The organism is Kitasatospora sp. NPDC001683 (assembly GCF_053596495.1).
In genome coordinates, this window is the sequence record NZ_JBSFGK010000009.1 from 1 (window position 1) to 55,860 (window position 55,860).

A 55,860-nucleotide genomic window follows, 5' to 3' on the forward strand; every position below is an offset into this window, starting at 1 on the left:
GCGGGGCGGCTTCGGCGCCCGGCGGGCCGTCGGTGGCTGCGGGGGACATCACAGCTGGCCGGTCCGCTCGCGCCAGGCCCGCTCCTTGACGATCCACTCGTTGTCCTGCGGGAACTCCTCGATGCCCGGCACCCGGCGCACCTCGCACTTGGACCCGGGGAACGCCGGCAGGCGCTTGGCCCACTCGACGGCCTCCTCCTTCGAGGCGACGTCGATCAGGTAGAAGCCGCCGAACAGCTCCTTCGTCTCCCCGTACGGGCCGTCCGTGACCACCGGGGCCTCTCCGTCGAAGGACACGACCACGCCCTGCGACGGGTCGTCGAGCCCCTCGGCGGCCACCAGCACGCCGGCCCGGATCAGCTCCTCGTTGAAGCGCCCCACGGTCTCGAGCATCTCCTCGAACGGCGTCTCCATCATCTTCGCCACGGACTCGTCCGTGCCCCGCATGATCAGCATGTACTTCGCCATCTCAGCCTCCTCGAACTCCTCGAACAAGGTCGCCTGCCGACCCTCTCCACCCCAAGGTCGAACGGCGCGGCCGCGGATCGACACGGTGGACGAAGTCGGACGATATTCCTTCCCGCCGCTCCCCGCCCTCCCGGGCCACCCCGCCCTGCCGCCCTGCCCCCGAGCACCACACCGCCCGGGCGGCCCGCCAAGGCGGTTGGTTCGGTGGCCTCGGCACCTCCTGCGCAGGAAGTCGGCCCGGCCGACTTCCTGCGCGAATTCACATGACAGCTGTCGTCGGCTCCGCGATCATCGGCCGATGACCATGGAACCGGACCTTCTCGGCCTGAGCATCACCTGCCCAACGCCCGACGAGGGTGGCGTGGAGGTCCGCCCGATCGTCAATGGCCGGGATCTGCTGGCCGACGTGTTCCCCGGTGGCGTGGGAGGCTCCCGGTATCTGGGAGTAGGCCCCCGGTATCTGTTGGGCCGGGACGGGCCGTTGCATGCCACTGCGACACCCCACGAGACTCGTATCGCTTGGTCCGGGTGTGGCGTGGAGGAGTGCTGTGGCTCCCTGTACCTGACGGTCAGGCGTGCCGGGGAGCACGTTGTCTGGGAGGGCTGGCGTGACCCGGCCAATCAGGACCTCACCCTGCCAAAGCTTCGGTTCACCGCGGGTCAGTACGAGGCCGAGGTCCTGCGAGCGGGGGAGGACCGCGGTTGGGAGTGGCCGGCCGCAACGGTCGCGCGGCTGCTCGAGGCGGGGCTGAGGGGACACGGGCACTGGCTGGTCAGGTGGGACTGCGAGCTGGAAGGCGTCTGGGCCTCCCGCAGGGAACCCGATCGAATCCACGTCGTCCTGATGCATCCCCGTGACGGGGCCGATGAAGACCGGCCCTGGATCCAGTTCGGGATGACCCTCCCGATCTCCGCAGACGATGACCCGTCGGACCAGGCCGAGCACCTTGAAGCGCGGCTGACCGCAGGCGATCCCCGTGCCACCGCCGAGGTCTGGGGAGGTTCGCACGATGCCGAACAACTGGGCTACCCATGGCCACCGGTCGACCCGCTGCTCATGTGAACGGCAGGGAGAGCGAGGTTGGGCCCCTTTCTGCCCATGACCGCCGACAAGGAAGTGCTATGCGTCACCAGTGGGCTGACCTGCCAACTGCGGTCCGTGACCTGATCGCCGAACGATCCGGGACCGTCGCGCAGGCGCACCGGTGGGCGATGACGGCCCCGCACTACGCCGCCGCCGACCCCGCGAAGGTGGCCGCCTTGGCAGCCGTGATCGCGGCCCGGTGGCGGCTGCGCGCGATCCGGGACGGTGGCGCTTGGGGTGCACTGTCGGCGGCTGCCGAGAGGTGGATCGCCGATCCGCTCCCGAGCGCTACCCGGGGAATTCTCCCGCGCGAACAGCGGCGATGAACGCCATCCAGGCGTCGGCGGTGAAGAGGAGGGAAGGCCCGTGCGGGTCCTTGGAGTCGCGGACGGGAAGCAACCCCGGGACTCCGTCCGCGACTTCGACGCATGCCCCGGTCTCCCCACTGAGCGAGCTCTTCCGCCAGTTCGCACCGCTGAGATCGGGAGTGGACACCTTCAGTACCTCCGGTCGATACCGCTACAGCTCTCGTATGACCCGGGTGAGCAGGTCGAGGCTCTCGGAGACACTCAACGCACTCGAACACAACGAGTCGAACGTGAGCGTATAGGCAGACGTCTCCTCAGGCTTCTCCATGTAGAGCATGCCTGCCTGGTGCTCCACGCACGCCACGTCGGACAAGGCCGCCGTGGAGAAGCTGAAAAGCACGAACGAGCCCATGATTCCGGCATGGGCTCCCGCGCTGAAGGGCAGCACCTGCAGGTCGACGTTCGGGCGGTCGCCCAACTCCCGTAGATGGTCCAACTGTTTCCGCAGGACGTCCACGCCGCCGACGTGCCCTCGCAGTGCGGCCTCTCCCAGGATCACGCTGAGCCGGGGCGGCTCAGCGTGATCCAGCACCTTCTGCCGCTGCAGGCGAACTGCCACGAGCTCGTCGATTCGCTCCGCAGGGATGTCGAACGGCGATGCCCGGTAGACGGCTCGCGCGTAGTCCGCCGTCTGCAACAGCCCTGCCACCATCATCGGCTGGAACGAGCGGATGCGGCTGGCACTCTCCTCGTAGTCGATGTAGTCGACGTACGACGGCGGTGTGATGTCGAACCGCTGCGCCCAACCGCGTTCGGAGCCCTGTCGGTTGAGCGCGACCACTTCCTCCACGTAAGTCGGATCGTCCACGCCGTAGAACGTGAGCAGGTCTCGCAACTCGCTGCTGGAGATCGGCAGCCAGGCGTTCTCCATCCGGCTGATCTTGGAGCGGTGGCAGTCGATGCGCGTCGCGGCCTCGTCTGGCGTCCTGCCCGCCGCCTCGCGGTGGCGGGTGAGCAGGCTCGCTACGCGACGCCGGCGGACCGAGGGGCGCGGTTGGCCCATGTGATCAACTCCCGGTGACGGAAACGGAACTGATGCCAGATTACTCGCAAATCGAGATCGGAAAATGTTCCGCAGAGAAATCTTGCGAATGATCTTCCGTCGGGCGCATGCTACTCATGGTCGACGAGGGGACACTCTCTGCAATCGACTGCCGGGTATCCCTTTGCCCGCTCCCAACCCCACCGGAGGTGGCTCCGTCATGCCCGAAACCGACGCGCCCGTCAGCCAGTCCGCCATCCGCGGCTGCTGGTTCCCGCGATCTCGCCGCTCACCGGTGCTCGCGCGGCGGATGCTGCGCGAACTGCTCGCCACCGTGCCGGACGGCGACCGCTACGCCGAGGTCGGCGAGTTGCTCACCTCGGAGCTGGTCGGCAACGCCGTCCTGCACTCGGGCATGCCGGGACGGCTGCTCTGGGTCTCCTTCGACGTGAACGCCACCCGGCTGCGCATCGAGGTGCACGACGCGAGCGACCGTCCGCCCGTGCCCCAGCAGCCCGGCCCCACCGCCGGGTGCGGGCGCGGGCTGCTCATCGTGGAGGCTCTCGCCACGGGATGGGGGCACTTCCCGCGCCCCGGTGGGGCCGGGAAGGTGGTGTGGTGCGAGTGCGCGCCCGCTCCGCACGTCGTGACGGAATGAGTCCGACACACCGGAGGGCGGGGCCGTGGTGGTGTCCACGGCCCCGCCCGATCCAGCGGACGTCCTGCGCAGAACGAAGGGTGACGAAGCGGCGACGTGGTGAAGGCGGGCGGCCGACGCTGTTTGCGGGCGGCCCGCACGGCTCGGGCCGGGCCGCCCGCGTTGTTGCGCTCGCGGAACAGCGGGGCGGGCCGGCGAAGAACTGCCATGAGCCCACAGCCTTCTTGGCGTCCGCACAGGAAGTCGGCCTGGCCGACTTCCTGTGCAGAGGCGACGGTCGGGGCCGCCGTTGCAGGGGTGTGGTGACGGGCTACTCCCGGCCCGCCTGCCGCTCCAGCGCGGCACCGAGGGCGGTGGCGTCGGCGGCGATGCGCTGGAGTTCGGCCAGGTGGGCGGCCAGGGCGCGGCGGCCCTGCGGGCTCAGGCGCAGCCAGGTGCGGGGGCGTTTGCCGATGTAGCCGCGGCGGACCTTGACGTAGGAGGCGGCCTCCAGGGTGCTGACCAGCTTGCTCAGTGCCGACTCCGAGACCCCGCAGCTCTCCCGCACGGCGCGGAACTCCGCCTCGGCGCAGCCGGAGAGGAAGGCCACCACGGTGAGCCGGGTGGGTTGGTGGATCAGCTCGTCGAAGGCCGGGGTGGGCGGCTCGGCGTTCACTCGGCGTCCGCCCGCGCCCGCTTGCGGCGCAGGAGCAGCAGGTGGCCGAAGCCGCCGGTGAGGCCGAGGGTGAGCAGGAATCCGGCCGCGCCGAACGCCAGGGCCAGCGCCCCGGCCGCGACCAGCGGCAGCAGCTGGAGCGCGATCGCGCGCCGGCGGGCGGCCCCGCGCGGCAGGGCCGGGACGATGCCGGGCCGGTGCTCGATGCGGTGGCTGACCACGACGTGGCCGATCAGGGCCGCCGCCGCGATCAGCCGCAGGCCCGCGTCCGCGAGCCACAGCCGCTGCGGCAGCAGGACCAGCACGCCAAGCAGGACGAACCCCAGCGCGAACAGACCCGCTGCCGTGGCCGGGTACCAGCCCGGCAGCGGACGGGGCCGGGCCGCCGCCCGGGCCTCGCGCGCGGTGCGCAGGGAGGCGAGAGCCTCTGCGGGGTCGATGTGATGAACAGCCATCAGATCTCCAATTCCGGAGTGCCTGAGCGTGCCTGAGATCCTGGCATTTACTTTCCCACCGGGCAAGCACTAGCGTGGCGGGCATGCACACGGGGAGGCAAGGGAATGACCGCGCCCGTGGCCGACCGCGGTCGCCCGTGCCGAGGGCGAGGCGATCCAGGCGTCCGGACCGTGGATGCGCTACGGCCGCCGGACATCGGCTCGCCAAGGCGCTCTGCTCGTCCCAGCTGCCCGACGGCGCCAAGGCCCCTGAGACATCCGGCAGTTGGCAGCACCTGGACCGCCTGCTGGCCCTGGACTCCGGAAGAGCGAATCCGACAAGAAGAGGACCATCGATCATGTTCAACCCGCTGTCCAACCGCGCCAAGCCGGCCAACCTCGAAGCCCTCAAGGCAGCCCTGCAGGCCGCACTGGAGAGCGCCGACCAGGAGGAACTCCCGGGCCTGCGCCGCGCGATCCGGATCGTGGAGGACTTCGTGCCGAGCGGCGGTGTGGCCGGGGTGGACTGGGCGCGCAACGTCCTGGCACTGGCCGGCATCGACCCCCGTACGGCCGAGGTCAAGGCCGTCCGCGAGCTGCGCACCGCACGGCCCGACCTCGGCCTCAAGGAGGCGGTCGCGCTGGTCAAGGCGCTGACCGCGCACTGAGGCCGAGGCGCTCGCGCCGAGGAGTCACGACTGGGCGAGGTAGGAGGCCACGAAGGCGTCCAGGTCGGTCAGGGCCGCGGCCAGGTCGGCCCGGGTGAGCTGCTTGGCGGCGGCGCCGGTGGCGAGGAAGTGGCCGAGGGCGCCCTGGCAGGTGGGGACGGGGGAGGCGGACGCGGGGAGGGTGCAGCTGATCGCCTGGGCCGGGCCGCCGGGGGACTGGAAGGTGACCAGGGCGACCGTGCGGTTCGGGCCGCCGGTGGCGGGCAGGTTCGGCTCGCGGGTGTTCGCCGGGACGCCGACGGCGGTCAGCAGCAGGCCCGGGGCGCTGGTGGGCACGGAGTGCACCCGGTCGGCGGGCAGCCGGGCCGGGGCGTTGCAGGTGTTGGGCGCGGCGCCGGCCCGGGGCACGAAGCCGCAGACCAGGTCGATGTTCGTCTGCGCGCCACCGCTGACGAACACGGCCTGCACCACCGCGTCGAAGCGGGCGCCGGTCGGATCGGCGACCGCGGCACCGGGGTGGACGAACGCCTCCTCGCCGCCGTCCGCGGCGAAGAACGCCACGTCGCAGGTCCAGCCGCCGGGCGCCACCAGGAAGTGCACCTCGCCCGGGTAGCGGGCCCCGTACACCGCCGCCGTCGCCGGCACGTCCACCCCGTCCGGCACCGCCGCCGTGGCCGGTACCGCGCCCAGCGCCGGCAGCCCCGGCCCGGTCGTCTCCGCCGGACAGGCCCGCACGGGCGCACTCCCGGCAGCGGACGCCACCCCCGCCCCGGGCGCGAACAGCCCACCCGCGGCGAGCAGAACCGCCGCCGCCAGGACCCCCGGCCGGCGCTGACTCAGCCGGCGCGGACCGAATACGCTGCGCATGCTCCACCTCCAGGCACGTGCAGTGGAGACCCCCGGGACACGGCGGGTCCGCCGCACTCCTTCCCACCAGCCTAGAACCGCCCCCGCGCCCCCCGCGCGCCCACTCCCCGCCGCTCGGACCGGGCCCCGGCGCTGTCGGTGCGTGCCCCTACCGTGGGCGGCATGATCGATTCTCAACTGCTCCGCGGCCTGCGCCGGCGCTTCCCCGACCGCAGCGCCGAGGGCCGCACGGCGCCGCAGCTGGCGGGCCGTCAGGTGGTGTCCGGCCTGTGGGTGAGCGATGCGGCGGCGCCGGAGGGGGCGTGGCAGCGGCTGCACCGGGAGCACGCGCATTCCGGGCTGTGGCCGCTGCTGCTGGATCCGAGGGGCGAGGGGCCGGACCTCGACGGCGCGGACCTGGGTCTGGCACCGGGGCATGCGAGGGAGCCCGCGCCGGACGGGTACGACCCGGAAGCCCTGCTGCGCGGGTGGTGGGAGCGCGCGGTGCTGTGGTGCCCGACGGACGATCCGCAGGAGCGGGCAGAGCTGCTGGAGACGCTGGAACCCTTCGGCGCCGCCTGGCCGGGCCCGGCCCCGGCCGCGTCCCCGCTACGGGATCCGCAGGACTGCGCGGACGCGCTGGCCCGCCAACTGCTGCGTGGCCGACCCGGGTTGCGGATCGGCCTGGTCCGCGCGGACGGCGGAGCCCAGGCGCTGGCCGCCTGCGGCTGGAACGGCACGAACGGCCACGGCGACAGCGGCGCGATCGCCGCCGTGCTGCGCAGCTGGCAGGAGCGCTTCGGCGCCCGGGTCGTCCAGGCGGGCGCCGACGCGCTGTACCTGAGCGTCGCGGCGCCGCCGACCGGCCCGCAGGAGGCGCTGCTGGTGGCGGCCGAGCATGCGGCGTTCTGCCCGGACAACCTCTTCCAGTGCGACGACGGGGGCCTGGCCGGCTACGCCGAGGAACTGGTCGACGAGGGCTGCTGGTCCTTCTGGTGGGACTGACGGGCGGGCCCTGACCTGACGACCGTGGGAACGGACATCTACGGCGGCATCGAGTACCGCCACCCGGGCGTCGGCAGCGACTACTACGAAGGCGAGCCCTGGATCACCGCGCTGGACCTGTGGCCGCTGTACGACCGGGTCGACTACCCGGCCTTCGGCTGCCTCTTCGGGGTGCGCAACGATGCCGGCTTCCGCCCGCTGGCGGCCGGCCGCGGGCTGCCCGCCGACGTGTCGGGCCGGCTGCGCGAACAGCTGGGGCCGTGGGTGACGGGGAGTGAGACGGCCGGTGCGAGCTGGGTGAGCTGGGCGGAACTGGCCGCGCTGGACCCGTCCTCCGGCCCCGAGCACTACAGGGGCCGGCTGACCTGGTGGGTGACGCCCGGCAGCCGGATGCTGCACCAGCGCTTCGTGCCAGCGGACTGGCCCGGGGACGTCCTCACCCGACTCGGCACGCCACCACAGGGGTTGGGCGATGCCGCCGGGCCGGTGGAGTGGACGGCGGGGGAGTACCGCTGCCGGTACGAGCCGCTGACCGCCGGGACCGTCCTGGGGGAGGGGACGGGCTGGCCGCAGGTTTTCGCGGTGATGAAGGCCCTGGCGGACCGTTTCGGCGACGACGCGGTACGGCTCGTCGTCGCCTTCGGCTGATCCCGGGCCCGGCCGGGAGTCCGCCGCCCCGCACGACCGCATCGAGGTGCCGCAGCCCGGGCGGGTCACTCCCAGCGGGAGACGATGCGGCCGGGCACGACCGCGTACAGGTACCACAGTGCGCCCGCGCCGGCGGCTGCCAGCAGGAGGAGGAGCAGCAGGGCCGGCCATGGGCGGCGGCTCACCGCAGTGCCTCCTGCGGGTGCGAGGCGCGGGCCCGTTCGGCGCGCGAGGTGCGGGCGAGGGTGCGGACCTCGGCGACGGCGGGGCAGGTGGCGTAGACGTGGGCCAGGTGGGCGAGGTGTTCGGCCTCGCCGTCCATAGTGTCCATGGTGGTCGTTCCGTGCGCGGCGGGTGCGGCGGTCGTAGTGGCTCCCGTGGCCTGCGGTACGGCGCCGGACGCGGCGAGCTCCAGGGCGGTGGCCAGGGCGGCGGCCTCGGCGGTGGCGGCGGCGTGGGCGGAGGGCGGCGGGAAGCGGCGGGTGGCGCGCTCGAGCCACTGGGCGGTGCGCGGGTCCGAGTGTTGGCGCAGGATCAGCCGGGCGTCGTGGATCTCGATGATCCGCCGGTAGAGCGCGAACCGCGGGTCGCGCGGGGGCAGCGGCAGGCGGCGGGCCGGGTCGAGGGCGATCTCCGGCAGCACGGTGTGCAGGTCGCGCCAGAGCGGGGTGAGCGCCCGGTAGTGGCGGTGGGCGCGCAGCCAGCCGCGTACCGCCCCGGCCGCGACGGGCCACAGCGTGCTGCCCAGGCCCGCCGCGATCAGCGCCGCGCACAGCCCGCCCAGGACCGCGCACAGGGTGTCCTCGGGGCCGTCCTGGCTGCCGGTGACGGCCGCGCGCAGGACGTCGTCCATGCTCCAGGCGTTCCACAGCAGCCCGGCCACCAGCCCGCCGGTCAGCAGCCGCAGCCCGGTGCCCAGGCGCCCGGGGCCGGCCGCGCGGGTGCGCCGCAGCAGTTCGCGCAGCAGCGCGACCAGGCACATCGTGGTGTGCAGCATGCCCACGGCGGTGTACCCGGCCAGCGCCAGGCGCGCGGACAGCTCGGGCCCGACGGTCAGGTCCTGGCCCGCCAGGTCCGGCGCGGCGGCGGTGATCAGCGCCAGCCGCAGCCCCAGCACCGCGCCCAGCAGGGCCAGTCCGCCCCGCACCTCGCGCGGGCGCCCCCCGCGCCGGCGCACGGCCGGGCCGGTATGCCCGGCATCGGCGTGCCCGGCATCGGCCTGCCCGGCGTCGCCGTGCCCGGCGTCGCCGTGCCCGGGGCCGGTATGCCCGGCATCGGCGTGCCCGGGGTCCGCGTTGCGCAGGGCCGGTGCCAGCAGCCGGATCGCCGCGGCCGCGCCGTCGCGCAGCCCGTCACCGAGCACGATCACCAGCACCGCCAGCACCGGAACTCCCGTGCCCTGCACCGCCCGTACGGTCGGCGGGGCGAGCACCAGCAGGGCGGCGCCCAGCAGGGCCGTGCCGTAGCAGGTGTAGCGGGCGGCGGCGCGGGAGTCGATCCGGCTGCGGGCGAAGTGGGCGGCGCTCAGCACGAAGAACAACCCGACGGGGTAGAGGGCCAGTTCGCTCACGCCCGGCCCTCCTCCTTCGGTCCACCGCCCGCGGACCCCGACCCGCTGCCCAGCAGGAAGCCCAGCGCGTCCAGCGAACCGCGCACCGGCGCCGGCCCCGGCCGGCCGGCGGCGTCCGCCCGGTCCGCCCGGCTCAGGATCAGCGAGGCCAGCAGCTCCGCCTCCCGCTCCTGCGGCTCGTCGTAGCGGGTGCGCCCGAGCACCCGCTGCACCAGCGCGGGGGAGAGGTTGGGCAGCAGCGCGGCGGCCGGGGCCAGGGGCGCGGAGCCGGCGTGGTCGAGCAGCAGGTGCGCGATCTCGTGCACCAGGATGTGCCGTTGGTGCAGGGCGCCGGTGTCCGCCGCGTACAGGATGTAGTCCGCCTCCAGGGTGGAGACCAGCAGCCCGCAGGGGGCGTGCGGACGGGCCGGCACCGGAAGCAGCTCGATCGGCCGCCCGCGCCGCACCGCCAGCTGCTCCAGCAGCACCACCGGGTCGAACGGGCGCGGCAGCTCCAGCCGTTCGGCCATCCGGCGACAGCGCCGCAGCGTGGACCGGTAGTCCCGGCCACCGTTCCTACTCACTGTCCAGGAGTGAACTTTGAGTCCATGTCCTGGTAGTGCGCGCATCCCGAACGGTTTTGGGTGCGCTGGTCGCCCGCGTTCTCGTGGTCCCTGCTCGGGCACGTGCATCGTGTGCGCGGTCCGTGACGGGGCGGCGGGTTCCCTCACGCCCCTGGACGCCCGGTCCGGCCTGGGCGGTCCGATGCCCACGACGATCACTCCGGTCGTCGTGGGGCGGTGCCGTCCGTCGCCGGATCGGGTGCCCGAGGGCGCGTCGCCCGATCGCGATGCTCGCGGCATCGTGCCGGGTGGTGGTGCGGGTGGGCGTCGCGAGTGGCTTCTGCCAGTGCTGCGCGCCCCATTGGGAGGTGTAGGCGGGGTCCACGGCGACGATGACCAGGTCCAGCTCGGCGGCCATGGAGATGAGCCGGGCGCGGAGCCGGCCGGTGGGGATGCCGGCCACGAGCTGCCGGAACCTCTTCTTGCGGCCGTGTTTCTCGCGGGTGGTCTCGGCGGTGAAGTCCAGGTTCTCCAGACCGATCGCCGTCACACCGCGCCGCTTCGCCCAGTGCAGGAGCCGGGTGATGGCGTGGCGGATCTGCACGTCGCGGTGGGCGGCAGTGCCGGAAAGGTCGTAGCGGAACCGGCGGGGCTCGCCGACCGGGTTGCCATGGCGGTCGAGGTGCCAGGCGGCGAAGTGGTCGGCGTTGGTGTCCACCCCGACCATCCCGGCCGCGCGGGCCGCCTCCAGCGGCATCGTCCGCACCACGGGTCGGGTCCAGGAGGCGTCCAGATACCAGCGCCCCCACCGCACGTCCAGGTGGATGCGGTACGCGACCGCCCGGTTGCCCTCGATCCGGTCCCGCCATTGCTCGCCCCGGTGTGCGAACGCCACGCGTGCGGCCAGGACGTACCGGCCGCCGGCGGCGTTGGCGCACCCGGCGAGCGGCGAGGGCAGCTTGAGCGACACCTCACCGTGCGGGGTGACCCGGATCGTCTCGTGGCCGAACCGTTTGCCCGACTCGCCGTCAGCGGACAGGAACCAGCGTGCGCTCTCCCACCGTTCCCGCCACTGGGCCTCGGTCAGGTTCGCCGCCGCCAGGTTGTGCCGGGTGTTCAACAGCTTCCGCCCGCCGCGCACCACCCGCACGCGACCGGCCTCACGATCAGCCCGGGCAGCCGCGTACCGGTCCTCCAGCGCCGCGAGCCTGCGGGACTTGACGAACCACTCCTGCCTGGAACGGTAGCCACCGGCCGCCCGCCCGGTGCCCTTCTCCCCGACCGGCAGCGACAGCCGGTGGCGCAGCATCCGGATGCCCGTGTCCAGCGAGTCCAGGTGCGCGGCCTGTCCGCGATGGGCCAGTGCCCACTGGTCGTGGGTGGCCTTGGTGACCGAACCGGCCCAGCGGGACGACGACTCCACGGTCAGGTCACGCTTGCGCGCCGCCCACGTTTCCTTGCCGTGCTCAAGGCCGTCCGCGCAGCGCGTCTTCAGGTCCTTCGACGCCAGAGCCCCCAGGTGCCCGCCGACCAGCCGCAGCACCTCCTCGTCCTCGGGCGTCAGGCCCTTGAGACGGTCGCGGATCGTCACACCCGACGGGCCGAGGGAAACGAACGGCGCGTCGATCCGCCGGAGCGTCTTCTTCGGGCCGGTCACGTCATCCCTCCTCCCAGTCAGTGCCACCCACCCTCACACACAGCACCGACAGTCGTCTCATGGATCCAAGAAGTCGTCACCGAAGACAAACTTATGAACACGTATGTGCACTAAAACGATCTCAACCCTAAGCAGTTCACAACCCCTCGAATCACCCCACAAGCCGGGCTCCCCTCCAGCTCCAGGTCTCGGATCTCAGGACGAGGGGCGTTTGCGCGCCGCGTCCCGGCGGGCGATCACGTCGACCAGCTCGCTGACCGTGTCCAGGCCCTCCGGCGACAGGCCCACCGCCCGCAGCGCCAGGCTGCGCACGCCCGCGTCGCGCAGCGCGCCGAGCAGTGCCAGCTCCTTGGCGATCTCGGCGCCCTGCCGCTCGTCGAAGAAGTACGCGGGCGGGACCTGGAAGAACTGGGCCAGCGCCTCCAGGTGGCGCTTGGTCGGGTTGTCCCGGCGCCCGGTGCGCAGCTGCCACAGGTAGGTGGTGGAGAAGGACTCCCCGGTCGCCTCGCGGCAGGCCCGGGCCACCTCCTCGTTGGTGTACTGCTCGCGGTCGGGGCGGCGGACGGTGTGGAACAGCGCCTCGATCCGGGCCGCCAGCCCGCTCGCCTCCGCGCTCGCCCGACCGTCCCCGGCACCGTCCGACAGCCCGTCCGGGTGCCCGTCCGACAGCCCCTCCGGATGCCCGGTCAGCTCCGGTGGAGTGCCCTGCGGTTCCACCTGAACGCCGTCCCCCGTCGACTCCGTCATCGCCCACCTTCCTCACACCCGGGCCCTCCGCGCCGCGACCTCGACGGACGGGCAGGGCCCGCCAGGTCACGATAGCCGAACGGCATCAGCTGGCATGGATCCGAAGATACCCGCGATCAACTCCAGTTGACCCGCGTGACGGCGGCTGACATGCTGGGCGCGCGAGCCGGCCGTCACCCCGGTTATCTGACGAACCATCACATCAACCCCCGTTCCGACGGGATTTGATGTCCCGCCCGAAGGGCCTGGACGGCTCCGGCGCCCCACTCTCCGCCCGGGCCGCCCGTACGGCCCGGGCGACCGCACCCGCGGCCGGCGCCCACCCACCCACGCCCCGGTCACCGTCCGTCTGATCACCCCTACGCCTGGGCTTGGGCACCGCCGCCGTCGGCCGGGGCCCGGCTACATCACCCTCGGCCGGGCCGACGACCTGCCCGCCGAGCGCACCGTCGAGGCCCTGCGCGAGCGCACCCGCGCCCTGCTCGACGCCGCGTACGCCGCCGGCGTGCGCTACCTCGACACCGCCCGCTCCTACGCCCGCGCCGAGGAGTTCCTCGTCCAGTGGCTCGCCGAACACTCCGAGGCGGCGGCCGAGGTGACGGTCGGCAGCAATTGACACACCCGACTGACAACCCGAGCGGCCAAGGACAAGCGATCCCTCAACTCCGACCTGCCACACCTGCTTGAGATCACTCTCACCACCGTCTGCCCCGAGACGCCGGATCGCCTTGACGGCGACTCGGCCATCCCCGACCCACTGCCGCCCTCGCCATCCGAACCGCCACCACCCCGAGGACCTCGCCCCGCTCGCCGCGATGGCCGAAACCGCCGACGCCTACTGGCGCACCCGCTCGGCCGCCGCCCACCGCGCCTGAACCCGCCCCGGCTCAGCCCGACGCCTCGGCGGTGAGCGCCGTGCCTGTCCGGGTGCGCAGGTGCACCGCCGTACGGCCCGTACGGCAGGTCGTCACCAGCCCCGCGCCGCGCAGGGCACCGAGGTGCTGGGACACGGCGCCGGCGGTGACACCCAGCCGGGCGGCGAGGTCCGGAGTGCTCAACGGCTCCGCGAGCTCGGCGAGCAGCGCGGCACGGGTGCGGCCGAGGACGGCGGCCAGGCCCGCGGACGTCGGCCTCGGCTGCTCCCAGAGCAGCCCGACGCCCGACGCCGGATAGCGGATCGACGCGGCGGCGCGCGGCGCGTAGTCGACGATCACCTCCGGCCAGCCGAACACGGACGGCATCAGCACCAGCCCGTGCCCGCCCGCCTCCACCGTCCACATCGACCCCGAGCGGCGGCGCCCGTGCACCACCAACTCGCCCTCGCGCCAAACCACATCGCCGTGCAACTGCGCGAACAGCCCCTCCACCCCGCCGTCCACCAGCGCCACCGCCCGCCGGCCCAGGTCCGCCTCCAGCACCGCCCGCATCCGCCCCCAGTGCGGGGCCACCAGCCGGCCGTGGCAACGCTCCAGCGCACCACAGACCCGCTCCAACAACACCGCCGGCCCCGGCAGTTCCCCCAGCCGCGGCCCCAGCGCGGCGGCGCACTCCGCCGCCACCCACGCCGGATCCGCCGCCCGCAGACCCGCCAACTCCGCCTCGAACGAGGGCAGCCGCTCCTGCGGCACCGGGAACAGGAACGACGGCAGACAGCCCTCCAGCAGCACCCGCAGCAAAGGCAACTGCGCCTCGCCGGCCAGCACCGCCTGCGTCTCGCGCACCCACGGCCGGTGCACTCCGTGCCCGCCGACCCCCAACGCCGTGCGCACCCCCAGCACCGTCTCGGCCAGCGGCGACACCGCGAACCGCACCCGCGCCACCTCGGCCGCTGAGAGCCGGATCTCCACCGCCACGCCCCGCCCCCCTTCCCTGATCTGAACTCTTGGGCGCAGACCCCCTGCTTTGGCTGGGGGTTGGCCCATCCTTGGCCCGGAGCCGCGAAGCGGCGCAGGTCGCTGCGTGTCAGTGACGTGCACTATGTTGATCACAGTAGTCGAAGGGGGGGTGTTCCCATGCTGTCCGGCCGCAGGTATCGGCTTGAACTCACGTCAGTTCAGGCGGAGTTGTGTGAGATGTTCGGCAATATCTGCCGGTCGGTGTGGAACACTGCCCTGGAGCAGCGCCGGGAGTATCGGCGTCGCGGGACGTGGATGAACTACGTGCCGCAGGCTGCCGAGCTGGCCGAAGCCAAGAAGGAGTTTCCTTGGCTGGCCGATGCGCCGTCGCACGTGTTGCAGCAGACCCTCCGCGACTGGACCGGGCTTGCCGTGAGCACGGGACGTTCAAGGTTCGGTGGCGTTCTGCGCGGCGCTGGTGGCCGTCGTTCCGCTTTCCTGCCGGGAATCTGATCACGGTGGAGCGGATCGGCCGCAAGTGGGGCCGGGCGAAGCTCCCGAAGCTCGGCTGGGTCCGGTTCCGCTGGTCGCGTCCGCTCGGGGGGAGGTCCGGTCGGCGACCGTCACCCGGCAGGGACGGCACTGGTTCGTCTCCTTCCTGGTCGAGGACGGCAAGCAGACACCCGAGCGGCACGCCATGCCGTCCACGGCGGTCGGGATCGACCGAGGCGTGAAGGTCGCCGCGACGACCAGCGATGGCGTATTCCACGATCGGGTGTTCGCCACGCCGGGCGAGACGGCACGGCTACGCCGGTTGCAGCAGAAGCAGGCCCGGCAGAAGAAGGGCAGCAACCGCCGCAAGCAGACCGTGGCGGCGATCAACACGATCACCGGCCGCATCCGCAACCGACGCACGGACTTCTGCGCGTGGACGCGAACCGCATCACCGAGCGGGCCGCGCTGGTCGTGCTGGAAGACCTGCGCACGAAGAACATGACGGCCTCGGCCGCCGGCACGATCGAAGCCCCCGGCCGGAACGTCCGGGCCAAGGCCGGACTCAACCGGGCCATCCTGGACAAGGGATGGCACATGCTCGAACTGGCCCTGCGCAACGCCGCCCGCTACACGGGCAGCAACGTGGTGCTGGTCAACCCCGCGTACACCTCCCAGACGTGCAACGTGTGCAAGCACGTGGACCCGAAGAACCGCGAGAGCCAAGCGATCTTCGAGTGCACCGCTTGCGGACACACCGACCACGCCGACGTGAACGCGGCTAAGAACGAACATCAAGGCCGCCGGGCAGGCGGTCTCAGGGCGTGGAGACCTCGACACCGGCCGGTCTGTGAAGCGCCAACCACCGGCCAGCCGCACCGCACGTGGCGAAGCCCCCGCGCGGCACGCGCGGCCGGGATCTCCGCCCTTCAGGGCGGGGAGGAAGCCAACGTTTAGCCGTGGCTGAACGATAGCCGGGCCCGGCCACCACCCCACAGGCTGTCCGCCATGGACGCCATGGAGCACTTCACCTCGTACGACGCCACCACGCTCGCCTTCCGCACCCTCGGCGACGGCCCGCCCCTGCTGTGCCTGCCCGGCGGCCCCGGCCGCGCCGCCGAATACCTCGGCGACCTCGGCGGCCTGTCCGCCCACCGCACCCTGATCCTGCCCGACACCCGCGGCACCGGAGCCTCCGCGATCCCCGCCGACCCGGCCAGCTACCGCGTCGACCGCCTGGTCACCGACGTCGAGGCGCTGCGCCGCCACCTCGGCCTGGACCGCGTCGACCTGCTCGGCCACTCCGCCGGCGGCAGCCTGGCCATGCTCTACGCCGCCGCCCACCCCGAGCGGCTGCGCAGCCTGATCCTGGTCGACCCGTCGTTCGCCGGCGTCGGACTGCCCTCCGACACCGGGGCGCGGGAGGTGATCGCCGCCCGCGCGGGCGAGCCCTGGTATGCCGAGGCCGTCGCGGCGTACGACCGGATGCAGTCCGCCACGACCTTCGCCGAGGCCGCCCCGCACCGATTCGCCTTCGAACCGCTGATGTACGGCCGCTGGGACGCCGCCGCCCAGGCCCACGCCGCCGCCGACCCCGCCCAGCGCGCCCTGCCCGTCAGCGAGCACTACTACAAGGACTACACGCCCGACACCGCCGAACTCCGCCGCCGCCTGGCCGCCCTGCCCTGCCCGGTCCTGCTCCTCGCGGGCGAGGTGGACCTGTGGCCCACGGCCGAGTCCGCCACCGCCGCCGCGTCACTCTTCTCCGACGTGACCCTCGCCATCCAGCCCGGCGCCGGCCACTACCCGTGGCTGGACGACGCCCAGGCGTTCACGGAGACGGTCAACGGCTTCCTCCCCCCGGCCGGCTGACCCGGGGCCGGTGGGGAAGCCGTCGGCGACCTTACGCGGGGAGCCGAACCCACCGAGACCTACTGGCGCACCCGCTCGACCCTGCCCTGGGCCACAGCTCACAACCTCTTCGGCTTCGGTCTGACGCGCGGAAAGCGCCTGTGGAGTGGGTAGTCGGCGGGTCCGACTTCCTATGCGCGGGAGGGGAGTTGAACTTGCGGGAGGGGTGGAGATGGCCCCGCCGCCCCGGGGTGCGGGGTGGCGGGGCCGGGTGCAGCGGGTCAGCGGGCGTCGAACTCGCCGGTGCGGACGGCGGTGACGAAGGACTGCCACGCGGCGGCGGGAAGGATGAGGGCCGGGCCGTGGGGGTCCTTGGAGTCGCGGACCGGGACGATGCCGGGGAAGCCGTCGGCGACCTCGATGCACTGGCCACCGCTGCCGCTGTACGAACTCTTGCGCCAGGAAGAGTGAGTCAGGTTGACATCCATTCGAGGTCCCTCCGTACCGAGCGGATCATAGCTACTGAGTCGGCCTGATTCATGGCCTCGACCAGCAGCTGATCGTAGTCTCTGGCCAGGGAGGCGATCGACTCGGTATCGCGGTCGAGATAGCCGCGCTGCTCGGTCTCGCAGTAGGCGAGCATCTTGCGCCCTGGCATCTCCAGCATCGTCACCGCGCGCGTGAATGGTCGGCCTGCGCCGAGGGTGTAGGGAGCTACCTGGATGAAGAACCCTGGCCGGCCGGCCAGCTGTTCAAGATGGAGCAGTTGCTCGACCATCACCTCTCGGTCGCCGATGGTCCTTCGGAGGCAGCTCTCATCCAACACCGCGTGCACGATGGGCGGAGGTGTGCGATGGAGGGTCTGCTGTCGCGTGAGGAGATAGCTGATGCGCTCCTCGGCCTGTTCCGGGGTGGCGGTGCCACGCTTGATGTTCCCATGCTCCCAGGCCGTTGCGTACGCCTTGGTTTGCAGAAGGCCGTGAATCACGTTGACTTCGAAGAGTTTGATCTTCTCGGCGCTGTTCTCGTAGTTGGCGTACTCGGGGAACCCCGGCACCAAGGCCGTGTGCTTGTGCTGCCACCACATCAGCATCAAGGTCCCGCCCGTTTCCAGGACTTCATCGGCCTTGGTAGCAAACTTTTCACTCGGCGGACGACGCGCAAGTTCAACGAACGAGACGTACGACGCGCTGACTCCGCACTTGCGGGCGAGCTGGTACTGCTTGAGGCCCTTCGCCCTGCGTGAGTTGCGGAGTTGGACCGCGAAGGGGGCCCAGGGGCCGGACGCCGGGTCGATCTCCTTGATGTTCACCATGGCTGCTCCAAAACAACGGACCCACGAGGTCAAGTCGTTCGCTGCTTCCGATGCTAGACGGAGCCAGGCCACCATGTGCACAGAACGTGAAACCTCGATCGCGGAGGGTAGAGCCCCCATGACCCATGACCAGGTCCCCCGCCTCCATGGCTACGGCGTCCGCTGGGACAGCGAGGCCCGGTGTTACCGGGTGCGCAACGAGATGACCGGGGAGTGGCTGCGCTCCGGTGCCACCGGCGAGTTGGCCTCCTTCACCTTCTTCTCCGACGCCTGGAGCGCCTGGAAGGTCTTCGAGGTCCACAAGCGGCCGGGGGAGTGAGCGTGTCCTCGATCCTTTCCCGCGTGACGGCCGATCAGCGCCGTGACGTCGCCTCCGTCGTGGAGGACCTCATCTCCGTCCTCGCCCTCGGCGGAGTCAAGTTGCCGTCCATCGAAATCGACTGGGAGCACGGGCGCCTGACCGGGTGCTACCTCGTCCAGCTCGGCTCGGCCCGCACCCTCGAACTCCGCCGCGTCGTCGACCTGCTCCGCAAGGGGCTGCGCTACGAGCGCCTCACCTTCGATGACTGAACTCCTCGCCCGCCTCCTCTGGTGGGCCTGCTTCGCCCTGCTCCTCTTTTGCACCCTCAGGAAGTGAACTCCCCATGCACGACCCCCGCCTGCTCGCCAAGCCCCCCGTCTGCCGGCTCGGCTGCCTCGTCCTCGTCCGTAACCAGCGCGGCGACGTCCTGCTCGTCGACCCCGACTACATGGACGGCCTCATCCTGCCCGGCGGCGCGGGCAAGGCCAACGAGCCCCCGCACCGCTCCGCCGCCCGCCACCTGCACGCCCAGACCGGCATCACCCTGCGCCTGAGCCACATCGCCGCCGTCGACTACAACCCCGCCGACCGCTACCTCGAGCGCCTCAGCCTCGTCTACGACGGCGGCACCGTCCGCGACGTCACCCTCAACGTCCCCTCGCAGAAGCGCAGCGGCCTGCTCGGCGCCCGCTTCGTCCCCGTGCGCGAACTGAAGAACCACATGGCCCCCTCCCAGGCCGCCCGCGTCACCGAGGCCCTCGCCGGCCACACCCTGCCCGCCCTCCTCCACGGCCAGCGCCCCGACTGAGCACCACCATCTCTGTTGTCACTGCCCGCTCCTACGGTGAGCGTCGCCGCGCCGCCCACAACCCTCGCCGAGGCCCTGCCGCTGGCCGCCGAGCACACCCCTTGTGCCCCGACCAGGTCCACCAGGGCACCGGCACCTTCACCGCCTACGCCGAGCAGCTCGTCGACTCCCACCACTGGACCTTCTGTTGGGACCGACCACCATCGGCCGACAGCAACACAATTGACGTCCAATCAAAGTCCATCAGCGGGCGCCGTGTTCACTTCCGGCGCCCCTCGACGTCATTCCGGCCGGCCTGCGCCGCCACTCCCGGTGCCCGGTTCCCTGCGACACGTGTTTCCTGCGTGATCTTCGTCACTCACATTAAAAGTCTCTTTATCTGCCTACCGACAGTCAGATATACCTACCGACGTTTCATTGCTTCCCCTTGACTCTCTGGTGGGTTCCGAGTTGCTGCGCCGCCCCCTGGCAATCCTGTTGGCCATGACCATGGTCGTCCTCGGCACCGCCGAAGGGTCGGCCTTCGCCGAGTCCGTCCTGCGCCATGCCGCCGACGCCGCGCCCGCCGACCCCGGCCCCCGCCCCAAGCAGCAGCAGGGCAGCGCCGAGGGGCGCGGCCACGACGCCGCCACCGCCGCGACCAGCGCGAAGGACGGCTCCGGGCACCCGGACGCGGCCCCCGCGCCGGGCGAACTGCCCGAGGACAAGCCCGTCCAGGCCCCCGCCCAGACCCTCACGCCCCAGCCCGCGCAGCTGCCCGCCACCGAGGCCAAGCCCACCGGCAAGCCCGCCGCGCTGCCCACCCCCAAGGTCGACCCGGCGAAGAGCTTCAACGAGGCCACCAGCAAGGAACTCCCCGAAAAGCGCACCGCGCAGCAACGGACCTTCCAGAACGCCGACGGGACCTTCACCACCCGCAGCTACCCCGAGCCGGTCAACTTCCAGCGCTCCAACGGCTCCTGGTCCGCCATCGACACCACCCTGACAGCCGACGGCACCGCCACCGGCGGCCGCGCCGCCCCGGTCCAGAACTCCTGGACCACCACCTCCACCGAGCAGCAGCTCAAGCTCGGCCTCACCGCCGACGCCGACCCCCTGGTGCAGCTCCAGCTCGGCGACGGCATCCTCGCCGGCTACAGCCTCCAGGGCGCCGCCCCCGTCCAGGGCACCGTGCAGGGCAACACCATCACCTACCCCGAGGCCCGGCCCAAGGCCGACGTGACGATCCTCGCCGGCAACTCCTCCTTCAAGGAGAACCTGATCCTCAAGGACGCCACCGCGCCCACCGAATGGATCTTCCCGCTGCGCCTGCAGGGCGTGAGCGCCTCCCTGGACGCCGACGGCTCCGTCCACTTCACCGACGCCGCCGGCACCCTGCGCGCACGCATGCCCGCCGGCTGGATGCAGGACTCCAACTTCGCCCCCAACACCGAGGAAGGCGCGATCACCGGCGGCGTCACCTACGAGCTCATCCAGCTGCCCACCGGCGGCCAGGCCCTCAAGGCCAAGCTTGACGAGGCCTGGCTGCACGCCCCCGAACGCGTCTACCCCGTCAAGGTCGACCCGCAGCTCTCCTCCGTCCGCGCCGTGGAGACCACCTACGGCTACACCGGCTACAACGTCGACTTCTCCGGCGACACCGTCCTCAAGGTCGGCACCAACGACGGCGGCAAGCACCAGGCCTCCTCGTACGTCAAGTTCACCGGCATCGAGGACTCCCTCAGCAACGCCACCATCCTCGGCGCCCGCCTGAGCCTCTACAACGGCTGGTCCTACAGCTGCACCCCGCGCACCGTGACCATCCACCAGGTCACCTCCTGGTGGTCGCCCAGCTCCGTGCGCGGCTCGAACGCCCCCTCCACCGGCCCCGCGCTGGCCGCCCCCTCCTTCGCCCACGGCTGGCGCCCCAGCTCCTCCAGCGCCTGGGCCTGCCCGGAGGCCTGGGAGTCGATCGACCTCGGCGCCGACGGCCGCAACCTGGTCAACTCCTGGACCCACCACTGGACCGCCAACTACGGCCTGGCCATCAAGACCGACGTCTGGGACAACTACTCCTGGAAGCAGTTCGGCAGCGCCAACAACAACGGCGGCCAGCCGGTCCTGGACGTCACCTGGTCCCGCTACGGCGCCGACTACGAACTCTGGGGCCTCCAGCAGCCGGTGACCGCCACCCAGGAGGGCATCGTCCGCCTGCGCGTGTGGAACCGCGGCATGGACACCTGGACCCCCACCAACAACTACAAGATGTCGTACCTGCTGTTCGACCAGTGGGGCAACAACATCACCAACTACGGCACCAACATCGCCTGGACGGCGATGCCGAACGACGTCCCGCCCGGCGGCAGCGCCGTGGTCGACGCGCACATCCGCGCCCTCCCACAGGGCACGTACACCGTCGCGTTCACCATGGACCAGTTCCAGGTCAGCAACTTCTACGCTGACGCGGGCGTGCCGACCGTCAACATCCAGATCTCCTCCGTCAACGTCCCCCCGTACATCACCCGCCTCGCCCCGCCCTCGGGCGCCGTCGTCTACCAGCTCCAGCCCACCCTCACCGCCGAAGGCGTCGACCCCGACCGCGCGCCCTATCCCGAACTGGACTACCAGTTCCAGGTCTGCCGGGTCGTCGGCGGCGACGCCCACGTCGACTGCAAGCAGACCGACTGGCTCAAGCGCCAGCCCCGCTTCGTCGTCCCGCCCGGCTGGCTGACCTGGAACGAGCAGTACGCCTGGTACGCCATGGCCGGCGACGGGGCCGGAGCCAGCCCCTGGACCGCCGCCTCCTACATCCGCACCGTCCTGCCCCAGCCCAACCAGTACACCACCGCCGCCGACACCGGACGCAGCGTCAACACCGCCGCCGGCAACTACACCACCGCCGCCACCGACGCCGCCCTGCCCGTCGTCGGCCCCGAGCTCTCCGTCACCCGCAGCTACAACTCCCTCGACCCGCGCACCGACGGCGCCTTCGGCGCCGGCTGGTCCACCCCCTTCGACATGCGCGTCCAGGTCGAGACCAGCAACTGGCTCACCCTGCCCGGCAACGTGCTGCTCACCGCCGCCAACGGCTCACGCGCCCGCTTCGGCTGGGACCCGGGCAAGAACGCCTACGTGCCCGGCGGCGGCATGGCCGCCGACCTGCGCAAGACGGACGGCGGCGGCTGGACGCTGACCGACCGCACCGGCACGATCCACACCTTCGGCGCCGACGGCCGCCTGACCCGCATCACCGACACCGCCGGCCACACCCAGGACCTCGTCTACGCCTCCGGCACCCTCGTCCAGGTCAAGGACACCGCCTCCGGCCGCTTCCTGAACCTCAACTGGACCGGCCGGCACGTCACCTCCGTGACCGCCACCGGCTCCACCGGCGGCTGGACCTACCAGTACGACGGCGACAAGCTCACCAAGGTCTGCCCGCCCGGCGTCGCCCCCGCCGCCCCCACCGGCTGCACCGTCTACGACTACGGCACCGGATCGCGCTACCGCACCGCCGTGCGCGACGCCGCCCCGGTCGGCTACTGGCGCCTGGGCCAGGCCGACGGCAGCACCCTGCTCAACGACGCCCAGGTCAGCGACCGCGCCCCGGCCTCCGCCAACGACGTCACCTTCGGCGCCGACGGCGCCCTGGGCGCCAGCGGCAACCAGGCCGTCACCCTCAACGGCCGCGCCACCTCCTACATCGAGCTGCCCAACCGCACCATCAGCGCCTCCGTCAACCGCAGCGTCGAACTGTGGTTCCGCACCGCCGCACCCGGCGTCATCCTCAGCTACCAGAACCGCGCCATGGGCGAAGCCCCCTACAACGTCGTCCCGGCCCTGTACGTCGGCACCGACAACAAACTGCGCGGCAAGTTCAACAGCCCCAACCCCCCGGTGACCTCCACCGCGGACGTCACCGACAACGCCTGGCACCACGTCGTGCTCGCCGGCGCCCGCGACAACACCGCGATGTTCCTCGACGGCGCCCTGGTCGGCACCACCGCCGGCGACATCGACCACCTCAACATGGACCGCGCCTACCTCGGCGGCGGCTACACCGGCAACTGGGCCGGCAACTGGCCCGCCAGCAACGGCGGCTGGTCCTGGTTCAACGGCCAGATCGACGAGGCCGCGGTCTACGACTACCCGCTCACCGAGCAGACCGTCGCCGAGCACTACGCCCTGCGCACCGGCAGCGCCCAGCTCACCAAGACCACCCTGCCCTCCGGCCGCACCAGCGCCCAGGTCACCTACGACGCCACCACCGAGCGCGTCACCAAGGTCACCGACGCCGCCGGCGGCGACTGGAAGCTCTCCGACCCCACCTACAGCGGCGGCTCCTTCCTCTACACCAACGCCGTCAAGGCCTCCGCCCCGGCCGCCTACTGGCGCCTGGGCGAGCGCGAGGGCGCCAGCGCCGCCAGCGAGGTCGGCAACGGCCTGGCCGGCACCTACGGCGACGCCGTCGTCAAGAAGGCCCCCGGCGTCTTCGCCCCCACCGACGACACCGCCGCCCGCTTCGACGGCTCCGCCAAGTCCCAGATCGAGATCCCCCAGGACGTCCTGCACGCCAAGACCGAACTCGCCGTCGAACTCTGGTTCAACACCACCACCCCCGGCGTGCTACTCGGCGACCAGAGCCGCACCATCGACGACCCCAACGGCATCGGCGGCACCTGGACCCCGGTCATGTACATCGGCTCCGACGGCAAGCTGCGCAACCGCTTCTACGGCACCGCGGACGCCACCGTCGCCTCCCCGAACGCCGTCACCGACGGCGCCTGGCACCACGCCGTCTTCTCCGTCCAGGGCACCACCCAGACCGTCTACCTCGACGGCCAGATCGTCGGCGTCCAGAACGGCACCGTCGACCACCAGCAGAACACCCACACCTACCTCGGCGCCGGCATCGCCCGCTTCTGGCCCGCCGCACCCACCGACGACATCAGCCACTTCACCGGCACCATCGACGAAGTCGCCCTCTACCAGCACCCGCTGAGCGACCGCGACGTCGTCGCCCACTACCGCGCCCGCAGCGCCCAGGTCGGCGGCCAGGGCGTCGGCTACCGCGGCTCCGTCGTCGCCGACTCGCCCGGCGGCTACTGGCGCCTGGACGAGAGCGGCGGCACCACCGCCGCCAGCGAGGTCGCCGCGATCAAGGGCAACGGCACCTACGCGAGCGCCGCCAAGCCCGGCACCACCGGCGTCTTCGGCCCCGGCGACGGCCACGCCGCCGAGTTCAACGGCACCAACACCTCCTACGTCGACCTGCCCGCCCAGATCGTGCGCAGCCAGACCACCGACCTCGCCGCCGAACTGTGGTTCCGCACCAGCGGCACCGGCATCCTGCTGAACCAGGCCAACAACACCAGCGGCAACACCGTCCCCGACCTGTACGTCGGCACCGACGGCAAGCTGCGCGGCCTGTTCTACGGCCTCAACGGCGGCCCCATCACCTCCGCCAACACCGTCACCGACGGCTCCTGGCACCACGCCGTGATCAGCGCCGAGAAGGGCACCCAGTCCCTCTACCTGGACGGCACCCTGGTCGGCACCGCCTCCGGCGGCATCAACCACCTCGACATGGACCGCCTCACCCTCGGCGGCGGCTACCTCGGCAACTGGCCCGCCGGCAACGGCGGCTGGGCCTGGCTGACCGGCCAGATCGACGAGGTCGCCATCTACCAGCACCCGCTGTCCGCCGAACGCGTCGCCGCCCACTACCAGGCGCGCTCCGCCTCCTCGGCCACCGAACTCGCCTCCCGCGTCACCCTCACCGACCCGGTGGGCAACACCACCACCGAGATCCACGACGCCACCCGCGCCAACCGCCTCATCTCCCGCACCGACGAAGCCGGCAACACCACCAGCTACACCTACGACACCGGCGGCTTCGTCCACACCGTCACCGACCCCAACGGCCACTCCACCGTCAGCGGCCAGGACGCCCGCGGCAACACCGTCTCGCTGACCACCTGCCGCGACGTCAACTCCTGCTGGACCTCCTACACCAGCTACTACTACGACCCCGCCAACCCCCGCGACCCGCGCAACGACAAGCCCACCGAGACCCGCGACGCCCGCTCCGCCGGGCCCGGTGACACCACCTACCGCACCACCGTCGCCTACACCGCCCTCGGCCTGCCCGCCTCCACCACCCGCCCCGACGGCCGCACCACCCGCACCAGCTACACCACCGGCACCGAGCCCGCCTACGGCGGCGGCACCACCCCCGCCGGGCTGCTCGCCAGCGAGACCACCGCCGCCGGCGCCGTCACCGCCTACGCCTACTACCCCACCGGCGACCTGGCCCGCACCACCCTGCCCAGCGGCCTCACCCTCACCTACGGCTACAACGCGGCCGGACGCAGGATCTGGTCCAAGGAGACCTCCGACGCCCAGCCCGACGGCGTCACCACCACCTACGAGTACGACGAACTCGGCCGCCAGAGCGCCCAGACCGGCCCCAAGGTCACCGACGCCGTCACCGGCGACACCCACCAGACCAAGACCACCGCCACCTTCGACGCCGACGGCCGCCCCACCAGCACCACCACCACCGACATCGCCGGCACCGACGGCTCCCGCACCACCGCCAGCAGCTACGACAGCGCCGGCCGCCTGGAGAGCGACACCGACGCGATGGGCGGCGTCACCCGCTACGGCTACGACACGCTCAGCCGCACGGCCACCGTCACCGACGCCCTCGGCCAGGTCACCCGCTACACCTACACCCCGCGCAGCCAGCCGGCGACCACCGTCGTCGAGGGCTGGAACGGCGACGGCAAGGGCGTACGCGACCTGACCACGGACTCCCGCGCCTACGACCCGGCCGGCCGACTGGCCTCGGTCACCGACGCCATGGGCGCCGTCACCAGCTACACCTACTTCGACGACGGCCTGCCCGCCACCGTCACCGCCGAGAACGTCACCCAGGCCGACGGCACCACCCACTCCATCGTCCTGGAAGCCGACGAGTACGACGGCGCCGGCCACCTGATCAAGCAGACCACCGGCGGCGGCCGCACCACCGCCGTGCGCACCGTCGACGCCTCCGGACGCGTCACCCAGACCGTCCTCGACCCGAACGGCCTGGGGCGCACCACCACCCTCGGCTACGACGCCGACGACCGCGTCACCACCAGCACCCTCAAGATCAGCGACACCGAGAACAGCGTCCAGACCAGCACCTACGACACCGCCGGACGCCTGACCCGCAGCCAGCTCTCCTCCAGCGCCGGCGGCCCCACCGCGGTCAGCACCTTCAGCTACGACCAGCGCGGCCTGCTCACCTCCACCACCTCGCCCAACGGCAACGCCCCCGGCGCCGACCCGGCCGCCTACACCGCCACCTACCAGTACGACGCCCTCGGCCGGCGGATCTCGGCCACCGCCCCGCCCGTTTCGGCGGAGAGCGGAGGCGGCACCGCCGCCACCGTCCGCCCGACCACCACCACCGGCTACAACGCCTTCGGCGAGGCCGTCTCCACCAAGGACCCGCTCGGCCAGATCGCCAAGACCGCCGTCGACGCGCTCGGCCGCGTCACCGAGACCCGCCTGCCCGCCTACACCCCGCCCGGCGCCACCACCGCGCTCAACCCCGTCAGCCGCGTCGAGTACGACAAACTCTCCCGGGTCACCGCCACCACCGACCCGGCCGGACGGCGCACCACCTTCGGCTACGACCGCCTCGGCCACCAGAACCAGCGCGTCGCCCCCAACTCCACCGGCCCCTTCCAGCCCCAGACCGACGACACCCCGCCCACCTGGGCCACCACCTGGACCCCCACCGGCCTCCAGCTGTCCACCACCGACCCGCTCGGCGCCCGCGGCGAGGCCACCTACGACCAGCTCGGCCGCATCCTCACCGCGACCGTCGTCGAACGCCAGCCCACCCTGCAGAACCTGACCACCAAGTTCGCCTGGGACGACGCCGGCAACCGCACCGCCGTCACCACCCCGGCCGGCAGCAGCACCACCGCCACCTTCAACCCCGCCGGCCAGACCGTCACCAGCACCGACCCGGTCGGACGCGTCAGCAAGGTCGAGTACGACGGCCTCGGCCGCGCCGTGCGCACCATCGCCCCCCTCGGCGAATCCGTACGCACCCGCTACGACGGCCTCGGCAACCCCGCCACCACCGACGACCTCGATGCGGCCGGCACCGTGCTGCGCACCGCCACCGCGACCTTCGACCTGGAGGGCAAGCCGCTCACCAGCACCAGCCCGGCCACCGGCGCCGTCACCAGCACCGACTACGACGCGCTGGGCCGCCCGGTCAAGCTCACCGAACCGGTGGCCACCGGCCAGGCGATCACCACCACCCTCGGCTACGACGCCGCCGGCCACCGCACCCGCCTGACCGACGGCAAGGGCAACACCACCGTCTACACCTTCAACACCTGGGGCCTGCCCGAGTCCACCGTCGAGCCCGCCACCACCGCCCACCCCGCCGCCGCCGACCGCACCTGGACCACCTCCTACGACGTGGCCGGCCAGGCCGTGCGCGCCACCGAGCCCGGCGGCATCGTGCGCACCAGCAGCTACGACCCGCTCGGCCGTCTGGTCCGCGAGAGCGGCACCGGCGCGGAGGCCGGCACCACCGACCGGGAGCTGGCCTACGACAAGGCCGGGCACCTGATCCGGCACGACTCCTCCGCCCTCAACGGCCAGCAGTACGCGTACAACGACCGCGGCCTGCTCATCAAGGCCGGCACCGACCTGACCGCCCCCGACCAGACCTGGGAGTACGACGCCGACGGGCGCGTCACCAAGCGCCGGGACAAGGACACCGGCCTGACCGTCCTCGGCTACAAGGCCGACGGCCAGCTCGACTGGGCCAACAACCCCAAGCTGAACATCAAGAACTGGTACGGCTACGACGGCGACGGCCGCCCCAGCAAGCAGTGGTACATCCAGGCCGACCCGGTCGACGTCACCAAGGACAAGGCCGTCTCCGAGCGGCGCCTGAGCTACGACCCGCTCGGCCGCCCGGCCGGCGACCAGCTGCTCGCCGTCGGCGCCACCGCCACCCCGCTGGCCGGCACCGCCTACGAGTACGACCTGGATGACCGCCTCACCCGCAAGACCGTCAGCGGATCCGCCACCGACCCGGTCAAGGACAACCGCTACGGCTACGACCTGGCAGGGCGCCTCACCTCCTGGAGCGCCGACGGCACCACCACCGCCTACACCTGGGACGCGGCCGGCAACCGCACCGGCAACGGCACCGCCACCGCCACCTACGACGAACGCAACCGCCTGCTGTCGGACGGCACCAGCACCTACCGCTACACCGCGCGCGGCACCCTGGCCGCCGTCACCACCGCAGGCAAGGACGACACCCTCGCCTACGACGCCTTCGGCCGCCTGATCACCGAGGGCACCACCAGCTACACCTACGACGGCCTCGACCGCGTCACCAGTCGTAATGCCGCCCGGTTCAGCTACGACGGCGGCTCCAACAACCTGACCGGCGACGGCACCTGGACCTACGCCCGCGACACCGCCGGCAACCTGCTCGGCGCCGGCAACGGCACCAGCAGCGTGCGCCTGCGCACCGACAAGCACACCGACGTCACCGCCACCCTCGACAACAACGGCACCACCGTCACCGGCACCACCACCTACGACCCCTTCGGCAAGCCCACCGCCACCAGCGGCACCGGCACCAGCCTCGGCTACCAGAGCGGCTGGACCGACCCCGCCACCGGCGACGTCAACATGGCCGCCCGCTGGTACCGCCCCGGCACCGGAGGCTTCACCTCCCGCGACTCCTACCTCCTGAGCCCCAGCCCCTCCGCCCAGGCCAACCGCTACACCTACGGCAACGCCAGCCCCCTCAACGGCACCGACCCCTCGGGGCACTGCCTGGAAGACGCCTGTGTCATCGAGGTGACGGTCATCGTCGGCGCCGGCTCCGCACTCATCAGCGCCTGCCAGGCGAAGTGCAACGACATGGCCAGGGCCGGCGGGCAGATCTACAACAACACGATCAGCGGCATCAAGAACTCGTGGAACTGGCTCTCCGACAAGTTCTCCGGCTCCTCCTCCCACGCCGGCAGCAGTGCGGCGGCCGCCTCCACGACGTACGCCCCCGCCACCACGATCCCCGGCAGCTGGGACATCCAGCTGGACAAGGCGGACGCCCGCGCCCGGGCCTCCCAGATGGCCGCCGCCGCTGCCGCGGCCGCCGCCGCGGGCGCCGCGGCAGCGCCCGACACCGCGGCGGACGACGACACCTGCTGGTCGAGGTGCGGCGGAACGACGCCCACCAAGGTCCGCCCGGCGAAGTTCCACCGGCCGACCGGCACGATCACGCGACCGGTCCCGATCACGATCCCGAAGCCGCTCTGGGATCCCCGCAAGACCACCATCGAACGGCCCCCGCCGAAGCCCGACTGGGAGCCGCCGAAGCCCGGCGACATCATCAAGATCATCTCCGCGGTCTACCACGCCGCCGACCTGCTCAACCAGCTGACCACGCACCAGAACACCACCCCGGACCAGGACACCGACACCCACTCGGCCCCCGGCGCCGGCCCCGGGACCGACCAGAGCAACGACAACTCCTGCCGTGAGGGCGGCAAGGGCTGGGTCCGCCTTGGCACCCGCGACGCAGCCAATGGAATGCGGGCGACGCAGATGAACGCCTGCCTCGACGAGGAGTACCTCGCGGCACACGAGGGCAGCACCACCGAACGGGACACCCGCCCGCCCGGGTACAACTGGGCGCGGAATTACAGCTACTACTTGGGGAACGACAAACCCTGGCAATGGATCAACAACTGCCACCTGCTCGGTAAGCGGCTGAGCGGGAGCGGCACCGACTTGGACAACCTAGCCACCTGTTCCAGGGCGGCGAACGACGACGCCGTGGCTGAGGGCGATCCGGGAATGAGCCCCAACATGGAAGACGTCGAGTCGGAGGTCTTCCGGACGATCACCAAGCAACACCAAGTGGTCCGATACACGGTGACACCGAACTACGCCGGGAACAGGACGGTGCCGTACGAGTTCGTGATGACCGCGAAGGGGGTCAATCGCGATGGAACTCCGGGAATCGATAAGACGTGGACGATTGAGAACAAGATCTGGAGCACCAAAAACAGCCAGTGGTACAATCTCGGGCGCGCATTCGACTTCCGAGAGAGTCCAGTGATCCCGGTTCCGACAGGCCCGATGGATTAGAGGAGAAAACCGATGACAAGCGATGCACTCGAACGTCTGCGGCGGGTCCTTGCGCCGTCGGCGGGCAGTGCGGAGGGGGCGGCACTGGACCTGCAGGCGGTGGCGGAGGCCGAGGCCGCGCTGGGGATTCGGTTGCCGCCGGACTACCTGGAGTTCCTCGCCGTCTACGGCGGCGGGTCGCTTGACGACTTTCTGGCGATCGCGGCTCCGGCGAAGGCGCCCGGCCACCGGTACAGCTCAAGCATTGTGGAGATCACCGGAACGTTCCGCCGGGCGGCCGCCAAGCCCAGGAATGCGGAAATCCTGGGCGACGGCGAGTCGTACATCCACTGGGGCATGGACGAGGGTGGCGTCTACTACCTGTGGCGCATCGAGGGCGAATCGAGCGCTGACTGGCCAGTGTGCCTCTACGACGCCGGGGAATTGACGGTCCTGCCGTTCGGGATCGTGGAATTCCTGGCGAGGGCCTGCACCGGCGGCCTCCCCGACAAGCTGCAGCGCAGGTTCGGCAAGGGCGGCCACGAGTTCCTGCACTGGCAGGACGAGTACCGCCGCGACACCGAGCGATACGACTCCGGCTCCTACAACGGCGGCTGAGGCGAGGCGGCGGCCCCCGGAACCCGGGGTCGGCCGCCTCCAGGCCGTACGTACGTCACCCCTACTGATGCGTGACCGATTCGCCCCGCACCCGCCGCGCCCTACCGTCGGAGACGTCAGCACGACGAGCCCCTCCGACACCACGGGAGCAGCAATGACCGCCTACGCCCTGGCCCAGGTCCACTCCGCCGAGATGTGCCCCGACATCGTCGAGTACCTGGAGCGCATCGACGCCACCCTCGACGCCTTCGGCGGGCGATTCGTCGTCCACGGCGGCAAGTTCGAGACGCTGGAGGGCAGTTGGGGCCGGCTCGGGCTGATCCTCATCGAGTTCCCCGACTACGAGCGGGCCCGCGCCTGGTACGACTCGCCCGCCTACCGGGAGATCCTGCCGCTGCGCACCCGGCACATGGTCGCCGACGCGATCATCGCCGAGGGCGTGCCGGCCGGCTACCGGGGTGCGAACCGCCTCAAGGAGCACTGAGGCCCGGGGGCCTCAGGCGCGGACCCGCTCGCGCCACCAGCCGACGGTGGCCGCGAGCTGCTCCTCCAGCGGAGTCGCGCGGACGGTGAACTCCGCCTCGTACGCGGAGGAGTCCACGACGAAGGGGCGGTCGAACTGGTAGCGCGTCTCGCGCAGTTCACGCAGCAGCGGGGAGAACAGCCCGGCCACGCCCAGCAGCACGGGGGACAGGCGCCGCACCGGGACCGGGCCGGTGCCGGCCTCGGCGGCCAGGCGTTCGACCATGGTGCGCACCGGCAGGGCGGGGGCGGTGGGCACGTGCCAGGGCCGGCCCCAGGCCCGTTCCTCGCCGGCGAGTTCGGCCATCGCGCGGGCCACGTCGGGCAGGTAGGTCCAGCTGTGCGGGGCGTCCGGGTCGCCGAGGACGGCGACCGGACGGCCCTTCAGCAGGTTCGGCATCGCGCGGGAGGCGAGGTGGCCGCCGTCGGTGACGCCGGGGCCGAAGAAGTCCGAGGCCCGCACCTCGACCGCGCGGATCCGCCCGGCCTCGTGCAGGGCCCGCGCCTGCTCCCAGGCCGCCGCCCGCACCCGGCCCTTGGGGCCGGTCGCGGCGAGCGGCAGGCCCTCGGTCATCGGACCATCGACCGCGCCGTAGCCGTACAGGTTGCCGAGCATGACCAGCACGGCGCCGCTGTCCTCGGCCGCCGCGCACAGCGCGGAGCCGAGGGCGGGCCACTTCGCGGCCCACTGCGGCAGCGGCGGCGCGGCGCAGCCGTGGATCGCGACGGCGCCGCGGGCGGCCTGGGAGAGCCGGGCGGGGTCGCTCGCGTCCAGGGCGAGGTGTTCGACGCCTTCGACGGCCGCCGTGGCGGGGCGGCCGGTGCGGGTGACGACCCGGACCTGATGGCCCTGTTCGGCCAGCAGGCGGGCGGTGGCGGCTCCGGCGGGCCCGTGTCCGACGACGAGATGAAAGCTCACCCGCCCCACCCTAGGGGGTGCCGCCGGCAGGTGTGACACGCCGTCGGCGGGGTCCGGGGGAGGGTGGCAAATATCTGGTATGGCGATCGTAAAAGAGGATCTATGCTGTGGGGCGTTCATGATCCCTTCACAGGAAAATACAGGTTCCGCTGCATGAAGCTGCCCCGGGTGTCCGCAGTCGTCGCGGCCGCCGTCCTGGCCCCCGCCGTCCTCTTCCCCTCGTCGGCCTCGGCCGCCGACGCCCCCCAGCCGACCGGGGTCTCCGGTCCTGACACCGCCTCCGGCTCCGTACCGGACGTCGCCCCCGGCGACGACGGCGTCAACGGCGGCCCGGGCAACAGCAGCGGCCCCAAGGCCCCCGAAGGGCAGGAGCAGCGCGACCGCGCCGAGATCCAGAAGATCCTGGACGACAAGGACACCGGCCCCGGGGTGCGCGCGGCGGCCGAGAAGGCGCTCAAGGGCGGCGCCGCCGACCTGCGGCACTTCCTGGAGGTCGACCTGGCCAAGAACCGCGGCGACGACCTGCGGGTGAAGGTCTCCCAGATCATGGCCTCCGGCGGCCCGGCCGTGCGCGAGGCTGCCGGCAAGGCGCTGGACGGCGGCGAGGCGGCCCTGCTGAAGTTCCTCTCCGAGGGCCTGCCCGCCGCCCAGGCCGAGGACGCCGACCGGGCCGAGATCCAGCGGATCCTGGCCGACCCGAACACCGGGCGCGGGGTGCGCGAGGCCGGCGAGAAGGCGCTCAAGGGCAGTGCGGCGGACCTGCGGCACTTCCTGGAGGTCGACCTGGCCAAGAACCGCGGCGACGACAACCGGATCAAGGTCTCCCAACTCATGGAGACCGGCGGCCGGGCCGTGCGCGAGGCCGCCGCCAAGGCGATGGACGGCAGCGACGCTGACATCGCGAAGTTCCTCGCCGAGGGCTGGCCCGCCGCCCAGGCCGAGGACGACCGCGTCGCGCTGTTCGTCGCCCTGTCCGACAAGAACACCGGCCCGCACACCCTCGAGGCCGCCAAGAAGGCACTCAGCGGCACCCCGGCCGACATCGCCGCCTTCCTGCGCGACCTGCCCAAGCTGCGCGCCTCCGACAACCGGATCAAGGTCTCCCAGCTGATCGAGACCGGCGGCCCGGCCGTGCGCGACGCTGCCGCCAAGGCGATGGAGGGCAGCGACGCTGACATCGCGAAGTTCCTCGCCGAGGGCTGGGCCACGGCCCGCGCCGCGGACGAGGCCGCCGCGAACAAGCCGGCGGACAGGCCCGCCGACAAGCCCGCCGACAAGCCGGCCGACCAGCCGGCCGACCAGCCCGCCGGGCAGCAGGACCAGGGCACCCAGCAGCCGCAGACCGTCCAGCCGGCCGCCCTCACCGGGACCACCACCACCGGCACCACCGGCTCCACCACGGGCACCACCACCGTCGCCTCCGGGGCCGACATGCTCGCCGCCACCGGCACCGACGGGCTCGGCTGGGAGGCCGGCGGCGCCGCCGCGGCCGTCGCCGCCGGGGCCGCACTGGTCGCCCTCTCCCGCCGCCGCTCCACCGAGAGCTGACACCGTTCTTAGCGATGTCGGCCAGTGTTGGCCGAATCGCCTGAATCCGGACAGGTGGTCCGGTGACCTCGCGAACGGTCTTCGAGGTCGGGGAGCAGCGTGAGTTGGTCGCCTCGGTCCGGCCGGTCCGCCGCACCGTCGCCGGTACCGGTTCGGCCACGAATCCCGCATTGTGTCAGGATGCCCCCCGACCACCGAGCAGCACGAACAAGAGGAGTCACCCGTGGCCAACGCCCGGTTCGCCACCCTGCACACCACCGAGGGCCCGATCCGGCTGGAACTGTTCCCGTTCCACGCGCCGAAGACGGTCCGCAACTTCGTCGAACTCGCCGAGGGCACCCGGGAGTACACCGACCCGCGCACCGGCGAGCCGGGCAGCGGCCCGTACTACGACGGCACGACGTTCCACCGGGTGGTCAAGGGCTTCATGATCCAGGGCGGCGACCCGACCGGCACCGGCACCGGCGGCCCGGGCTACGCCTTCGCGGACGAGTTCCACCCGGAGCTGTTCTTCACCAAGCCGTACCTGCTGGCGATGGCCAACTCCGGCCCGGGCACCAACGGTTCGCAGTTCTTCATCACGGTCGGCACCCCCACCCACCTCAACCGTCGGCACACCATCTTCGGCCAGGTCGCCGACGCCGCCTCCAAGGCCGTGGTGGACGCCATCGCCGCCACCCCCACCGAGGGCGAGCGCCCGGTCGAGGACGTGGTGATCACCAAGGTCGAGATCACCCCCGCGTGACGGCCATGACCGCCACCGGACCGCAGGAGACCTTCCCGCCCCGCCCGGTGCGCGGAGTACGGGCCCGCTACGTCTTCCAGGGCGGCTGCGGCCTCTTCGCGGACGCCACCGTCGACTTCGAGCCGTGGGAGGAGGGCGTGCACCTGGAGGTCGCGGCCGGGGCCACCGTGCGCGGCGGCCCGCTGCCGCAGGAGGACCTCGACGCTTTCCACGCGGCGCTGGCGGAGGGCGTGCGCGCCGAGCTGACCGAGCAACTGCCGGGCGTCACCCTGGCGTTGGCGCTGGTGGTGCACCACACCGCGGTGCACCTCGTGGACACCAGCGAATACGCCTACCGCAGGGCCGGGCAGACGGCGGCGCGCGAGGTGCTCGCCCTCCTCGGGGGGCGGTAGCGCAAGCCGAGCCGCCGCCCCGGCGCGAAGCAGGGGCGGCGGCGACAACAGAGCCCGCCACGCCACGGCCGCTCAGTCCCGCTGCGCCCGGCGCCGCCACAGTGTCACGTCCTCGGCCGCCCCGCGGCCCAGGTGCACCGCGCCGGCCAGCACGAACGGGACGCACAGGCCGAACAGCGGCACCGTCACCCAGCTCGGCCGCCCGGTGCTCATCCGCCCCCGGCCGTCCAGCCACACCGTGACCTCCCGGCCCTCCGGGCACGGCCCCTCGGGGCGCTCCGCCCTGAACTCCCGTCCGTCGACGCTCCAGTGGAAGGTGCAGGCGTACGTCTCGTTGCCAAGTCCATAGGCAGAGCTCAGCAATCCGGACGTTTCCGCCCGGAAGGTCCGTTCGCGGCCGTTCGGACGCGATCACGGTCCGCGCTTCGCAGTCGACCGCCTGGCTGACGCATGGTCTTACACCGGCTCCACGCAGGTCTTTCGTCTCCGAGCCACTCCCGGCGACGACGGGCACAGGGCCCGTGAGGGCGCTCTCAGCCTGCCGCCCCAGGAACCGAGCGCCGCCCGGCTTGGCTTTCGCCGGATGACGAGGCCGATCCCACGCCCGGGCAGCCGAGAATCGCTGACAGGTGCCTTCGAACGGCGAGGTGTCAAGCGGCAGTTGATAGCTCCCGCCAGCCCGCCACCCCCCCCTTCACCCGGCCGGCCCCCGGCCGGTCACCTGGCATCCCCCCGAGCGGTGACAAGGCCGCGACATCGGCACGGCCGGCCGGCGCCGCGCCCCGTCAGGCGGCGGCCAGGGTGATCCCGAGGATCCGCGCACCGACCTCGGTGCGCGGCCGGTGCCGGCTACCCGGCGCGAACACCACGTAGGAGCCCGCCGGGTGACGCTCCTCACCCTCGATCACCTCGCCGCTGAGCACGTAGTAGCGCTCCTCGGTGTCGTGCACGTCGACCTCCGGCCACCGGCTGCCCGGCTCGAAGTCGATCAGCCAGGCGCGGGCGTACCCGGTGGAGGTCAGCCGGCGCCGCACGATCCCCGGCCCGACCGGGACCGTCTCCACCTCATCGACCATCAGGACCGTCTTCAGCGTGCCGTCGTTCAGTACGTCGTTCTCGTTCATGACCCCACTGTGGCCGCCCGCACCCCCACCGCCCCAGTGTCCTGAAAGACATCCTCAGGTACATTCCTGCCATGGAAGCCACGGACGCCATGGACGCCCCAGCCCCGAACCCGCACCGCCACCGGGTGGTGGCCCTGCTCGGCACACCCCAGGCACCCTTCGAACTCGCCTGCGCCGCCGAGGCCTTCGGCACCGAGCGAGCCGGACTGCCCTCCTACTACCAACTCACCCTGTGCACCGAGCACCCCGGCCCGGTACCCACCAACCTCGGCGTCCCCCTACTGGTCGACAACGGCCTGGAAACACTGGAGCAGGCCGACACCGTCGTCGTCCCCGGCTGGCAGCCACCCGGCTCACCCGCGCCGCCCGCCGTCCTGGACGCGCTGCGCACCGCCCACGCCCGCGGCGCCCGGATCGTCTCCATCTGCACCGGCGCCTTCGTCCTGGCCCAGGCCGGACTGCTCGACGGACGCCGCGCCACCACCCACTGGGGCCGCACCGCCCAACTCGCCGCCCAGTACCCCGCCCTGGAAGTCGACCGGGACGTGCTGTACGTCGACCACGGCGACGTCGCCACCAGCGCCGGCTCCGGCGCCGGCATCGACCTGTGCCTGCACCTGCTGCGCCGCGACCACGGCGCCGCCTACGCCGCCCAGGTCGCCCGGCACATGGTGCTGCCCCCGCACCGCGAGGGCAGCCAGCTGCAGTACGCCGCCACCCCGGCGCCCGCCCGCGCGGACGAGTCGCTGGCCCCGCTGCTGGAATGGGCCCAGGAACGGCTGGGGGAGCGGCTGACCGTGGACGACCTCGCCGCCCGCGCCGGCCTGTCCGGCCGCACCCTGGCCCGGCGCTTCACCGAGCAGCTCGGCACCAGCCCCGGCCAGTGGCTGCTGGCCCGGCGCATCGACGCCGCCCGGGTCCTGCTGGAGCAGACCGACCTGCCGGTGGAAGCCGTCGCCACCCGGGTGGGCCTGGCCTCCGCCGTCAACCTGCGCCGCCGCTTCCACGCCGCCCTCGGCACCACCCCCGGCGCCTACCGGCGCACCTTCGGGGGCGTCAACTAGAGTCCACCGGCGGACAGTTCCTCCGACTCTGCCCCGGCCGGCTCCAGAGCCGGCTCCAGGGCGACCGGGCGCCGCCCCTGGCGCCGTGTCAGTTCCCGGTCACCGGGAGCAGGCCGCGCTCGCCGAAGACCTTCTTGGCGACGAAGGTCGCGTTCAGCGCCTTGGGGAACCCGCAGTACACGGCCGCGTGCAGCAGGGCCTCGGTGATCTCGGTGGGGGTGAGGCCGACGTTGAGGGAGGCGTTGATGTGCACCTCCAGCTGCGGCTCGCAGCCGCCGAGCGCGGTCAGCATCCCGAGTGTCACCAACTGCCGGTCACGCGCGGCGAGTTCGGGACGGCTGTAGATCTCGCCGAAGCCCCAGGCGACGACCTGGTGGGCCAGCTCGGGGTTGATGTCGGCCAGCGCCTCCACCACCCGCTGCCCGCTCTCGCCGTCGACCCGGGTGAGCATCTCCATGCCCCGGTCGAAACGCTCCTGCCGCTGCCCGGCCTCGTTCGCGGGAACACCCATGGCGCCTGTCCTCTCCTCGTACCCGTACTGGTTCAGTGGTCCCGGCCGTCCGTCCGGCCGTGACCACGGGAAGAACCGTATGACTTGGAGTGCGCTCCAACTCAAGCCCGATCCGTACGACACGTCGTCAGGGGCGGGGCGTCCATCCGGGCGGGGTCGGCCCGGTGTCGGCGAGGATCCGCGCGAGCGTCCCGTCCAGCGAGCTGTGCTGCGGGACGACCCGCTCGACACCGCCCGGCAGCAGGTCCCGCCCCCGGTGCCAGCCGGCCGTGCCCGCAGCCCGGTGGCGACGCTGGACTTGCCCGCCCCGCTCGGACCCCGCACCACCACCAGCACCGTGTCCCGACTCCCCGTCACCGGGCCGCTGTAGGGCCGCCCCCGCCGGGGCGGAGCCGCCTGTTGCGGTTGGATCACGGAGCGTCCGATTGATCAAGCATTGGGTGGGAGTGCGGTGATTGTTTTCGTTGGCGTGGGTGTCATCCGACTCTCATAATGCCTGCTGAGACACGTGACGGAAGGTCCGGAGAGCCGCAGGGGGAGCGGAATCCGACAGTGACCCGCGTGTGAAAATCCCACGTTTCCCTTGGGGGGAGTCCTTTGTCCGCGCCCGAGAACGAGAGCGCCGCTTTCACCGATCCGCCGCCGGATCCGGTTGCCGCGCCCACCGCCGCCGCCGTACCCGAGCCCGCAGCCGTACCCGAGCCCGCAGCCGCGCCGGAAGCGGCTGCCGTACCCGCGCCCGCCCAGGCCCAGGCCCAGGCCCCGGCCGCGCGCCGCCTGCCGCGTGCCGTCGGCGTCGCGCTGGCCACCGCCGGACTGCTCGCCGTCACGGCGGCCAGCGCCGCGGTGACCGTCGCGGTCGGCAAGCCGGACACCCGAGCGGCCGCCGCACCCGCACCCGCACCCCGCACCACCGCCACCGCCTCGCCGAGCACCGGCGCCGGAGCGAGCGCGAGCACGACGCCCTCCGCCGTTCCGGTGCCCACCGTCGTCCCGACCGCACCCGCCCCGGTCAGCACCGTCAAGGGCACGGTCAGCGACGGCAAGCACGAGGGCGACCTGCGCTACTTCCTGCTCCCGATCCCCGTCGGCGGCGAGTCCTACGGGCCCGCGGACGGGATGCCGATGACCCGCGACGACGTCGCCGAGATATTCGGCAAGTCGGACGACATCGACACCATCCTCACCCATTACGGCTACCGGGACGGGGCCACCCGCACCTACCGGACGGCCGACGGCAAGGCCGAAGTGACCGTCACGCTGCTGCACTTCGGCTCCGCCGACATGGCGAGCAGGTTCGTCCAGGGCTACACCATCAAGTCGCAGGAGCCGATCGACATCGACGGCGACCCCAACGCCCACGGCTTCCGCAGGAAGCCCAAGCACGAGGCGTACACCGGCTCGATGACCGGCATCTCCAGCCAGGGCGACGTCCAGTACACCATCGACGTCGACGTCAAGGGCACGCCGGACAAGGCGCTGCTGAACGACCTGATGAAGCGCCAGCGCGAGTGGCTCGCCTCCGGCGGCTGAGCCCGCGCCCGCGCCCGCCCCACGGCGTCGTCCTTCCTTCCTCATCTGGAGCCACTTCCGTGACCACCGAACCCGAGCAGCCGCCCTCCGCCGCGGCCGAGCCACCGGCGCCTCCCGTACCTCCCGCGCCTCCCGCGCCTCCCGCGCCTCCCGCGCCTCCCGCGCCTCCCGCCCCGGCCGTGTCCCCGTGGTCGGCCCAGGCGTCCGCCGCGGGCGAGTCGAACGCCCCCGCCGCCGACGCCCCCGCCGCCGACCTCCTCGCCGCCGGTCCCGAGTCCGCGCCGCGCGCCCCGCGCCGCCCCCGTCCGGTGCTGCTGTCCGTCTGCGCCCTGGTCGTCGGCGCTCTCGCCGGTGGCGGCGTCGGCTACGCGATCCAGGCCCAGCGCCCGCCCACGCCGCTGCCGCCGCTGCAGGTGGCCCTGCCGGCCTACCCGGCCGAGGTGGTCGACCCGGCCGCCCTCGCCGCCCAGCAGCCCGCACCGCCGGTCATCGAGGGCGACCTGCGCAAGCTGCTGGTCAGCGCCCCGGCGGGCAGCGGCGCCTGGGGCGACTACCCGGACAAGCCGGGCTGGATGTCGATCGGTGAACTCGCCGAGCGCAAGGGCGAGCCGGCCCTGGTCTTCAAGGACCTGGCCCTGAACGGCTTCCGGCGCGCCGCCGAGGTGGACTGGATGAAGGACGACATCCGCTACCGCGTCTCGCTCACCCAGTTCACGCCCGACCACATCGCCCAGGCCGAGGCCACCCCCGGGATGTCCTTCGCCACTGACGCCAACGGCGGCTACAGCGTGGACTTCCTGCCCCGCAAGTGGTCCGACACCGAGGACCAGTACTACTACGGGCACGCCACCGCCCAGCGCGGCACGGTGCTGATGAAGGTGGAGATCTTCAGCCCGAAGCCGGTGGACGCCGGGGACCTCAAGGCCCTCGCCAAGCAGCAGTGGGAGCGACTGGCATGACCGACGACTCCGTGACCGCAACGCCGGCCACCCCCGAACCGGCCACCCCGCCCACCCCCCAACCGGCCGCGCCCGCCCCCGAGTTCGCCCCCGCCCCCCAGCAGCCCCGCCCCGCCTCCCGTCGCCTGCTGCGCGCGGTCGCCGCGACGGTCGCCGCCGCGTTGGTCGGCGTGGTCATCGGCGTGGGCATCATCAAGACCCAGTACGACGATTCCGCCCCGGCCACCGTCGCCGGCCCCGCCGGCGCGCCCGCCCCGACGGTCACCCCCACGCCGTTCGGCGCCAAGTCCAACGGCAGCCACTTCGGCTCGCTGCGCGACCTGCTGCTGCCCGTCCCGGCCGAGTTCGAACTCGGCCCCGACGAGGGCGGATACGGCAACGACACCGAACTCGGCGCCGGACAGATCTCCGACGAGCTGGACGCCGAGCTCCAGCAGATCCCCAAGGACAAGCGCGACAGGCTTCGCTCCTACTGGGAGGGGCTGCACGTCAAGGGCACCGGCGTGCGGACCTACCGCAACAGCGACGGCACCCTGGTGGTCGGGCTGCGGCTGCGCCAGTTCAACCAGCAGGAGGTGCAACGGATCAACGAGTACACCGCGGTGTTCACCGGCGACACCGGCATCTTCCGCTCCGGCCCGCAGATCCCGGGCCACCCCGAGGCGCACTGCTACCTGATGCCCGCGCCGCCGTCCGCGCCGATCGACTACCTGGAGTGCTCGGCCGCCGAGGGCGACCTGCTGGTGGTCATGAGCGTCGAGGGCGTGGCCCCGCTGCCCAAGGACAAGATCGTCGGTCTCTTCACCATGCAGCTCGACCGCCTCGCCAGCCCGGGAGCGTCCGTTTGACTTCCCCCCTCCTGAAGGAGGGGGGTTCCCCTCAGCCTCGCGGCTGAGCCGCTGCGCGTGAGCGCTGCGGTGGGACGACTTCCTGCTTCACCGACGACCGCCCGCCCGGAGTGCTCCGTTGAGGTCTTACACCGTCTCCACAGGCTGCAACCGCCAGCCCGGCGGCCAGGATGTTGCGTGCCGCGTTCACGTCCCGGTCGTGGACTGCTCCGCAGTCGCACTCCCATTGGCGGACGTTCAGCGACATGTTGTCGCAGAGGGTTCCGCAGGCCGAGCACAGCTTGGAGCTGGGGAACCACCGGTCGACGGTGATCAGTTCGCGGCCGTACCAGGCGCATTTGTATTCCAACATGGTCCGCAGCTCGCTCCAGCTCGCGTCCGATATGGCACGAGCGAGCTTCCTGTTCTCGAGCAGGCTGCGGACCGTGAGGTCCTCGATCACGACCACTTGGTTCTCGTGGACGAGTCGGGTGGTGGGCTTGTGCAGGAAGTCCCTGCGCCGGTCGGCGATCCTCGCGTGGACGCGGGCGACCTCACACCGGGCCTTCTCCCGGTTGTTCGAGCCCTTGGCCTTGCGGGCGAGTTCCCGCTGCGCCTTGGCGAGGCGTTCCCGGTCGCGGCGTTCGTGCTTCGGATTGCTGATCTTCTCTCCGGTGGAGAGCGTCACCAGGCTGGTGATACCGGCGTCGATGCCCACGGCCGTGTCCAGCACGGGCAGCGGCTGCACCGTCGGGTCGTCGCAGAGCATCGAGACGAACCAGCGTCCCACCGCGTCCCGGCTCACCGTCACCGTGGACGGCGACCGTCCCTCGGGCCGCGGCCTCGACCATACGATGTCCAGCGGCTCAGCCATCTTGGCCAGCGTCAGCCTGCCGTCGCGGTAGCGGAACGCGGACCTGGTGTACTCGGCGCTGTCGCGGGACCTCTTCTTCGACTTGAACCGGGGATACCTCGCCCGCTTCTGCCAGAAGTTCGAGAATGCCTCTTGCAGATGCCGGAGTGCCTGCTGCAACGGAACGCAGGACACCTCACAGAGGAAGGCCAGTTCCTTGCTCTTCTTCCACGCCGTCAGCATCGCCGACGTGGTGTTGTAGGTCACCCGCGCCTGGTGCGTCGTCCACGCCTCCGACCGGGCCGCCAACGCCTTGTTGTAGACGAGCCGCACACACCCGAACGTGCGCGACAGTTCAGCCGCCTGCGCATCAGTCGGGTAGAAGCGGAACTTGAGCGCCCGCTTCAGGTGAGTGATCGTCATGGCACACACGGTGACACTTACTCAAGTGGTCGCCTGTCGATGATCAACTGCCGCGACGCCATACCGCCTTGGCGGCGAAACGACTATTCCTGCCCCGCTCCACGGGAGCTTCGTTTCCTCCCCCGGTGGAAGCCGGGGAAATCCACGGAGGAGTCCGTATGACCGACCACGCCGCCGCGCCGCAGCCCGCGCCGCAGCCCCACCACCAGGCCGCCGGCGCGGCCGAGAGCCCCGGGACGGCGAACCCCTGGGCCGCCATCACCATCGACGACCCGCAGCCCGACGCCGCCCAGGCCCCCGGGCTGACGGAGGCCGCCGAGGAACAGGCCGCCCGCCGCACCCGCCGCCGCAAGGCCGCGGTGCGCTGGAGCTGCGCCGTGCTGGTGTTCGCCCTCGCGGGCACCGGCACCGCGCTGGCCGTCACCGCCCCCGAGCGCACCGACATCCCCGGCCTGGCCACCGCCGACGACGGCCGCTACACCTTCCCGCCCCTGACGCTGCCTCCGCTGCCCTCGGGCAAGGCCGCACCGGACCTGAAGGACAGGAGCAAGGGCCTCCACCAGGCGGACCTGCGCTACCTGCTGCTGCCCGCCCCCAAGGAGGCCGGCGGCTCGGTGAACCCACCGGTCTTCCCCGCGCCCACCGCACCCGCCTCGGCCTCCGCCACGGCCGCGCCCTCCGACACCCCCTCGGCGACCACGAGCACCTCGGCCTCCGCCGCGCCGTCCGCCTCCGCCGTCCCGGGCGGCGGTACGGGGCTGGCCGACTGGGCGGCCTGCGACGCGCTGAACTCCGAGCTGCAGAACCCGGCCAGGCTGCACGGCCTGCTGCTGCAGGACGTGTGCCGCGCGGCCACCGCCCGGGAGTGGACCGCCTCCGACGGCACCCTCACCCGGATCCGGCTGCTGCGCTTCGGCTCCCCGAACGAGGCCCGGGACGCCTACTCCCGCGGGCGTACGGAGCTGCAGCTCAAGGCCGCCCCCGACGCGAAGATCGCGGACGGCGGCGGCTGGGACACCGTCGACGGCATCGAGGTGACCCGCAAGGACTCCCAGGAGACCGCCGGCAAGGGCGTGCCGACCACCCGGGTGGCGTACGTGTCCGCCTCCGACGTGGTGGCCGTCATCACCATGACCAACCCCCACGGCGTGCCCGCCACGGCCTTCCGCCAGGTCGTCACCCTCCAGTCCGACCTGCTCGCCTGACCGACTCCCCGCGGCCGCCGCCACCCCACCCCGGGCGCCGGCGGCCGCAGCCGTCCACCGTCCACCGACCGACTCGCCCGACGGCCCGCACCCGGCGGGCCGCCGCCGCACCGCCGGGTCAGAGCAGGTCGGGGGCGGTCAGGCGCGGTGGTACTGGACGGGGGAGTGGACCTCGCCGCCCAGCTCGCGGGCCGCGTGGCGGGCCCAGAACGGGTTGCGCAGCAGCTCGCGGCCGATCAGGACGGCGTCCGCCCGGCCGGCGGTGAGGATGTCCTGGGCCTGGGCGGGGTCGGTGATCAGGCCGACGGCCGCCACCGCCAGGCCGGCCTCGCTGCGCACCGCCTCGGCGAAGGGCACCTGGAAGCCGGGGGTGGCGTCGATCCGGGCGTCGGGGACGAGGCCGCCGGTGGAGACGTCCAGCAGGTCCACGCCGTGCGCCTGGAGTTCCTTGGCGAGGCGGACGGTGTCCTCGGAGGTCCAGCCCTCGCGGCCGTCCTCGGGGTTCTCGGTGAGCCAGTCGGTCGCCGAGACGCGGAAGAACAGCGGCAGTTCCTCGGGCCACACCGCGCGCACCGCGTCGACGACCTCCAGGGCGAAGCGGATGCGGTTCTCGAAGGAGCCGCCGTAGGCGTCGGTGCGGTGGTTGCTCTGCGGGGAGAGGAACTGGTGGATCAGGTAGCCGTGGGCGCCGTGGAGTTCGACGGCCTGGAAGCCGGCCTCCAGAGCGCGCCGGGCTGCGGCGGCGAACTTGCCGACGATCTCGCCGATCTGATCGACCGTCAGCTCCTCGGGCGTGGTGTGCTCGGGGGAGAAGGCCAGGGCGCTGGGGGCGAGCGGGGTCCAGCCGTGCTCCTCGTCGGGGGCGATGGCGCGCCCGCGGTCGATCCAGGGCCGCTCGGTGGAGGCCTTGCGCCCGGCGTGGCCGAGCTGGACGACCGGGACGGTGCCCTGCGCCTTGAGGAAGGCGGTGATCCGGCGGAAGGCCTCGAGCTGGGTGTCGTTCCACAGGCCGAGGTCGTACGGGCTGATGCGACCCTCGGGGCTGACGGCGGTGGCCTCCGTGATGATCAGCCCGGTGCCGCCGGCGGCGCGCGCGGCGAGGTGGCTGAAGTGCCAGTCGTGCGGGGCCCCGGTCGCCTCGCCGGTGGGTGCGGCGCTGTACTGGCACATCGGCGGCATCCAGACCCGGTTGGGGACCGTCAGTTCCCGCAGGGTGTACGGGGTGAAGAGGGTGGTGCTCACGTGGGTGCTCACGTCGGTGCTCATGTCGGACTCCCGGTGGGGTCGGCAGCGCCAGGACACAGGTGCTCAAGGACACGGGCGCTTGCTGATGCGCGTTATGTGTATGAACAATAGTTGCACAGGACGGTACTTTTCAACGGGGTGCCTCCAGCAGGCCGCGGGCCCGGCCCGCCAGGCCGTCGGCGCCGCAGCGCACGGCCAACTCCAGGCCGCGGGTCAGCACGGCGCGGGCGTCCGCGGCCGGGCCCAGCGCCTCGCCGAGGTCCACCAGGGCGATCGCGTGCTCGTAGCGCGCCGGTGAGCGCTCCAGGTGCCGCACCGCCTCCGCCAGCAGCTCGGCCGCGCGCGGCGCGTCGTGCACCGCGGCGCACAGCCGCAGCGCGCTGCCGACGGCCGAGTCCGTCCGGGACTCCCGGGCCCGGCGCACCGCCTCCTCGGCCAGGTCGCGGGCCCGCTCCGGCTGGTCGTGGGCCACCGCGCGCGCCAGGTGCCCCAGCCACGGCGCCCACACCGTGTTGCGCCACCTGCGCGCGTCCAGCGCCGCGCCGGCGGCCGTCAGCACCTCGGCCGCGCCCGCCGCGTCGCCCGCCGCCAGCAGCAGACGGCCGTACAGCGTGGGAGCGTCGGGCAGCCCCATCACCGTCGGGTACGGCGGACCGAAGGCGTGCTCGCGCGCGAGCGCCAGCGCCTCCTCCACCCGGCCGCGCGCCGCCAGGGTCTCGGCCAACGCCCCCACCGCATCCCAGTGCAGCGGGGTGCCCGGCCCGATCCGCCCGGCCGTGCGCAGCGCCCGGCGCAGGTAGTCCTCGGCCTCGGCGAGGGCGCCGCAGCGGAACCGCAGCATGCCGGTCAGCAGGTAGGCGAAGCCGAGGTGGCCACCGCTCCATCCGGCGACCTCGTAGGCGCGCACCGCCTCGGTGAACAGCTCCTCGGCCCGGTCGGCCCGGTCGGCGTACAGGTAGCTGATGCCCAGGATCCCGGGCAGCTCGAAGCCCCAGGTGGTGTTGGTCCAGCCGAGGCTGCGCGGCAGCCGGCCCTGCGGCAGCGCGGAGTCGGCCAGGGCGAGCGCCCGCGCGCGGTCGGCGCCGCGCAGCGTGAGGTCCCAGCAGCGCAGCACGGCCACCGCGTGGGCCAGGCCGTCGTGCTCGAACAGGGCCCCGCCCGGGGCCCCGTCGTCCGGATCGGTGTCGGTGAAGTCGGTGTCGGTGAAGGCCAGGCGGACCGTGTCCAGCGTCCGGTGGAACTGCGCGAGCCGGCGGGAGCGTCCGGGGCCGTCCGCGTCCTCGGACTGGAACGCGCCGAACATGAAGTGGGCGACCTCCAGGCGCATCCGCCCCGGGCCGGGCGGGGTGCGCGAGGCCTCCTGCGCGCACAGCGCGGCGGCCTCGCCGACCCGGTCGCTGTGGGCGAGGGCCTGGGCGAGCCGGAAGGTCGCGTCCACCCGCAGCCGCGGGTCCAGACCGTACGGGTCGGCGAGGGCCAGGCGCAGCTGGTTGACCGTGGTCGCCGGGTCGGTGAGCAGGGCCGAGCAGCCGAGTTCGTAGAGCACCGAGGCCCGGTCCTCGTCGGCGGGCGGCTCGCTGACGGCGCGGCGCAGGCAGCGCTGCGCGGCCTCGGGCGCGCCGATGGCCAGGTGCTCGCGGGCCGCCCGGCGCAGCTTGTCGACGATGGCGCCGTCCCCTTCGGGCAGGATCTCCAGCAGGTGCCGGGAGGCGGCCGGCAGGCCGAGGCCGGCGTTCTCGACCTCGACGGCGGCGACCCCGTGCATCCCGGTCCGGGCGGCCGGCGGCATCGACTGGTAGACCGAGGTGGCGATCAGCGGGTGGACGAACTCCAGCCGGCCCGCCGCCGTGTTGGTCAGCACCCGGTGGCGGCGCAGTTCCCGGACGGACTGGGCGGCGGTCTCGGGCCCCTGGGCGCAGATGGCGGCGGCGAGGTCGGGGCGGATGTCGGTGTCCAGGACCGACGCCGCCCAGGCGAAGCGCAGCGCGGTGGGGCCGAGCCGGTCCAGCCAGTGCCGCAGCGTCATCCCGCGGGCGGTGGCGGCGATCTCGCGCAGCAGCCCGGTGCTCTCCTCGACCGGGTCGAGCCGCTGGTCGGCCACCTCGCGCAGCAGGGCGGCGGTCTCGTACGGGTTCCCGGCGGTGACCGCCCAGACGTGGCGGCAGAAGGCGTCCTCGGCCCGTGCGCCCAGGGCCGCGCGGACCAGGTGCGCGACCGAGGCGGGCTGGAGCGGGCGCAGTTCGTGCCGGCGGTCCGCCCGGTCGGCGAGGCCGCGCTGCAGCGCCAGCGCGTCGTCGGGGAACTCGTCGCGGCAGGCGAGCACCAGCAGGACCGGCAGCTCCCGGGCGCGGACCGCGAAGCCGGCCAGCCAGCCGAGCGACTCCGGGTCGGCCCAGTGCAGGTCGTCGATCAGCACGGCCACCGGCGAACGCAGCTGCACCAGGCGGGTGAGGACGAAGTCCAGCCCGTCGCGGACCCCCTGGGGATCGAGCTGCCCGCCGGGCGGCCGCAGTCCCGCCGCGGGGCCGACGACGTCCTCCCACGGCCCGAAGACCCGCGCCCGCTCGTCGTCGGACAGGGCCGACAGCACCGGGCGCACCAGCTGGCGCACCACGTGGAACGGCTCGTGGCACTGCCGCTGCCCGCCCCGGGCGAACAGCACCGTGCAGCCCGCCTGCTGCGCCGCCCGGCGCACCTTCGTCAGCATCGCGGTCTTGCCCAGCCCGGCCGCACCGGTGTAGAGCAGCAGCTCCCCGACCCCGGTACCGGCCGGCCGGGTCAGCGCCTCGATCGCCTGCGCCGCCGACCGGAGTTCGGCCTCGCGCTCGTGCAGCGGCCCGTCCTCCCGCCCGTCCCCGTCGCCGCCCCCGGCCTTCCCCTCGGCCACCTGCCGCCTCCAATTCGCCCTGCCAGGGCCGTCGTTGCAGAGGGCCGAGGTTACTGCCGAACGGGCGGCCCCGGTACGGGCTTGACAAAGCCGCCCACCCGCCCCCGGGGCAGGCGGAGTACCGGGGCGGCGAACCCGGCAGTGCGCCCGGAAAACCGTTGGCCGCAGTCCGCCCGGACCGCGATACTCGCCCGTCGGCGGTGCGGACGAAAGGGGAGCGGGCGGGCGTGGAGGTCTTCGAGTGCAAGGGGTGCGGCACCGCGCTGACCGGGCCGCTGACGCGGGTCGCCTTCCCCGTCTACGCCGGCTTCGTGTACGGCAACGGCCACCCGATGCCCGTCCTGATGGAATCGGGCACCTACGCCGTCGCCGAGGACGCCGCCGGGCAGGCCCGCTCGATCCTGATGGCCCCCGGCGACGCCCACGGCACCGCCCTCATCCAGCGGCGTGAGCTCGGCGCCTGCTGCGGCATCGACGGCCGCTACGGCCCGAACCTCACCTGCGCCGGCTGCGGCCGCAAGGTGGCCACCAGGATCGACGACTGCTCCCTGTGGCAGACCACCTGGCTGGAACGGGCCGCCGTGCGCCCCGTCCCCACGGGCCCGGCCCGCCCGCTCGCCGACTGGGCCTCGTTCACCCAACCACGCTGCGCCACCGCGCCGTTGGAGGCGGACGGGGAGTGGAACATCCGCTGGGAGGCGGAGGCCTGCGTGACGCTGGCCCACCTGGTCCACGCCGCACAGGGCTCGCCCGTCACCCTCCCCGGCGGCCCGCTCGCCAACGCCTTGCGCGTGCTCCTCGGTCAGCTGGCGCTCCCGGCGGCCGGTCCGGCCCGGCGCGCGGTCCTGGCCGGACCGGGCCTGCCGCCGCCCGACCACCTCCCGGACATCGCCGTCGTCCCCTACCACCCCCAGACCGGCGAGCCCTGGCCCACACCGCCGGGCGTGGCGGCCGTGCCACTGGCCGCCGACTTCTGGACGTACTTCGCCTTCCACCGCGAGCGCCCGCTCAGACCCGTCACCGGCGGCCTGCCCCCGGGCGTCGAACGCGACGACCCGCTCCCGCCCCACCCCCGGCGCCCCCCGTTCCTCGTCCGGGAGGTGTACTCCCACGTCCTGGAGGGCCTGAACGCCGCCCGGTAAACCGACGGCGGCGCCGCCCGGGAACACCCGGGCAGCGCCGCTCACGTGCCGGCCGTCAGCTGCGCGCCGTCTGCGGCACGCGCTGCGCCGGGACGACCGGCCCCGCCTTGGCGCCCGCCGTACGGGCGGCGGCCGGCGCCGCGCCCAGCGCCGTGCCGCGGGTCTCCTCCGCCCACAGCGCGCACACCAGCAGGCCGAGCGCCGTCACGCCGGCGGCGATCAGCATGGTCGGCCCGGTGCCCAGCCCGGTCAGCGACAGCGGCAGCAGGTAGGTGCCCACCGCCGCGCCGATCCGGCTCACCGAGGTCGCCACCCCCACGGCGGTGGCCCGGATCTCGGTCGGGAACAGCTCGTTGGGGTAGGTCCAGTCGAGCACGTTCGGCCCGCCGCACAGGAACGCGTACGCGCACAGCGCGGTCAGCGCCACGGCGGCCGGCGCGCTGGGCCAAACGCCCAGCAGGGCCAGCGGGACGGTCATCAGCGCGAAGGACCAGATGATGACGGGGCGTCGGCCCTTGGTGTCGATCAGGCGCAGCGCCGGGTAGCAGCCCAGCAGGAAGACCAGGCTGATCAGCCCGGTGCCCAGGGTCTCCATCACGGTGCCGCCGGGCATGCCGAAGGAGGACAGGATCTGCGGGCCGAAGGTGAGCATCGCGAACAGCGGGCCGACCTGGCAGAGGAAGAACAGGCCGCAGAACAGGGTGCGGCGCCGGTAGGGCGGGGTCAGCAGCAGCCGCAGCCCGCTGGCGCGCCGGGCGCGCTCGGCCGGGTCGGGCATCAGCTCGCGGCCGTCGACCCGCACCCCGAGGTGCTTCTCCACCACGCGCACCGCGTCGCCGACCCGCCCGTTGGCGGCCAGCCAGCGCGGCGACTCCGGCGAGCCGCGGCGGATCACCAAGAAGACCACGCACAGCACCGTGGAGCTGGCCAGCATCCACCGCCAGCTGCCCGGCCCGGCCAGCTCCAGGAACAGGTAGCCCACCACGTAGGCGAGCACCGAGCCGGCGTACCAGGCGACGATCTGCTGGCCGAGCAGGCGGCCCCGGTGCTTGGCGGGCAGCCACTCGGCGAGCAGGGAGGTGGCGATCGGGTAGTCGGCGGCAACCGCCATGCCGAGCACGAAGCGCAGCACGGTGATCGCCCACACCGAGTCGACCCAGAAGGAGAGCACCGAACAGACGACCATCACCAGCAGGTCGGCGGTGTACATCACCTCCCGGCCGATCTTGTCGGTCAGCACGCCGAACAGGGCGCCGCCGACGAACATGCCCACCAGGGCGGCGGCGCCGATCAGGCTGACCTGCGCGGTGGACAGGCCCAGGTCGGGGCGCATCCCGATCAGGGCGACGCCGACGATGCTCAGGATGTAGCCGTCGAGCAGCGGCCCACCGGAACAGGCGAGGGCCAGCCGGCGGTGGAAGGCGGTATACGGGGCGTTGTCGATGGTCTGGGACATGGGCTTCGGGGTCCTCCGGAGCGTACGGCTGCGCGCTTGTCACGCACGCCGTGCGCCGGGTAGACGGCAGGGAACGGCGCCGCCCACGCTTGGGCGGCGCCATCGCCCGGTCACACCGGGCGACCGTCCACGGTTGCCCGGGTTGGGACATGTCACCACCGGGCCGAAGGTCGACCGGATTCGCGACCAAGGTCCCGAAGCGGACAGGCCCTTCGCCCGTGCCGAAGCGCCGCCCGCCCAGTCCCCACGGGCGTCGTCGCCGTCCGCCGCACCGGTTGCCCGCCGCGGGTGACCCTTCTCACGACACAGGCCGCGGGACGTGTCCCCTGCCACAATTCCGGCAGCTGGTCCAGACCATCAGGGCGTGGGCCGGGCCCCGCGCAACCGATCCAGGCCCACGTCCAGGGCCGCCTCCAGGTGGACGGTGGAGCCCGTGGCCAGCAGGATCAGCACCCCGCCCTGGACCCCCGCCAGCAGCGCCGCCGCCTCCCGGTCCGCATCCAGGCCCGCCGCGACCTCGCCACTGCCCTGGAGGTGGCGGATGCCGACGGCGAGCTGCTCCTGCCACTGCTCCAGCAACCGCGCGGCCACCGCCCGCGCCGCGTCGGTCGTCGACCCCAGCTGGGACAGCGCCGTGTGCAGCGGACAGTTCACCCCCTGGGCCCGGTAGCGGGCCACGACCTTGTCGCGCCACCGCTGCCAGGCCTCCCAGGAGGTCAGGGAGCCCAGCTCCGGCTGCTGGTCGTCCAGCACCCGGCCCGCCTCGTGGCGGGCGACGGCCAGCAGCAACTCGTCCTTGCCGCCCGGGAAGTAGTGGAACAGCTGGCTCTTGCTGGTCGCCGTGCGAGTCATCACGTCCTCCAGGCGCAGCGCGAACACGCCCGCCTCGCGGATCTGCCCGGCCGCGCCCTCGACGATGCGCTGCCTGGTCGCGGCGCCCTTGCGGGTCAGCGTCACGTTGCCCTCCCGGAGTTGTGGTCGTACGGTCCCGTCACCCCGCGGTCAGGGCAGGAGCACCAGCTTGCCGGTGGTGCCGCGGGATTCGAGGTCCGCGTGCGCCCGGGCCGCCCCGGCCAGCGGGTAGTGGCCGCCGATCCGCTGGGTCAGCCGCCCGTCCAGGACCAGGTCGAACAGCTCGCCGCTGCGCCGCAGCAGGGCCTCGCGGGTGGGGACGTGGTGGTGCACCACCGGGTAGGTGAGCAGGATGCTGTTCGGCAGGTCGGTGGGCCGCAGCGTCGGGACGCCCATGAAGGGGCCGTAGTAGGCGTGCACGCCGTGCGGGCGCAGGGCCAGCTGGGAGGAGAGGAAGGTGTCGGCGCCGCCGCCGTCGTAGACGACGTCGGCGCCGCGGCCGCCGGTCAGCTGCCGCACCTGCTCCTCGAATCCGGCGCCGGAGTGGACCAGCACGTGGTCGGCGCCGGCCTCCTTCGCGGCAGCAGCCTTCTCCTCGCGCGAGACCAAGCCGATCACGTGGCCGCCGCGGGCCTTGACCAGCTGGGTGAGCAGCAGGCCGACCCCGCCGGCGGCGGCGTGCACCACGGCGGTGTCGCCGGGGCCGACGGGGTAGGTCTCGGTGCTCAGGTGGTTGGCGGTCAGGCCCTGCATCAGCAGGCCGCCCGCGACCTCGTCCGGCACCCCGTCGGGCACCTTGACCAGGGACGTCACCGGGACGGCGAGCAACTCGGCGTAGCTGCCCGGGTGGTAGAACCAGGCGACCCGGTCGCCGACGGCCACCTCCGTCACCCCCGCACCGAGGGCGATGACGTACCCCATGCCCTCGGCGCCGAGGACGGTGGGGGCCGCCCAGCCGCCGGTGCCCTGCGAACGGGCGCCGACGTCCATGTAGTTGACGCCGGCCGCGCCCAGGCGCACCAGTGCCTCGCCGGGGCCGGGGGTGGGGTCGGGCAGCTCGGTCCAGCGCATGACCGCGGGGCCGCCGTGCTCCTCGATCCGGATCGCGTGCATGGGGGATGGCCTTCCTGTGCGGGCTCGTTCGGGAGGGAACGTCCAGCACGTTAGGCAGCCGAAAATGGACCCACAAGTCCAGAATCCGTGGCGCGGGCGAGCCCTCGGCCCCGGGTCAGGAGCCGGTGGGGGTGTCCAGTTCGACGTTGTAGTCGGCGAGCTGGGCGATCCGGGACTCGCTCAGGACGCCCGAACCGATGTCAATCCCTTTGATGCCGGGCGTTCCGGTGCTGATCAGCCCACCGGGACCGGAACACCCCGGATGAGCAGCGGGAGACCGGCGCCGTGCTCCCAGGCGTCCCAGGCGTCCTCGACGCGCCGGTACTGGTCGTCGGCCATGACCTCGCGCAGCTTGGCCTGGGGGACCCAGTGCAGGCCTCGGATGTCGGCGGGCGGCTGGTGGCAGCGGACGGTCTCGGCCTGTCGGGGCGTGATCATCCCGCCCGAGTGGACGAAGGCGACGCCCTCGGGGAACTCGGCGGCGGGCACGTAGTCGATGGTGAGGATGGTCCGGAGGGCGAGGACGAGCCCGGTCTCCGTCTCGAGGTGGCGGCGGGCGGCGAGGTGGGGGAGCTCGTCCTGCTCGGCGCTGCCACCGGGCAGGGTCATGCCGTCCTCGTGGACGCGGTCGACCAGGAGGACGAGGAAGTCGTCGGATCGGTCGGGGTCCTCGAGGAGGACGAAGGCCTGCTGGCCCGAACGCCGGGCGGGGGGACGGTTCATGAGGCGGGTCCTGCTCAACTCTGCTCCAGGTGTGGGGAATTCGATGGTCACAGCGGCCGCCGGCGCGGGTTCCCCCAGGTGCCCGGCGCGATCTCCCGAGGGTCGAGCGACCGGAGGAAGGCCGGGTCGACGCGCTGGTGGGGAGTGGTCTCCCCCAGCGGGCGCAGTACCGCCTTCCCGAGCAGCATCTCGACGAAGACGCCCTCGCGCGGCTGTCCGTTCTCCAGCGAGCTGAAGTCCCTTACCACTTTGTGGAGTTGGAAGGGGGGAGGGGGGTTCTGGCCGTCAGGCATAGGGGTCTCCAGTGGTTGCGCTGTGCGTCCGGCGAATGACCGGGTGTAGCCATGGTGGCGTTCCATCCCCTACGATCGGAAGGCTTTCCCACTTGACAGTTTCCATGGGTGGGATTCGTGTAGCGGCGGAGGACTGACGATGCGTGAGACGCAGCTGGATCCATCGGCGTCACCCCTCAAGGCGTTCGGGGCCCAACTACGCAAGCTGCGAAAGACAGCAGGCCTGACGCAAACCCAACTCGGCGAGCTGACAAACCTGAGCGATAGTCAGATTTCCAACCTTGAAAGAGGGACGCGCAATCCCACACTTGACTGGGTTCGAAGCGCCGACAAGGCTCTCGATACCGGTGGAACATTGGAACTGACGTACTGGAGTCTCAGCGGATCATCGTTGCTGGAAGGCTTCCCCGAGTACGCGCAGCAAGAGGCGAAAGCCCAAGGGATCTCCCACTTCGAGCTGGGCATCGTGCCCGGTCTGGCCCAGACGATGGAGTACGCCGGAGCCTTCGCGGCCGCAGCCGTGCGGCGCGGCAGCATCACCGAGGAACAGGCCACAGATCGACTCGACTTCCTGGCCACTCGGCAGAAGCTGCTCAACCAGCGGTCAGCGCCGCGACTGCACTTCGTCCTGGACGAAGGGGCTCTGCTGCGCACGGTGGGCGGGCCCAAGGTCATGGCGCGGCAGTTGGCGCATCTTGAAGACCTCGCGAGCCGTCCGAACATCACCATCCAGGTGGCGCCGTTCTCACTCGCGGAAGAGCTGCCGTTCACCATGATGGTCACGCTGCTGACTCTGGCGGATCGAACAATCCTGGCATACTCGGAGTGCCAGCTGCGTGGCTTCCTCGCGCGAGACGCTGAGACCGCCCAGGCTTGGGAGCGGGACTACCATCAGCTCCAGGTGGAAGCGCTGTCGAAGGCCGCGTCGCTGGAGATGATCCGCAAGCAAGGCGTGAGAGGAACGTCATGATTCGCCCTGTAGACCTGTCCGACGCCGCATGGTTCAAGAGCAGTTACAGCAACAACGGCGGATCTTGCGTCGAGGTGGCTCCTAACTTCCCCGGTCTGGCGCCCGTCCGTGACTCGAAGGACCCTCAGGGCCCGGCCCTCATCTTCCCGTCCGAGGCCTGGAAGTCGTTCGTCGCCGCTGTCCGCAGCGGCGAGTTCGGTGATGTCTGAGGGGAGCGTCATGGCCGACCGTCTTGACCTGACCGACGCCGCGTGGCGCAAGAGCACCTACAGCAACGGGCAGGGCGGCTGCATCGAGGTAGATGACGCGCACCCGGGCAGAGTCCGTGACTCCAAGGACCCCCACGGCCCGGCCCTGGTCTTCCCGTCCGAGGCCTGGAAGTCGTTCGTCGCCGCCGTCCGCAGCGGGGAGTTCGGCGACATCTGAAACAGCAGGCCCGGACCGCATCGACTGCGGTCCGGGCCTGTTGTCCTCTTCTCCCCGGCGGAAGTGGCTTCCGCCCGCTCCCGCCGGTCCTGAACGGCGCCTACGGGGCGCGCCGTTCCCCCTCGCCCAGGGGCGGCTCGTCGTAGGAGGAGGTGCCCTCGTCCAGCAACGGCTCCTGGGCCTTGAGGTGGGCCGGGGCCAGCGCCCGCAGGGCGTGGTAGCCGGTGATGACGACGAGCGTCCCCAGCGCGATCCCGCTGAGGCTGAAGGTGTCGGTGAACTTCAGCGTCACGTTGCCGATGCCGATGATGATGCCCGCCGCCGCCGGCACCAGGTTCAGCGGGTTGCGCAGATCGACCCCGGACTTGATCCAGATCTGCGCGCCGAGCAGGCCGATCATGCCGTACAGGATGACCGTGATCCCGCCGAGCACCCCGCCGGGGATCGCGGCCACCACGGCGCCGAACTTCGGGCAGATGCCGAACAGCAGCGCGAAGCCGGCCGCGGCCCAGTAGGCGGCGGTGGAGTAGACGCGGGTGGCGGCCATCACGCCGATGTTCTCGGAGTACGTGGTGTTGGGCGGGCCGCCGAGCGCGGTGGAGAGCACGGAGCCGACGCCGTCGGCCGAGATCGCGGTGCCCAGCTTGTCGTCCAGGTTCTCGCCCGTCATCTCGCCCACCGCCTTGACGTGCCCGGCGTTCTCCGCGATCAGCGCGATCACCACGGGCAGCGCGACCAGGATCGCGGACCACTGGAAGGAGGGGCCGTGGAAGGCGGGCAGGCCGATCCAGTCGGCCTTGCCGACGCCGGACAGGTCCAGGCGCCAGTGGTCGGTCATGTGCCCGCCGCCGTCCACCGAGTGGATCTTTCCGAAGACCCGGTCGAACACGAAGGAGATCCCGTACCCGAAGACCAGCCCCAGGAAGATCGCCACCCGCGACCAGAAGCCGCGCAGGCACACCACCGCGAGCCCGGTGAACAGCATCACCAGCAGCGCCGTCCACTGGTCCTGCGGCCAGTACGTCGAGGCGGTCACGGGGGCCAGGTTGAAGCCGATCAGCATGACGACGGCGCCGGTGACGATCGGCGGCATCGTCGCGTGGATGATCCGCGCCCCGAAGTACTGGACCGCCAGGCCCGCCAGGAACAGCACGACGCCCACCACGAGCACCGCGCCGGTCACCGTCGCGCTGGTGCCGCCCTGCGCCCGGATCACCGCGGCGACCCCGACGAAGGACAACGAGCAGCCGAGGTAGCTGGGCACCTTGCCGCGGGTGGCCAGCAGGAAGATCACGGTCGAGACGCCGGACATCATGATCGCCAGGTTGGGGTCCAGCCCCATCAGCACCGGGGCGACGAAGCTCGCGCCGAACATGGCGACCACGTGCTGGGCGCCGAGCCCTGCCGTGCGGGGCCAGGAGAGCC

The 55,860-nt window shown here is 72.4% G+C and carries 55 protein-coding genes and 1 pseudogene (1 of these 56 only partly in view); 30 read left to right on the forward strand and 26 right to left on the reverse strand.

Features of this window, described 5'->3' with window-relative positions:
- Window positions 1–48: 48 nt before the first annotated feature.
- Window positions 49–468: a YciI family protein gene (locus ACWCYO_RS07060; RefSeq protein ID WP_270150178.1), complete on the reverse strand. Its 420-nt coding sequence runs from the start codon at window positions 466–468 to the stop codon at window positions 49–51.
- A 298-nt stretch (window positions 469–766) separates the two neighbouring features.
- Between ACWCYO_RS07060 and ACWCYO_RS07065 the strand changes: the two genes are divergently transcribed.
- Window positions 767–1,531 carry a hypothetical protein gene (locus tag ACWCYO_RS07065; RefSeq protein ID WP_449783634.1) on the forward strand — a complete coding sequence of 255 codons (765 nt, stop codon included), beginning with the start codon at window positions 767–769 and terminating at the stop codon, window positions 1,529–1,531.
- Window positions 1,532–1,840: 309 nt separating this feature from the next.
- On the opposite strand, the gene ACWCYO_RS07070 is transcribed toward ACWCYO_RS07065, so the two are convergent.
- Window positions 1,841–2,047: a DUF397 domain-containing protein gene (locus ACWCYO_RS07070; protein ID WP_449783635.1), complete on the reverse strand. Its 207-nt coding sequence runs from the start codon at window positions 2,045–2,047 to the stop codon at window positions 1,841–1,843.
- Window positions 2,048–2,071: 24 nt separating this feature from the next.
- Window positions 2,072–2,923, reverse strand: a complete 852-nt coding sequence (locus ACWCYO_RS07075) for a helix-turn-helix domain-containing protein (protein WP_449783636.1) — start codon at window positions 2,921–2,923, stop codon at window positions 2,072–2,074.
- 199 nt (window positions 2,924–3,122) lie between these two features.
- Here ACWCYO_RS07075 and ACWCYO_RS07080 point away from each other — a divergent pair, with 199 nt between their 5' ends.
- Window positions 3,123–3,560: an ATP-binding protein gene (locus ACWCYO_RS07080; protein WP_449783637.1), complete on the forward strand. Its 438-nt coding sequence runs from the start codon at window positions 3,123–3,125 to the stop codon at window positions 3,558–3,560.
- 310 nt (window positions 3,561–3,870) lie between these two features.
- On the opposite strand, the gene ACWCYO_RS07085 is transcribed toward ACWCYO_RS07080, so the two are convergent.
- A complete protein-coding gene (locus tag ACWCYO_RS07085; protein WP_449783638.1) occupies window positions 3,871–4,215 on the reverse strand; it encodes a transcriptional regulator in 345 nt (114 codons plus the stop codon).
- Window positions 4,212–4,670: a hypothetical protein gene (locus ACWCYO_RS07090; RefSeq protein ID WP_449783639.1), complete on the reverse strand. Its 459-nt coding sequence runs from the start codon at window positions 4,668–4,670 to the stop codon at window positions 4,212–4,214. The genes ACWCYO_RS07085 and ACWCYO_RS07090 overlap by 4 nt, the downstream gene beginning before the upstream one ends.
- 338 nt (window positions 4,671–5,008) lie before the next feature.
- Between ACWCYO_RS07090 and ACWCYO_RS07095 the strand changes: the two genes are divergently transcribed.
- Entirely contained in the window at window positions 5,009–5,317 is a 309-nt protein-coding gene (locus tag ACWCYO_RS07095; protein WP_270150192.1) for a hypothetical protein, read from the forward strand.
- A 24-nt stretch (window positions 5,318–5,341) separates the two neighbouring features.
- Here the strand turns inward: ACWCYO_RS07095 and ACWCYO_RS07100 are convergent, their stop codons facing one another.
- Window positions 5,342–6,184: a hypothetical protein gene (locus tag ACWCYO_RS07100; RefSeq protein WP_270150194.1), complete on the reverse strand. Its 843-nt coding sequence runs from the start codon at window positions 6,182–6,184 to the stop codon at window positions 5,342–5,344.
- Window positions 6,185–6,346: 162 nt separating this feature from the next.
- On the opposite strand from ACWCYO_RS07100, the gene ACWCYO_RS07105 reads away from it, so the two are divergent.
- Together ACWCYO_RS07105 and ACWCYO_RS07110 are read left to right on the forward strand one after the other, a co-directional pair.
- Entirely contained in the window at window positions 6,347–7,168 is an 822-nt protein-coding gene (locus ACWCYO_RS07105) for a DUF4253 domain-containing protein (protein WP_449783640.1), read from the forward strand.
- Window positions 7,169–7,192: 24 nt separating this feature from the next.
- The gene (locus ACWCYO_RS07110) at window positions 7,193–7,816 is read left to right on the forward strand and encodes a hypothetical protein (RefSeq protein WP_449783641.1); all 624 of its coding nucleotides are present in this window, start codon (window positions 7,193–7,195) and stop codon (window positions 7,814–7,816) included.
- Window positions 7,817–7,997: 181 nt separating this feature from the next.
- Here the strand turns inward: ACWCYO_RS07110 and ACWCYO_RS07115 are convergent, their stop codons facing one another.
- From ACWCYO_RS07115 to ACWCYO_RS07130, 4 genes are all read right to left on the reverse strand, one after another.
- On the reverse strand, window positions 7,998–9,386 hold the full coding sequence (locus ACWCYO_RS07115) for an MAB_1171c family putative transporter (protein WP_449783642.1): 1,389 nt from the start codon (window positions 9,384–9,386) through the stop codon (window positions 7,998–8,000).
- A complete protein-coding gene (locus tag ACWCYO_RS07120) occupies window positions 9,383–9,949 on the reverse strand; it encodes a ParH-like protein (protein WP_449783643.1) in 567 nt (188 codons plus the stop codon). The genes ACWCYO_RS07115 and ACWCYO_RS07120 overlap by 4 nt, the downstream gene beginning before the upstream one ends.
- A complete protein-coding gene (locus tag ACWCYO_RS07125; protein ID WP_449783644.1) occupies window positions 9,942–11,585 on the reverse strand; it encodes an IS200/IS605 family accessory protein TnpB-related protein in 1,644 nt (547 codons plus the stop codon). The genes ACWCYO_RS07120 and ACWCYO_RS07125 overlap by 8 nt, the downstream gene beginning before the upstream one ends.
- A 195-nt stretch (window positions 11,586–11,780) precedes the next feature.
- Entirely contained in the window at window positions 11,781–12,332 is a 552-nt protein-coding gene (locus tag ACWCYO_RS07130; protein WP_449783645.1) for an XRE family transcriptional regulator, read from the reverse strand.
- 365 nt (window positions 12,333–12,697) lie between these two features.
- On the opposite strand from ACWCYO_RS07130, the pseudogene ACWCYO_RS07135 reads away from it, so the two are divergent.
- Window positions 12,698–12,942: pseudogene (locus ACWCYO_RS07135) on the forward strand (aldo/keto reductase); the annotation flags it as partial.
- A 118-nt stretch (window positions 12,943–13,060) separates the two neighbouring features.
- Window positions 13,061–13,207, forward strand: coding sequence for a hypothetical protein (locus ACWCYO_RS07140; RefSeq protein WP_449783646.1), 147 nt, complete (start codon window positions 13,061–13,063; stop codon window positions 13,205–13,207).
- 12 nt (window positions 13,208–13,219) lie between these two features.
- On the opposite strand, the gene ACWCYO_RS07145 is transcribed toward ACWCYO_RS07140, so the two are convergent.
- Entirely contained in the window at window positions 13,220–14,185 is a 966-nt protein-coding gene (locus ACWCYO_RS07145) for a DUF5937 family protein (protein ID WP_449783647.1), read from the reverse strand.
- Between the two features lie 159 nt (window positions 14,186–14,344).
- On the opposite strand from ACWCYO_RS07145, the gene ACWCYO_RS07150 reads away from it, so the two are divergent.
- The 4 genes from ACWCYO_RS07150 to ACWCYO_RS07165 are packed head-to-tail and all read left to right on the forward strand — an operon-like array spanning window position 14,345 to window position 16,531.
- A complete protein-coding gene (locus ACWCYO_RS07150; RefSeq protein ID WP_449783648.1) occupies window positions 14,345–14,680 on the forward strand; it encodes a helix-turn-helix domain-containing protein in 336 nt (111 codons plus the stop codon).
- Complete coding sequence (locus tag ACWCYO_RS07155; protein ID WP_449783649.1) at window positions 14,625–15,164, forward strand: transposase; 540 nt, start codon at window positions 14,625–14,627, stop codon at window positions 15,162–15,164. The genes ACWCYO_RS07150 and ACWCYO_RS07155 overlap by 56 nt, the downstream gene beginning before the upstream one ends.
- A complete protein-coding gene (locus ACWCYO_RS07160) occupies window positions 15,095–15,616 on the forward strand; it encodes an RNA-guided endonuclease InsQ/TnpB family protein (protein ID WP_449783650.1) in 522 nt (173 codons plus the stop codon). Before ACWCYO_RS07155 ends, ACWCYO_RS07160 begins: the two co-directional genes overlap by 70 nt.
- 51 nt (window positions 15,617–15,667) lie before the next feature.
- A complete protein-coding gene (locus ACWCYO_RS07165; protein WP_449783651.1) occupies window positions 15,668–16,531 on the forward strand; it encodes an alpha/beta fold hydrolase in 864 nt (287 codons plus the stop codon).
- 260 nt (window positions 16,532–16,791) lie between these two features.
- Here the strand turns inward: ACWCYO_RS07165 and ACWCYO_RS07170 are convergent, their stop codons facing one another.
- Entirely contained in the window at window positions 16,792–16,998 is a 207-nt protein-coding gene (locus ACWCYO_RS07170) for a DUF397 domain-containing protein (RefSeq protein WP_270150219.1), read from the reverse strand.
- Window positions 16,983–17,825, reverse strand: coding sequence for a helix-turn-helix domain-containing protein (locus ACWCYO_RS07175; protein ID WP_270150220.1), 843 nt, complete (start codon window positions 17,823–17,825; stop codon window positions 16,983–16,985). The genes ACWCYO_RS07170 and ACWCYO_RS07175 overlap by 16 nt, the downstream gene beginning before the upstream one ends.
- A 118-nt stretch (window positions 17,826–17,943) precedes the next feature.
- Between ACWCYO_RS07175 and ACWCYO_RS07180 the strand changes: the two genes are divergently transcribed.
- The 7 genes from ACWCYO_RS07180 to ACWCYO_RS07210 all read left to right on the forward strand — a co-directional run bounded on the left by ACWCYO_RS07180 (window position 17,944) and on the right by ACWCYO_RS07210 (window position 31,187).
- Window positions 17,944–18,144: a hypothetical protein gene (locus ACWCYO_RS07180; protein WP_270150222.1), complete on the forward strand. Its 201-nt coding sequence runs from the start codon at window positions 17,944–17,946 to the stop codon at window positions 18,142–18,144.
- A 23-nt stretch (window positions 18,145–18,167) separates the two neighbouring features.
- On the forward strand, window positions 18,168–18,395 hold the full coding sequence (locus tag ACWCYO_RS07185; protein WP_449783652.1) for a hypothetical protein: 228 nt from the start codon (window positions 18,168–18,170) through the stop codon (window positions 18,393–18,395).
- 74 nt (window positions 18,396–18,469) lie between these two features.
- Window positions 18,470–18,934 (forward strand): NUDIX domain-containing protein, encoded by a 465-nt coding sequence (locus tag ACWCYO_RS07190; RefSeq protein WP_449783653.1) that lies wholly within the window; start codon window positions 18,470–18,472, stop codon window positions 18,932–18,934.
- Window positions 18,935–19,035: 101 nt separating this feature from the next.
- On the forward strand, window positions 19,036–19,365 hold the full coding sequence (locus tag ACWCYO_RS07195; RefSeq protein ID WP_449783654.1) for a DUF4253 domain-containing protein: 330 nt from the start codon (window positions 19,036–19,038) through the stop codon (window positions 19,363–19,365).
- Between the two features lie 52 nt (window positions 19,366–19,417).
- A complete protein-coding gene (locus ACWCYO_RS07200; RefSeq protein WP_449783655.1) occupies window positions 19,418–30,106 on the forward strand; it encodes a LamG-like jellyroll fold domain-containing protein in 10,689 nt (3,562 codons plus the stop codon).
- Window positions 30,107–30,118: 12 nt separating this feature from the next.
- Window positions 30,119–30,703, forward strand: a complete 585-nt coding sequence (locus ACWCYO_RS07205; RefSeq protein WP_270150229.1) for an SMI1/KNR4 family protein — start codon at window positions 30,119–30,121, stop codon at window positions 30,701–30,703.
- Window positions 30,704–30,857: 154 nt separating this feature from the next.
- Window positions 30,858–31,187: a DUF1330 domain-containing protein gene (locus ACWCYO_RS07210; RefSeq protein ID WP_270150230.1), complete on the forward strand. Its 330-nt coding sequence runs from the start codon at window positions 30,858–30,860 to the stop codon at window positions 31,185–31,187.
- Window positions 31,188–31,199: 12 nt separating this feature from the next.
- Here ACWCYO_RS07210 and ACWCYO_RS07215 read toward each other — a convergent pair whose 3' ends face one another.
- On the reverse strand, window positions 31,200–32,144 hold the full coding sequence (locus ACWCYO_RS07215) for an NAD-dependent epimerase/dehydratase family protein (RefSeq protein WP_449783656.1): 945 nt from the start codon (window positions 32,142–32,144) through the stop codon (window positions 31,200–31,202).
- Between the two features lie 153 nt (window positions 32,145–32,297).
- Here ACWCYO_RS07215 and ACWCYO_RS07220 point away from each other — a divergent pair, with 153 nt between their 5' ends.
- The 3 genes from ACWCYO_RS07220 to ACWCYO_RS07230 all read left to right on the forward strand — a co-directional run bounded on the left by ACWCYO_RS07220 (window position 32,298) and on the right by ACWCYO_RS07230 (window position 34,829).
- Window positions 32,298–33,692: an ALF repeat-containing protein gene (locus ACWCYO_RS07220; protein WP_449783657.1), complete on the forward strand. Its 1,395-nt coding sequence runs from the start codon at window positions 32,298–32,300 to the stop codon at window positions 33,690–33,692.
- A gap of 223 nt (window positions 33,693–33,915) precedes the next feature.
- The gene (locus tag ACWCYO_RS07225; protein ID WP_449783658.1) at window positions 33,916–34,437 is read left to right on the forward strand and encodes a peptidylprolyl isomerase; all 522 of its coding nucleotides are present in this window, start codon (window positions 33,916–33,918) and stop codon (window positions 34,435–34,437) included.
- Between the two features lie 5 nt (window positions 34,438–34,442).
- Entirely contained in the window at window positions 34,443–34,829 is a 387-nt protein-coding gene (locus ACWCYO_RS07230; RefSeq protein WP_449783659.1) for a hypothetical protein, read from the forward strand.
- Between the two features lie 72 nt (window positions 34,830–34,901).
- Here the strand turns inward: ACWCYO_RS07230 and ACWCYO_RS07235 are convergent, their stop codons facing one another.
- Together ACWCYO_RS07235 and ACWCYO_RS07240 are read right to left on the reverse strand one after the other, a co-directional pair.
- Window positions 34,902–35,192 carry a hypothetical protein gene (locus ACWCYO_RS07235; RefSeq protein WP_449783660.1) on the reverse strand — a complete coding sequence of 97 codons (291 nt, stop codon included), beginning with the start codon at window positions 35,190–35,192 and terminating at the stop codon, window positions 34,902–34,904.
- A 422-nt stretch (window positions 35,193–35,614) separates the two neighbouring features.
- Window positions 35,615–35,953, reverse strand: a complete 339-nt coding sequence (locus tag ACWCYO_RS07240; protein ID WP_449783661.1) for a cupin domain-containing protein — start codon at window positions 35,951–35,953, stop codon at window positions 35,615–35,617.
- Between the two features lie 71 nt (window positions 35,954–36,024).
- On the opposite strand from ACWCYO_RS07240, the gene ACWCYO_RS07245 reads away from it, so the two are divergent.
- Window positions 36,025–37,017: a helix-turn-helix domain-containing protein gene (locus ACWCYO_RS07245; RefSeq protein WP_270150239.1), complete on the forward strand. Its 993-nt coding sequence runs from the start codon at window positions 36,025–36,027 to the stop codon at window positions 37,015–37,017.
- An 88-nt stretch (window positions 37,018–37,105) separates the two neighbouring features.
- On the opposite strand, the gene ACWCYO_RS07250 is transcribed toward ACWCYO_RS07245, so the two are convergent.
- Entirely contained in the window at window positions 37,106–37,528 is a 423-nt protein-coding gene (locus tag ACWCYO_RS07250) for a carboxymuconolactone decarboxylase family protein (protein ID WP_270150240.1), read from the reverse strand.
- A 597-nt stretch (window positions 37,529–38,125) separates the two neighbouring features.
- Here ACWCYO_RS07250 and ACWCYO_RS07255 point away from each other — a divergent pair.
- The 3 genes from ACWCYO_RS07255 to ACWCYO_RS07265 all read left to right on the forward strand — a co-directional run bounded on the left by ACWCYO_RS07255 (window position 38,126) and on the right by ACWCYO_RS07265 (window position 40,868).
- Window positions 38,126–39,061, forward strand: a complete 936-nt coding sequence (locus ACWCYO_RS07255) for a hypothetical protein (RefSeq protein ID WP_449783662.1) — start codon at window positions 38,126–38,128, stop codon at window positions 39,059–39,061.
- A 179-nt stretch (window positions 39,062–39,240) separates the two neighbouring features.
- Window positions 39,241–40,020: a hypothetical protein gene (locus ACWCYO_RS07260; RefSeq protein WP_449783663.1), complete on the forward strand. Its 780-nt coding sequence runs from the start codon at window positions 39,241–39,243 to the stop codon at window positions 40,018–40,020.
- Window positions 40,017–40,868: a hypothetical protein gene (locus ACWCYO_RS07265; protein WP_449783664.1), complete on the forward strand. Its 852-nt coding sequence runs from the start codon at window positions 40,017–40,019 to the stop codon at window positions 40,866–40,868. Before ACWCYO_RS07260 ends, ACWCYO_RS07265 begins: the two co-directional genes overlap by 4 nt.
- Before the next feature lie 31 nt (window positions 40,869–40,899).
- Here ACWCYO_RS07265 and ACWCYO_RS07270 read toward each other — a convergent pair whose 3' ends face one another.
- A complete protein-coding gene (locus tag ACWCYO_RS07270; protein WP_449783665.1) occupies window positions 40,900–42,123 on the reverse strand; it encodes an RNA-guided endonuclease InsQ/TnpB family protein in 1,224 nt (407 codons plus the stop codon).
- A gap of 158 nt (window positions 42,124–42,281) precedes the next feature.
- Between ACWCYO_RS07270 and ACWCYO_RS07275 the strand changes: the two genes are divergently transcribed.
- Window positions 42,282–43,328: a hypothetical protein gene (locus ACWCYO_RS07275; protein WP_449783666.1), complete on the forward strand. Its 1,047-nt coding sequence runs from the start codon at window positions 42,282–42,284 to the stop codon at window positions 43,326–43,328.
- A gap of 138 nt (window positions 43,329–43,466) precedes the next feature.
- Here ACWCYO_RS07275 and ACWCYO_RS07280 read toward each other — a convergent pair whose 3' ends face one another.
- Entirely contained in the window at window positions 43,467–44,594 is a 1,128-nt protein-coding gene (locus ACWCYO_RS07280; RefSeq protein ID WP_270150248.1) for an NADH:flavin oxidoreductase/NADH oxidase, read from the reverse strand.
- A 109-nt stretch (window positions 44,595–44,703) separates the two neighbouring features.
- Complete coding sequence (locus ACWCYO_RS07285) at window positions 44,704–47,460, reverse strand: ATP-binding protein (RefSeq protein WP_449783667.1); 2,757 nt, start codon at window positions 47,458–47,460, stop codon at window positions 44,704–44,706.
- 227 nt (window positions 47,461–47,687) lie between these two features.
- On the opposite strand from ACWCYO_RS07285, the gene ACWCYO_RS07290 reads away from it, so the two are divergent.
- Entirely contained in the window at window positions 47,688–48,602 is a 915-nt protein-coding gene (locus ACWCYO_RS07290) for a hypothetical protein (protein WP_449783668.1), read from the forward strand.
- 55 nt (window positions 48,603–48,657) lie between these two features.
- Here the strand turns inward: ACWCYO_RS07290 and ACWCYO_RS07295 are convergent, their stop codons facing one another.
- The 5 genes from ACWCYO_RS07295 to ACWCYO_RS07315 all read right to left on the reverse strand — a co-directional run bounded on the left by ACWCYO_RS07295 (window position 48,658) and on the right by ACWCYO_RS07315 (window position 53,039).
- Window positions 48,658–50,058, reverse strand: coding sequence for an MFS transporter (locus tag ACWCYO_RS07295; RefSeq protein ID WP_449783669.1), 1,401 nt, complete (start codon window positions 50,056–50,058; stop codon window positions 48,658–48,660).
- A gap of 357 nt (window positions 50,059–50,415) precedes the next feature.
- The gene (locus tag ACWCYO_RS07300; protein ID WP_270150254.1) at window positions 50,416–51,015 is read right to left on the reverse strand and encodes a TetR/AcrR family transcriptional regulator; all 600 of its coding nucleotides are present in this window, start codon (window positions 51,013–51,015) and stop codon (window positions 50,416–50,418) included.
- 45 nt (window positions 51,016–51,060) lie between these two features.
- Window positions 51,061–52,023 (reverse strand): quinone oxidoreductase family protein, encoded by a 963-nt coding sequence (locus ACWCYO_RS07305; protein WP_449783670.1) that lies wholly within the window; start codon window positions 52,021–52,023, stop codon window positions 51,061–51,063.
- 234 nt (window positions 52,024–52,257) lie between these two features.
- A complete protein-coding gene (locus ACWCYO_RS07310; protein WP_270150256.1) occupies window positions 52,258–52,746 on the reverse strand; it encodes an NUDIX domain-containing protein in 489 nt (162 codons plus the stop codon).
- Window positions 52,747–52,793: 47 nt separating this feature from the next.
- Window positions 52,794–53,039, reverse strand: coding sequence for a hypothetical protein (locus ACWCYO_RS07315; protein WP_449783671.1), 246 nt, complete (start codon window positions 53,037–53,039; stop codon window positions 52,794–52,796).
- 139 nt (window positions 53,040–53,178) lie between these two features.
- Here ACWCYO_RS07315 and ACWCYO_RS07320 point away from each other — a divergent pair, with 139 nt between their 5' ends.
- Genes ACWCYO_RS07320 through ACWCYO_RS07330 form a run of 3 tightly spaced genes read left to right on the forward strand, consistent with a single transcriptional unit; the run spans window position 53,179 to window position 54,435 of the window.
- Window positions 53,179–54,009: a helix-turn-helix domain-containing protein gene (locus ACWCYO_RS07320; protein ID WP_270150258.1), complete on the forward strand. Its 831-nt coding sequence runs from the start codon at window positions 53,179–53,181 to the stop codon at window positions 54,007–54,009.
- Entirely contained in the window at window positions 54,006–54,218 is a 213-nt protein-coding gene (locus ACWCYO_RS07325) for a DUF397 domain-containing protein (protein WP_270150259.1), read from the forward strand. The genes ACWCYO_RS07320 and ACWCYO_RS07325 overlap by 4 nt, the downstream gene beginning before the upstream one ends.
- Window positions 54,219–54,228: 10 nt before the next feature.
- Window positions 54,229–54,435, forward strand: coding sequence for a DUF397 domain-containing protein (locus tag ACWCYO_RS07330; RefSeq protein ID WP_449783672.1), 207 nt, complete (start codon window positions 54,229–54,231; stop codon window positions 54,433–54,435).
- Between the two features lie 100 nt (window positions 54,436–54,535).
- On the opposite strand, the gene ACWCYO_RS07335 is transcribed toward ACWCYO_RS07330, so the two are convergent.
- A protein-coding gene (locus ACWCYO_RS07335) for a uracil-xanthine permease family protein (RefSeq protein ID WP_449783673.1) crosses the window boundary here: on the reverse strand, window positions 54,536–55,860 show its 3' portion. 79 nt of this gene lie beyond the right edge of the window; the window shows 1,325 of its 1,404 coding nt (coding positions 80–1,404); its start codon lies beyond the right edge, outside the window; it ends in the stop codon at window positions 54,536–54,538.

What these genes read in the sequence shown, in the direction of transcription:
- ACWCYO_RS07220 (WP_449783657.1), top strand. Translation starts at nt 32,298, where the DNA reads ATGAAGCTGCCCCGGGTGTCCGCAGTCGTCGCGGCCGCCGTCCTGGCC.
- ACWCYO_RS07265 (WP_449783664.1), top strand. Translation starts at nt 40,017, where the DNA reads ATGACCGACGACTCCGTGACCGCAACGCCGGCCACCCCCGAACCGGCC.
- ACWCYO_RS07305 (WP_449783670.1), bottom strand. Translation starts at nt 52,023, where the DNA reads ATGCACGCGATCCGGATCGAGGAGCACGGCGGCCCCGCGGTCATGCGC.
- ACWCYO_RS07270 (WP_449783665.1), bottom strand. Translation starts at nt 42,123, where the DNA reads ATGACGATCACTCACCTGAAGCGGGCGCTCAAGTTCCGCTTCTACCCG.
- ACWCYO_RS07330 (WP_449783672.1), top strand. Translation starts at nt 54,229, where the DNA reads ATGGCCGACCGTCTTGACCTGACCGACGCCGCGTGGCGCAAGAGCACC.
- ACWCYO_RS07280 (WP_270150248.1), bottom strand. Translation starts at nt 44,594, where the DNA reads ATGAGCACCGACGTGAGCACCCACGTGAGCACCACCCTCTTCACCCCG.
- ACWCYO_RS07230 (WP_449783659.1), top strand. Translation starts at nt 34,443, where the DNA reads ATGACCGCCACCGGACCGCAGGAGACCTTCCCGCCCCGCCCGGTGCGC.
- ACWCYO_RS07325 (WP_270150259.1), top strand. Translation starts at nt 54,006, where the DNA reads ATGATTCGCCCTGTAGACCTGTCCGACGCCGCATGGTTCAAGAGCAGT.
- ACWCYO_RS07200 (WP_449783655.1), top strand. Translation starts at nt 19,418, where the DNA reads ATGACCATGGTCGTCCTCGGCACCGCCGAAGGGTCGGCCTTCGCCGAG.
- ACWCYO_RS07170 (WP_270150219.1), bottom strand. Translation starts at nt 16,998, where the DNA reads ATGGATGTCAACCTGACTCACTCTTCCTGGCGCAAGAGTTCGTACAGC.
- ACWCYO_RS07190 (WP_449783653.1), top strand. Translation starts at nt 18,470, where the DNA reads ATGCACGACCCCCGCCTGCTCGCCAAGCCCCCCGTCTGCCGGCTCGGC.
- ACWCYO_RS07310 (WP_270150256.1), bottom strand. Translation starts at nt 52,746, where the DNA reads ATGAACCGTCCCCCCGCCCGGCGTTCGGGCCAGCAGGCCTTCGTCCTC.
- ACWCYO_RS07245 (WP_270150239.1), top strand. Translation starts at nt 36,025, where the DNA reads ATGGAAGCCACGGACGCCATGGACGCCCCAGCCCCGAACCCGCACCGC.
- ACWCYO_RS07105 (WP_449783640.1), top strand. Translation starts at nt 6,347, where the DNA reads ATGATCGATTCTCAACTGCTCCGCGGCCTGCGCCGGCGCTTCCCCGAC.
- ACWCYO_RS07065 (WP_449783634.1), top strand. Translation starts at nt 767, where the DNA reads ATGACCATGGAACCGGACCTTCTCGGCCTGAGCATCACCTGCCCAACG.
- ACWCYO_RS07275 (WP_449783666.1), top strand. Translation starts at nt 42,282, where the DNA reads ATGACCGACCACGCCGCCGCGCCGCAGCCCGCGCCGCAGCCCCACCAC.
- ACWCYO_RS07250 (WP_270150240.1), bottom strand. Translation starts at nt 37,528, where the DNA reads ATGGGTGTTCCCGCGAACGAGGCCGGGCAGCGGCAGGAGCGTTTCGAC.
- ACWCYO_RS07090 (WP_449783639.1), bottom strand. Translation starts at nt 4,670, where the DNA reads ATGGCTGTTCATCACATCGACCCCGCAGAGGCTCTCGCCTCCCTGCGC.
- ACWCYO_RS07175 (WP_270150220.1), bottom strand. Translation starts at nt 17,825, where the DNA reads ATGGTGAACATCAAGGAGATCGACCCGGCGTCCGGCCCCTGGGCCCCC.
- ACWCYO_RS07150 (WP_449783648.1), top strand. Translation starts at nt 14,345, where the DNA reads ATGCTGTCCGGCCGCAGGTATCGGCTTGAACTCACGTCAGTTCAGGCG.
- ACWCYO_RS07080 (WP_449783637.1), top strand. Translation starts at nt 3,123, where the DNA reads ATGCCCGAAACCGACGCGCCCGTCAGCCAGTCCGCCATCCGCGGCTGC.
- ACWCYO_RS07240 (WP_449783661.1), bottom strand. Translation starts at nt 35,953, where the DNA reads ATGAACGAGAACGACGTACTGAACGACGGCACGCTGAAGACGGTCCTG.
- ACWCYO_RS07095 (WP_270150192.1), top strand. Translation starts at nt 5,009, where the DNA reads ATGTTCAACCCGCTGTCCAACCGCGCCAAGCCGGCCAACCTCGAAGCC.
- ACWCYO_RS07100 (WP_270150194.1), bottom strand. Translation starts at nt 6,184, where the DNA reads ATGCGCAGCGTATTCGGTCCGCGCCGGCTGAGTCAGCGCCGGCCGGGG.
- ACWCYO_RS07130 (WP_449783645.1), bottom strand. Translation starts at nt 12,332, where the DNA reads ATGACGGAGTCGACGGGGGACGGCGTTCAGGTGGAACCGCAGGGCACT.
- ACWCYO_RS07210 (WP_270150230.1), top strand. Translation starts at nt 30,858, where the DNA reads ATGACCGCCTACGCCCTGGCCCAGGTCCACTCCGCCGAGATGTGCCCC.
- ACWCYO_RS07180 (WP_270150222.1), top strand. Translation starts at nt 17,944, where the DNA reads ATGACCCATGACCAGGTCCCCCGCCTCCATGGCTACGGCGTCCGCTGG.
- ACWCYO_RS07165 (WP_449783651.1), top strand. Translation starts at nt 15,668, where the DNA reads ATGGACGCCATGGAGCACTTCACCTCGTACGACGCCACCACGCTCGCC.
- ACWCYO_RS07060 (WP_270150178.1), bottom strand. Translation starts at nt 468, where the DNA reads ATGGCGAAGTACATGCTGATCATGCGGGGCACGGACGAGTCCGTGGCG.
- ACWCYO_RS07320 (WP_270150258.1), top strand. Translation starts at nt 53,179, where the DNA reads ATGCGTGAGACGCAGCTGGATCCATCGGCGTCACCCCTCAAGGCGTTC.
- ACWCYO_RS07315 (WP_449783671.1), bottom strand. Translation starts at nt 53,039, where the DNA reads ATGCCTGACGGCCAGAACCCCCCTCCCCCCTTCCAACTCCACAAAGTG.
- ACWCYO_RS07295 (WP_449783669.1), bottom strand. Translation starts at nt 50,058, where the DNA reads ATGTCCCAGACCATCGACAACGCCCCGTATACCGCCTTCCACCGCCGG.
- ACWCYO_RS07205 (WP_270150229.1), top strand. Translation starts at nt 30,119, where the DNA reads ATGACAAGCGATGCACTCGAACGTCTGCGGCGGGTCCTTGCGCCGTCG.
- ACWCYO_RS07075 (WP_449783636.1), bottom strand. Translation starts at nt 2,923, where the DNA reads ATGGGCCAACCGCGCCCCTCGGTCCGCCGGCGTCGCGTAGCGAGCCTG.